This is a genomic window from Laceyella putida (genome assembly GCF_042665195.1).
Lineage (GTDB): Bacteria > Bacillota > Bacilli > Thermoactinomycetales > Thermoactinomycetaceae > Laceyella > Laceyella putida.
Window position 1 is genome coordinate 1 of the sequence record NZ_JBHTBW010000021.1, and the last position, 55,077, is coordinate 55,077.

Below are 55,077 nucleotides of genomic sequence, written 5' to 3' on the forward strand. Positions count from 1 at the left end.
TGAGCCGTTTTGGTTCCAAAAACTGTAGAATAATCATTTTTAAGTAATCTTTCTGCATCAGTCTCTTTGGGGGCTCCTTTTTTGAAGGGGATATATCTTATTGGGCGACTGAATTGTGGATAAATCCAGTGCGCCCATCTTTTAACTTCACAATAAACCATTCGCCGTTTGTCCCTGTTTTTTCTAATTTCGTCCCTTTGGCCACACGCATGATGATGGTGGCTTTTTGCGATGGGGCATTGCGGATGTTGGCCAGGTTCACTGTTACGGTCACCATTTGCGGCTGCGCCGGTGTTGAAGGAGTGGCCAATTTGGCTACTGATTTATGGACATAGGCCGTGTATCCAGTCGTCAATTGCACACGGAACCAATCCTTATTCTCACCCGTCAAGGTGATTTTCGTCCCTTGCTGCACTTTTTGCACAATCGGGGCGCTCAGCGAAGGCGTGGAACGGATGTTGACCACACTCTCGGTCGTCACGATGGTTCCGCTTTTAGGAGTAAACGAGGCTACGGGTGAATTCCCTGTTTGGCCGGAAACTTTGGTTACGGTCGAATTGTGAATGTACCCGATTTTTCCGTTTTCCAATTTCACTTGATACCAATCTTTAACGAATCCTGTCAGTTCCAAGATTACGCCCGTTTTCTCCTGTTGGATGATGAAAGCACCAATCGATGGGCCGGTACGCACGTTGGCCAAGTTTACGGTGACTTTTACTTTCCCTTGGGTCGGTTGTACAGCGAAAGAGGGGTCACCAGACCATTTGCCAGTGGAAGCTCCTTTATGTATCCATACAGGCGTTCCTTCCGGAATGGTATTGTACAGTTCGATCAAATCTTCCTTTTTCATGCGCACACATCCACTGGAAGCGTGGGTCCCAATGGATTCGGGCTTATTGGTGCCGTGAATTCCATAGGTGCGCCCGTTATCACCATTAACGCTCAAGCCCAACCACTTTTCGCCGAGCGGATTATTCGGATCGCCTCCGGGAATGTTTTTCCAACCCGGTTTGTTGATTTTGACGACCATCGTAAAGGTGCCTTCCGGAGTGAGTTCTTCTGTCCGGCCGGTAGCGACTGGATACGTTTGTTTCAGTTCGCCGTTTTTGTATAAGTGTAACTTGTTGTTTGTCTTATCGATTTCCACTTGATAGTTGGATGCGGCCCCAGCCGTCGTGTAAAAGAAACCGAAAGCGACCGTGATGGCGATCAGGGTCGGGACGAACCATTTAAGATGTCTAACCGTAGCTCTTCCCACCTGCGGGCCATATGACGAGCAGGTGGGTTTCACCTCTCTTTATGATATTTTTAATTATATTTTTGATTTTGCTTCATTTTTAGCTTATTTTGAAAAGAAATGTATGGTTTCCCCTTCAAACATTCATCAAAAATAAGCAATAACAGGTTTTTCTTTTTTACTATACAAGGAAAACGGATCGGACGGAATATTATATTTTAGCTAAAATATGAATTATTATTTAACAAAATATGGCGCCGAATGAGCGCCATAAAGTGAACCGCCGCGATATGAACATTAAGAGACGCAGGACTGATGAATATAGGCTGTCGATCCGCTCTTTAAGCGGATTTGCACCCATTCGCCGGACACTCCCGTTTTCGTCAGAACGGTTCCCTTGCTTACGCGTTGGAGAACCTTGCCGGAAAAGGAAGGGGTGGAACGGATATTGGCCAGGTTAACGGTCACTTTCACCGTGGAGGCGGAAGCGGTTGTTTTCTTGGCTACGGTATGGTGCAGGTAAGCCGTGGATCCATTCTGCAATTTGATGCGAAACCATTCGCTGCTGATCCCGGTCAGAGTGAATTTGGCGCCTTGTTTCGCTTTGGTTATGACCGAAGCGTTTAAGCTTGGTGCAGACCGAACATTAGCAACTGAAGCGGTAACGACCACCTGTCCGCTAGCGGGTATAACACTAGAGGGAGGTGTGGTGGACCCCCCGGCTGAGTATTGGATGTATGGACTATGAACAAAAGCGAGACGGCCATTGGAAAGTTTCAACTGATACCAATCGCCGGAAATGCCCGTTACCGGCAAGCGGGTTCCTTTATTTAGCGTTTGGATGACAAACGAACCGGTAGAAGGGCCCGTACGGGCGTTGACATTGCTGGCGGTGATGGTGGCTGTGCCCGATTTGGGTTTGAGGCCGACCCGACTGTCGCCGCGCCATTTATTGTTGCTTGCGCCGCTATGAATCCAGACGGGGGTGCCTTCATAAATCGTGTTGTACAGTTCGATGACATCTTTGTTGTACATCCGCACACAACCACTGGAGGCGTGCGTTCCGATCGATTTGGGATTATTCGTCCCGTGAATGCCATAGGTGCGTCCACGGTCACCGCGAACGCTGAGACCATTCCAACGTTCGCCGAGAGGATTGTCCGGATGGCCCCCCGGGATGTTTTTCCAACCGGGCTTGTTGATCTTGACCACTATCGGCCAGGTTCCTTCCGGCGTGAGATCATTGGTGCGCCCGGTGGCGACGGGATATACTTTGCTTACGCTTCCATTTTTGTAAAGATACAGCTTATTGGTTTTTTTGTTGATTTCTATTTTGTAGTCAACAGAAGCGGCGTAACTGTGCTGTGGAATAATGAATGTTGCCAACAGGGCGATCATGACAAGCAAACTCGTGCTGATAAATGTTTTTCTATTAAACAACATATTCCCTCCCCCTTTGGGATGAAGAAGCGCGACGGGCAAATTTTGACAAATCTCTCTCCTTTGATCATACTCCATGTCTAATTCTCTGTGAAGACTATATAATCAAAATAATTTAAAAATAAATGAAAGATCACTATATACATTATTTGAGTGCTCGCTGCGGTAAAATTGTAACGCTTTGATACAATAAAGACTGGAAGTTAAGAGAGGATTGATGGTAACATCAATGTCATAACAGAGGGAAATCACTTAATTGAACAATGGTTCACCCAATCTGATCTTGGTGGGAGGGTTCATGGGTGTATAAGATGGTCTTATTTGATGTGGATGGTGTGTTTTTGAGCGAAGAGCGATGCTTTGATGCCTCGGCTCTTTCTGTATGGGAAATGCTCTATGCGCCCCATTTTCTTGATTTGCCCCAGGCTGAGCATCGTGTCCAACCGTCGGAGGAAGCCATTCGGTCCATTCGTGATCAGGTGTTTGATCACAACCGCGTGCTGGATTGGATGAAGACACGGGGACTCAATTCCAATTGGGACATGGTATACCTTGCCTTTGCGGGGCAACTGCTCCTGTTGCTGAAACACTTGTATCCAACGCATCAGGCGGAAGTGCGGGCGTTTCTTGGCCAACCTATCACGGCTGAGGCCATTTCCCGGATCAAGTCATGGGCGGGCGAAGAGCGCAAACAGTTTGTGCCTGATTTCGCGAAGTTCCCAACTTTGTTTGCCGGTAAGGATCAGCTGGATAAAATGGCCTTGCTCACTTACTTTAATGAACTGGCTTCCAACTGGTTTGGCGTGGAAGTGAACCAATTTTCACGCAACAGCGCCCTGTGGGAATGCGGTTATTCCGTATATCAAGAATGGTATTTGGGGGATGAGTTGTATAAACGTATCGAAAAGAATGAGGTGCGGATGCCCGGAAAAACGGGATTTCTGCAAAACGAGATTCCCATCGCCGCCCCTGAACAGATGGGCCGGATGCTGAAAAGTCTTAAGGCCAAAGGGGTAACCGTGGGAATCGGTACAGGTCGCACCTTTGTCGAGACGGAAGTGCCGCTGAAGGAGCTGGGGTTGTTTGAACTGTTTGATCAGCCGCATGTGGCAACGGCAACGGACGTGATCGCCGCGGAGGAAACCTATCCCGGACGGGCGCCGTTGGGCAAACCGGAACCGTATACCTATATCAAAGCGTACTTGGGGAAAGACTCCACCGCGGAAGAGTGCTTGAACTTTGCGTTGCCACTGGCTGATGGGGCGGAGATTTTGATTGTGGGTGATTCCGTTGCCGATTACCTGGCCGCCAAAAAAATGGGCTGCGCCTTCGCGGCCACTTTAACCGGCTTGACGGGGCAAGCGGCGCGGGAAAAATTTGTGCAACTGAAAGCCGATTATATCTTGAACGATGTGACGGAGTTGACGAAAATTTTCGACTGAGGCGCAAGTTTTTAGGCGACTTCGTTGACTAACATTATGAGTTTTTTGCATAATAAAAAAGGGTAACCTATGTTGACAGCTCTTAGTTCAACCATTGACATATTTACATAGGAGGTTTCACAATGGCAAAATTCGAATTACCGGCACTGCCATACGCTTTTGATGCATTGGAACCGCATATTGATGCGCAGACGATGGAGATTCATCATGACCGTCACCATGCGACGTATGTTAACAACCTGAACGCGGCACTCGAAGGGCATGAAGTGAGCGCTGCATCCGTGGAAGAATTGATCTCCGACCTCAATGCTTTGCCAGAAAGCATTCGTACGGCTGTTCGCAACAACGGTGGGGGCCATGCAAACCACACCCTCTTCTGGGAAATCTTGAGCCCCAATGGCGGCGGTGAGCCAACCGGTGAAGTGGGTCAGGCGATTGCAGACACCTTCGGCAGCTTTGATGCCTTCAAACAACAATTTACCGATGCGGCAGTGAAACGCTTCGGTAGCGGTTGGGCATGGTTGGTTGTGAAAAATGGCAAATTGGAAGTGACCAGCACCCCCAACCAAGACAGCCCATTAATGGAAGGCGCTACCCCCATCCTGGGCCTGGACGTGTGGGAGCACGCTTACTACCTCAAATACCAAAACAAACGCCCAGCTTATATCGACGCTTTCTGGAACGTGGTAAACTGGGAGGAAGTGAACAAGCGTTATCTCGCAGCACGCGGATAATGACGGGGCCCTTGCCCTCAGAAGCACAACCTGACAAGCAGGTTGTGCTTTTTTTGTTTGCCAGGGCTGACGGCATCATGTTCCAAACCTCATTTTTGTTGTGAAAGCAGTGATTTTAAGTTTGCAGGTGAAGGGGATGCGGTATATACCATAAGAGCATGTGGGCATTTTTGCGTGGGATAAGCAAAAAGTGTAGAATAAAAAAATGGTTTCACCCTCATATTTGGCTGCGTGCTATCGCAAACTAATTTCACAGGAGGTGGGTGCAATGGCACGCAGAAGAAAAAACAGGTTATTGATTCCAAATGCAAGACAGGAAATGGACTTGTTCAAGACGAATGTGATGAGCAAGGTATTGGGCACGAATATAACGAGCCCAGATGACGTAAGTATGGAAGTAGCCAAGCAACTGGATATTCCGCTTAAGGAGCAAGGGAATGGCGAGCTGAAAGCGGAAGACGCCGGCAAAATCGGCGGCGCCATCGGTGGAAATATGGTGAAAGAGCTGATCCGCATGGCGCAAAGTGCGATGGCGGACAAGCAAAAATGACGGTTTGGCTTGTATTAATAGTCAGTTAAGATTAATTAAGAAATCATTAGATTTATAGATGCGGATGAAGCGCGAAGTATAATGGGGATAGATGGGTTAAGGAGGGGAGTGCCATCGAACGCATACTCTTGCTTTCAATGGGATTTGGGACAGGCCACAACGCTGCGGCAAAAGCTTTGGCCAGCGAATTTAATAAACAGCCAGCTGTTACGGCAGAAGTCGTCGATCTTCTGCAATTGATTCCAAACAGTTTTCATCCCCTGTTGCAATCTGGGTATCATGGCATGTTAAATAAATTTCCGACCTTATACTATTATTTATATGATTGGACTCATCATAATAAAGTCATCCGGTATGTTTCCAGTGAAGTGATCGAAAAGATGGGCTGGTCCATTCGCAAAAAGCTGAATCAGCTGATCTGTGCGACGGAACCGACCAAAATCGTAACCACCCATCCGTTTGGTTTGCTCATGTGTCCAGGCAAATGCGAGCAGATTCCAACGGTGGGGGTCGTGACGGACTATGAGTTGCATCCCATTTGGCTCGCGCGGGTGCCGCATGTCCTGTGTGTCCCCAAAAGGTTGCCCAACCAGGATCAATTTGAGCGGATTCAGTGGAAAACGGGACTCACTTTGGTTGAAACGGGAATTCCGGTTCATCCGTCTTTTTATGAGTATGTCTCCAAACAAGAGGCCTGCCGTCGGTTGGGGTTGTCTTCCCATCGTCCGGTGGTTCTCATAATGGGCGGAGGTACCGGTCTAGGTCCATTAGAGCAGATTGTGAATGAGTTGCAAAGCTTAACCCATCTGCAGTTTGTCGTTTTGGCGGGCAAGAATCGGACGCTGCATGAACGGTTGACCCGGCAGTTTACCGCGCCGCATATACGGATTGAAGGGTTTCGAACCGATATCCCCTTATGGATGTCCGCGGCGGATCTATTGGTTACCAAACCGGGCGGATTGACGATTAGCGAAGCGATATCCAAACGGTTGCCCATGCTGTTGTTTGAGGCCTTCCCAGGGCAGGAAGAAGCGAATCAACAGTATCTCCTGCATCACCGGGTGGCCATGATTACGCGTCCATCCACCATCCGCTTGCAAGTGGCCAAACTGTTCGATTCGCCGATCCAAGTGGGGCGGATGAAAGAGCGGTTTGAGTCGTTGATGTCGGTGGATGCCAGCAAACAAATCGTTAGAGAGACATTAAAAGCGAAAACCTCCATTTTACAGACTTTGTGACGAAGTCTGTTTTTCTTTTTGCTCCGGCAACGCATGGGCGGGGTGAAACCGCTTGCTAAATGGAGCGACCTTGGAATATTGTAAATGGAAGGAGGGAAATGCGGATGAAGTTGGTTACCTATATGGTTAAAGCGGATGAACTCAATATTCAGGCACAGGATGGAGTGTTGGCGCGTTTGGGTTGGGTGCGGGACGGCCATGTGATCGACGTCGGGTTGGCCCAGTCGTATTTGGAGATGAAGCAAAACCTCGTCTTTCCTTACCGTCTCGCCACGGATATGCTCACCTATCTGGAGCGGAGTGAATCGGAGCGCCACTTTTTGCAGCAGTTGGATTCCGCTTTGGGGCAGAGAGATTGGTTGAATTTGAAGGTGGAAGGGGAACCGGTTGCCTTAAGTTTAAAAGAGGTGGATCTGTTTTCGCCCCTTCCGTTGCCGACCAGTTTGCGCGATTTTTACGCGTTTGAGGCCCATGTTTTGACCTGCCGCCAAAAGCGGGGGTTGAAGATGGTGCCCGAATGGTATGAGATTCCCGTTTTTTATTTTTCCAACCATCGGGCCGTGGTTGGAACGGAGATGTCCCTAAAAAAACCGGCTTATACCGAACAATTGGATTATGAATTGGAAATCGCCTGCGTCATCGGCAAAAAAGGCAAAAACATCGCCCGGAGCGAGGCGCTTTCCCATATCGCAGGGTTCATGATCATGAATGATTGGAGTGCGCGGGATGTGCAACGGCAAGAAATGGCGGTCGGCCTCGGACCGGCGAAAGGAAAAGACTTTGCCACATCACTGGGCCCCTATTTGGTGACAACGGATGAGTTGGAGGATTGTCGCGAAGGTGAACACTGGGCACTGTCAATGAGCGCGCGTGTCAACGGAAAAGAGCTTTCCCGGGGGAATGTGAAGGATTTGCATTGGACCTTTGCGCAAATGATTGAACGGGCTTCGGCGGAGTGCGAACTGGTCCCCGGGGATGTCATCGGGTCGGGAACGGTTGGCACGGGTTGCCTGTTGGAATTGGGCGAGGAGATCCATCCTTATCTGCAGCCGGGCGATGTGGTGGAACTGGAGATAGAACGGTTGGGCATATTGCGCAATCGGATCATATAGGAAGTTGTCTCATTTCAATGTTGACAATATTCCTATATTGGACCATAATGTATTAAAATATCGGAAAATTGATATTAACAGTTTTTCTTTTCTTATCAAGAGCGGCGGAGGGACTGGCCCGATGAAGCCCGGCAACCTCGGTGTGTATTTACCGGAAGGTGCCAAATCCTGCAGTGCATGTTGAAGGCACTGAGAGATAAGGGGAATGGTTTTGGCCGCGTGTAAAAACCCTCTTCTTATCCAGAAGAGGGTTTTTTATATTTATTACCTATTTGGAGGGATTGGGATGAAACAGGTACGAGTGGCTCTACTTGGCTTGGGAACGGTAGGGACTGGAGTATGGAAGATGATCCAGAGCAATCAGGACGTGATCGCTAGGCGTACAGGAATGTTGGTAACGGTTGAGGCGATTTTGGTGCGCAACATCCATAAAGACCGGCAGCTTGAAGGGGTACAAGCTTTGTTGACGTCTCGTTTTGAAGATGTATTGGCGCGTGAGATTGATGTGGTCATCGAAGTGATGGGTGGAGTGGAGCCAACCCGTACCTATTTGCGACAAGCGATGGAAAAAGGGTGCCATATTGTTTCCGCCAATAAGGAGCTATTGGCTCGCCATGGAGAAGAATTGCGGGAATGGGCGAAGCGGCATGGGGTGCAATTGTCGTATGAAGCCAGTGTGGGCGGAGGCATTCCGATCATCGGCACCGTTTCCCATTTCTTGAAAGCCAATCGCATTTACAAGGTTTCAGGCATTTTAAATGGAACGACCAACTTTATTTTAACTAAGATGAAGGAAGAAGGTCGTACTTATGAGGACGTATTATCGGAAGCGCAACAAAAAGGGTATGCCGAAGCGGACCCGACGGCAGATGTGGAGGGAATCGATGCCGCCCATAAGTTGTCCATCTTGTCCCGACTCTCTTTTGATGTGTGCGTGACTGTGGATGAAATTCAGCGGCAAGGCATCACGGATGTGACCCCTGTCGAATTATCCCTTGCCCATCAGCTGGGATTTGCGATCAAGTTGCTCGCTTCCGCTGAGCAATTTGGCGAGAATGGCCCCGTAGCGTGTTGCGTTTATCCGACCTTGCTCCCGCTCAACCATCCATTGGCGAGCGTGAATGATGTGTACAATGCGGTCCACGTTGAAGGGGACTTTATCCAAGACCTGACTTTGATTGGACAAGGGGCCGGTGAGAAGCCAACAGCCAGTGCCGTGGTGGAAGACTTGTGCAATTTGGGGCGGGTGTCGGGACAATCCTTAACCAAGGCTGTGCGATGTCCATTGTTGGATGGGGCGAGCGAAGGCGGCCTCCGCTTTCATTTCTTGGAGATTTCTTCGCTTCAGGGGTCGGCGACCAAAGCGATCGAACGTTTGAAGAAGGCCGGCGTGGCCGTATACGCATGGGAAACGAAGCGGGAGGAAGAGACCACTTGGTTGGCTTTTATCGCCAGGGGGTTGGAGAAAGATGGAGAAAGCGAGCTGTTTAAAGAGTTGGGCTGGCAGACGACGCGAGTGATCAATCGCCCTGTGCTGGGTGGCGAAGCGCTTTTCGCCGCAGATGTGGTTCCGTTCGCGAAGGCGGCGGCTGGGGTGAAATAAGTGTTAGCAAAAAGGCGGCGCCTTGGGTGGCCGTCTTTTTTAGGGACGACTGTGTGGGATGATTCCATCTGTCAGGATGGTAACACCATATTACCAATGAACATTCCTTTTTCCTGCGCTTAAAAATTATTTCGGGTACAATAGATTTAGTGGACCTATCAGAAGGAAAGGAAAACGTTGGATGAACAAGTCGACCAAACAAGGAAAACAGATTCGCCTGAAACGGGGAGAGGTGATCGAAGTCCCGATCCGCCGGATTGGCATCAATGGGGAAGGCATGGGTCACTATCAAAAGCAAGTGGTCTTTGTGGAAGGCGCGGTGCCGGGTGAAACGGTTGTGGCTCGGGTAACGCAGGTGGAAACCAAGTTTGCCAAAGCCAAACTGTTAAAGGTAAAGAAAAAATCGGCTTATCGGGTGGAACCGCCCTGTCCGGTGTATCGGGAGTGTGGCGGGTGCCAATTGCAACATATTGACCGGCGGATGCAGAAACGCTTAAAACGGGAGTTGGTCGCGGAGAGCTTTGCCCGATACGCCGGCTTGAGGGACCTGCCGATCAGGGAGACGATTACGATGGATGAGCCGTGGTCCTACCGCAACAAGGCGCAACTCCCATTGCGGCAGATTGGCACCCAAGTGGCCATGGGGATGTTTTCCGCCGCTTCTCACCGCTTGGTGGATGTGAGTGAATGCATGGTCCAACATCCCCTCCTTAACCAAACGTTAAGTGAAGCGAGACGGATTGTGGAAGAGTTGGGAATAGACATTTACGACGAGCGGAAACATCGGGGCACGTTAAGGCATCTAGTGGGACGGATTGCTTTTGCCATGGAAGAGGTGCAATTAGTGCTTGTCACGCGGACGAAAACATTTCCTGAGGAAGAAGCCTTTGTGCGGGAAGTGACGAAACGACTGCCTCAAGTGAAAAGTGTGGTGTTAAACTACAATCCGGCGAAAACGTCTCTCGTGTTTGGCACGGAAAGCCGGCTCTTATGGGGCCAGGAAAAGTTGACTGAACGATTGGGCGAGTTGACTTATCTGTTATCGGCCCGTGCGTTCTTTCAATTGAATCCCATCCAGACGATCAAACTATACGAGACCGTCAAGGAAGCGGCCCATCTGACGGGCCGCGAGACGGTGATTGACGCTTATTGCGGTGTGGGGACGATCGGCCTGTGGCTGGCGCAGGGGGCGAAGCGCGTCATCGGAATGGACACGGTTCCCGAAGCGATCGCCGATGCCAAGGAAAATGCGGAGTTAAACGGGATTACCCACGCTGAATACCATGTTGGTGAGGCGGAAACGCTGTTGCCCAAATGGATCAAGGAAGGATTGCGACCGGATGTGATTGTAGTAGACCCGCCGCGCACAGGGTTGGGTCAACCATTGCTTGATACATTGCTGCGGGTCAAAGTGCCGCGGATCGTGTATGTTTCATGCAATCCGGCCACATTGGCCAAAGATTGCGCCCTGCTGTTAAAGAGCGGTTACCGTATCGCCAATGTTGTGCCGTTGGACATGTTTCCGCAGACGGCGCATGTGGAAACGGTTTGTGAGCTTGTGGAAGGATAGGATCAAATCTTAGAGGAGAGATTTTTGCCTGTTAGCAAACTCAAATCTATTTCATTTCCATACAGAAAAGGCGGGTGGGAGAGATTGAACCGAATGATTGATTGGAGAAAAGGGTGGCAATCGGGCATCAAAACCTCACTTACGTTGAGCAAAATCGTGTTCCCGATTGCGTTTGCCGTTCAAGTGGCCAAGCAGACGCCGGTATTGGGGTGGTTGACTGAGCTCATCACCCCCTTGATGTCTTTCTTCGGACTGAGTGGGGAAGCGGCCATTCCGCTGGTGTTGGGCAATGTGCTGAATCTCTATGCGGCGTTGGGCGCGCTATCAGCGATTGATTTGACAGTAAAGCAAGCGTTTATCTTGGCGATCATGCTCAGTTTCTCACACAACATGTTTATTGAATCGGCGCTCTGCCGGCGCGTAGGCGTATCGACTTGGATTGTGGTGTTGGTGCGGATGGGATTGGCTGTGATAAGCGCCTTGCTCATTCATTGGGTGTGGCATGGAGGGGAAGAGGTCATCAGGCACGGCGCCGTGTCATTGGCAGAGCAAGCTGCCCATGCGGGCGGTTGGGGGGATATTTTGCTCACGGCCCTGTACGTGGCGGCCAAAGGGGTGTTGCAACTGGTGGTCATCGTGCTTCCTTTGATGCTCGGATTGCAGGCCTTGAAGGATATCGGTTTTCTGGATCGGGTGGCAAAAGGAATCATGCCTTTTCTCAAGCCTTTATCGATTGCCCCGCACGGATCGATTGCGATGGCCACGGGCCTGTTCGCCGGTTTGTTCATGGGGGCGGGCCTGATTATCCAAGAAGCGGAGGAGCAAAACTTTTCCAAGCGCGACATTACCCTGATCATGATCTTTTTGGCGGCTTGCCATGCGGTGATTGAAGATACGGTCATCTTTGTTCCGCTGGGGATTCCCGTGATTTATCTCCTCTTGATCCGGTTTGTCGCGGCGATATTGCTCGCCATGGTCGTTGCCCGGTTTTGGTCAGGTCCCTCGGGACAGAAGCAGTTCATGCCGATGCAGGAAAGCGTCTAGCCTACCGGTGACAGGTATTTTTCTACGTTTTATAAATGTTTAGCAGGTTTAATCGATATAAAAGTCGAATGAAATTACTTATTATTCTATTAGAGGTTGGTTGGGCGCAATTACATGAAAGGGATGAACATGACATGGAACTCGTTTTTCGCACGATTAAACCTGCTGATGCACCTCTGTTAAAAGAATTCTTGGAGTTGGCGATGGAGTTTTCCGGGGATGAGCGCGAACACAATATGAATAAATATCTGGAGGACTGGGGGAAACGGGTGGATATTGGCTTTATCGTTTTATTGAAGCAAGAAAAAAAGCCAATCGGAGCGGTGTGGTTCCGTCAATTCACAGAGAAGAACCCGGGGCTTGCTTTTGTTGATGAGAAAACCCCGGAGATGATTGCAGCCGTATCACCCGATTACCGCAATCAGGGAATTGGTCGTTACCTGATTACCCGCTTGGTCAATCAAGCCCGCATGGAAGGTTTCCGTGCGTTGTCGGTTGCCGTGCATAAGGACAATCCCGTGTTGGGCTTATATGAACGGCTCAATTTCCAAGCGGAACGCGAAGACGGGTCGATTAAGGTGATGCGGCGCGTGTTATAGTGTTCCGGTTCGGGAAAGGGACGTTGACTGAAAAATATTTTTGGGCATATAATAAAGGCAACATATCGGGAAAGGAACGGTACTGCGAACAATGGACAATGAATCTCGCTAAACGAAACCCATCATCAATTAATGATTCAGGTTTCCAGAGCGGGATTCGTCTGTCCATTTTTCGTTCAACACGGCCCTCCCTCTGCGCACCCACTGACTTGGTGCCAGAAAGAGGTGTTTTGCGCATGCCGTTTGACGGATAGTGGGTATGGAATCCTCTCTGGAAAAAGGGAGGATTTTTTATGTTTTTATTGGAAGCGCAGACAGTGAAAAAGTGGTTGGGTGGACGACTGTTGTTTGCGTTGGATGAGTTAAAGGTGCAGGCTGGCGAAAAAATCGGCATCGTTGGCCTGAACGGCGCCGGAAAGACGACGCTCTTGCGTACATTGGCAGGGGAAGAACCGGTTGATGACGGGCGGATCGTGCGGCGCGGTTCTGTGGCCTGGATTAAGCAGTTGGTAAGCCGGTCCGACGCGCCGATTAGCGGGGGGGGAACAGGTGCGGGAGCAGATCAGGCAGGCGTTTTCCCAGCAAGCGTCGATTTTGTTGGCGGATGAACCAACGTCCCATCTCGATTTGGCGGCGGTCAAGTGGCTGGAAAAAGAATTGTCGGCGACGGATCGCGCCTTATTGCTGATTTCGCATGACCGGGCGTTGTTGGATACGGTGTGCGATAAGATCCTTGAGATCGAACAGGGAGTTTGCACACTGTATCCGGGCAATTATTCTTTCTACCGCGCGGAAAAAGAGGCCCGGCAGAGGTTTGCCCAAGCGGAGTATGAGCGATACGCGGCCGAGAAGAAGCGGTTGGAGTCGGCGATGCGTGAAGTGAAAGAACGGGCGCGGGGGATGATGAAAGCGCCGAAGGGCATGGGCACCGAAGCCCGCATGGAAAAGCCTTACAGGGCCACGAAGCAAGCGAATGTGGCCAAGCGCGCCAAAGCGATCGAATCGCGGCTGGCCCGCTTGGAAGAGAAAGAAAAGCCGCTTGAGCTGCCGCAAGTGCAATTTGATGCGCGCTATTACCGACCCATCGCCAGCAAGTGGGCGGTGCAATTGGAACAGGTGGGGAAACCGGGCGTGTTTGCGCCGGTCTGTTGCGCCATTCCGACGGGGAAGAAGGTGGGCGTGATCGGGCCCAATGGCGCCGGCAAATCGACGCTCTTGCAGCTATTGGTCACGGGAGCACCCGGCGTCTCATGGGCACCCGCCGCCGAGATCGGTTTTTTTGAACAACAATTGGCGGTGTTGGATGAAGAGAAGTCGATTTTGGACAATGTGAAGGCTTCCAGCCACTATGATGAGACCCTGATTCGCACCGTGTTGGCCCGGCTGTTGTTTCGACGCGAAGAGGTGCATAAGCCGGTTGGCGTGTTGAGCGGCGGTGAGCGGGTGAAGGCGGCCTTGGCCAAAGTGTTCTTAAGCGAAGCCAATGTGTTGGTGTTGGATGAGCCGACCAACTTCTTGGATGTGTTTGCGCGCGAGGAATTGGAACGGGTGCTCAAGAGTTATCCGGGCACGCTGTTGTTCGCTTCGCATGATCGGCATTTGCTTAAGCAAGTGGCTGAGCACTTGGTGATCATCGAAAAGGGGCAAGTGACTTATTTCCCCGGAACTTATGGGGCGTATGAGCAAAGGAAGAAACAACCGGCCATATTGGATAAAAACCACCGCGCCGAAGCGTTGTTGCGGATCGAAAACGAGTTGACGGAAGTGTTGGGGCGCCTGAGTGTTCCGCGACCGGGTGAGGATGTGGCGGCATTGGAACGCCGGTTTCAGGCATTGGTGCGGGAGCGCAACGCCTTGCGGAAGGGTTAAGGGATGAGATATCGCGTCAGAGGAAGGGGATACCTTTGCTCTGGCGCTTTTTTGTGGGGAAATACAATAGGTTCGGCAGATGAGAGGCCTGAAGATGATTATGGTTGGGATTCAGTTATAATTGCTGGATTTCTCTTCCGCATGTAGAAGGTTGATGATATTCAATGACCGCTGCTTCATTATAATATGGTTATACATAAACGTGAAATTTTCATTACTGACGAGAAGGTGAAGCAATGAATCCATCACGGACAGTCATTTTCTTATTGCTTGCACTGGGAGTGGTGGCGGTCTCTTTTTCAGGGATTTTCATTAAGTGGTCATCCGCGCCCGCCGGTGTTCTGGCGATGCATCGGTTATGGTTGACGGCGGTGCTGATGCTACCTTGGGTGTGGCGGGAACGGCAGGAACTGGTGCGCTTGACAGGGGGCGATTGGGTCCGTCTATGCGCGTCGGGTCTTTTTTTGAGCTTGCATTTTTTGGGGTGGATGTCGTCGTTCCATTACACGTCCGTGGCCAGTGCGATGATTTTCCTCAACCTGACCCCCCTCTTTGTGGCGTGGGGAGCAAAACTTGTGTTCAAAGAGAAATATCCGGCCCGCGCGTTTGGGGGAATGGGATTGGCTTTGATCGGCACGGCCCTCGTCGTGGGGGGAGATTTCGCTTGGGGACGGACGGCCTTGTGGGGAGATGCTTTATCATTCTTTGGCGCGCTTACCGTTGCCGTCCACATGCTCTTGGGGCAAAACTTGCGGCAACGCGTTTCTTCGACGGTTTACAGCTTTGTCGTGTTTGTCATCGCGTCTTTGGTGCTGGCCGGGTATAATGGGTTCGCTGATGTTCCTTTGTTTGCTTATCCGGCCAAAGAATGGGGCATTTTTATCCTGTTGGCGGTTGTCCCCACCGTGTTTGGCCACCTTTTGTTTAACTGGTTGCTGAAGTTTGTCAAAGCGGTGACGATTCAGATGGCGATTTTGGGTGAGCCGGTGGGGACGGTGTTGTTGGCTGCTCTGCTCCTCGGCGAATCGGTCACCTTGTCCCAAGTGGTTGGCGGGTTGTTGTCCATCGGGGGGATTGTCTGGTTTATCCGGGCGCAAGTGACGGCGGAAGCGGAAGGGGCAAGAGCCGCCGCTTAGGAGCTCGAGCCGCCTTCTCGCCTGCGGAATTTTCCCTAACCCTGTCCCGGAATGAGCCACTCTTGTTTCAACCGGACGAGGGTGGAGCGGGTGCTTGGGGTTTCCGCCGGATCGGGCCGCTCGGTTGCCCACGCAAAGCGGAGCGGGGTGGAACCTGTGCCGGTTAGCGTGAGGACAGGAGAGGAAGCGCGGACGGAAGGTTGATCTGGCTCAGTGACGAGGAGCCAGGTTTGGGCCAGCAGGGTCGGAAGCAGGGCGGGATCGATTTTGGCCGCCAGGTGTGTGACCGCGATGCCGGAATAGGTGCCGGCTTGCCCTGTTTGTTCGTACAGGGGGTCGTGCAAATGTCGCATGAAATAGTCATAATGGGCTTGATCTTGCCAAAAGGCGAGCAAATGGGCATGGGTGGGATCGGGATGGCTCCATCCACCTAGTTGGCCATGAAATCCGGGCGCGGTGCGGAGGGGAGCCCATTTGGCTTGGGCTTCGCTAAAGGCTTCTCTGGTTTGGGGCGGAACGGCGCAAGTGATCCATTTAAGTAACACGGGGAACCCTCCTTCGGTTTGATTGCAAATAAAGCATAACTCAAAACGGCTCACACATCATCCCCGTCCGCCATTTTCTCGATCGCATAGATGGCGGAGACGGCGATGGTGACCGTTTCGCGTCCGTTAGCCAACCGTATCCAGCGTTCGTGCGGGTTGATCTTTTGCACGAAGCCGCACCGCTCACAAGGGCGATGGTGATGGACGTAGCGCACGAGCAGGGGAAAGTCGCCATCCACCGCCTCCAACAAAAGGCGGTTCATCTCGGCGAGCTGGTCTTCGTCCAACAGGGGGAAAGCAAATTCTTCCGCCTGCTGTTGTTTTAACAGAGCCGTGCGGTGTTCGGGCAGAAACATCCGACTTCCCTCCCACAGCAGATTGTGCCGATACAAAGATTGACTCATCGATAATGACCTCCTATTTTTTGCGCCCGTTCAAGAGCCTGCCCGGCTCGCGTCAGGGAAGCGGCACGCAAAATGGCGGTCGGGCCGAAGCGTTGGTTGATTTTATCCATGACATAGCCCAAACGGTGTTTTTTATCATCATTTTCAAACAAGCTGAGCTGCATCGGCTGATCATCGGCCAGATTGCCCAGGCTGATGCCGAGGGAGCGAATCGGTTGACCGTCCCAAAAGCGGGTAAACAACGCCCATGCATAATGAAAGACGGTCATCGTGTGATTGGTTGCTTCCGGCATCGTGTATTGCCGATGGAAGCCGGTGGGGAAGTCGAAGTCGGCTCCGCGGCAACCGACACTAATCGTTAGCCCAACCTGCCGTTGTTGGCGTGTGCGCCGGCATACTTCCTCGCACAGTTCCAATAAGACGACACGAATCTCTTCTTCGGTGCGGTAGTCGCGCGGCAAGGTCATTTGGTGCCCAATTGCCTTTTGTTTTTGAAACGTATGGGGATGGACGGGAGAAAGGTCGATGCCATTGGCGGTCATCCAGAGGACATGCCCGTTCACTCCCCAGCGCTTTTGCAGGCGGACCAGCGGGCAACGGGCGAGATCGCCAATGGTCGTGATTCCCATGCGACGCAGGTGGCGTCCCATTCGCTTGCCGACACCAAACATTTTTTCGACGGGCAATGGCCAGAGATGGGTTTTCAAATTGTCTTGGGTCAGTTCAAACAGGCCATGCTCGCTCTTTTTGGCAAAGTTGTCGCAAGCCATTTTGCTCAATACTTTATTGGGGCCGATGCCGACGCGGGCATGCAGGCCGAGCTGGAGGGCAATCGTTTGTTGGATTTTGCGGGCGATCTCGCGTGGAGGCCCGAACAAGGCTTCGCATCCCCGGATGGAGATGAATTGCTCATCAATGGAATAAGGTTCAACCAAGTCGCTAAATCGGCCCAAAATCTCCGTGATCCGTAACGACGCTTGCAGATAAAGCGCCATCCGTGGCCGGACAACGACCAAACCGGGGCAGCGTTCTTCCGCTTCCCTCAAGGTAATGGCGTTTTTGATCCCATATGATTTGGCGAGCGGACAAGCGGCGAGGATGACGCCACTGCGCCGTTCAGGATCGCCTGAGACAACGAGGGGGCGATCTTGAAATCGTGGTTGCAAGGCTTTTTCAATGCTGGCATAGAAAGATTGCATGTCAATGAGAAACACCGTCGATTCCATCCTTGTCACTCCGTTGTACGAACGTATGTTTTCTTTGTTTTTATTATATGCAAATGTATGTTCGGAAAGTAGAGTGAAATGTTTCCAATCGCGGTGGGAGGAGATGAGAAGGCATGACTGACAAAACGATTTATTATCATGGGCGGATCACGACATTGAATCCGGCCCAGCCCCGCGCCGAAGCACTGGTGGTGGAACGGGGGCGCATCGCAGCAGTGGGCGGCACCGAACAAATCTTGCTGGATCATGGCCGTGCGCACGTGAACAAGGTGGACTTGCAGGGCGGATATGTTTATCCGGGCTTCATCGACAGCCATCTGCATTTGTCCGGAGTGGGGCAGCGGTTAAGGTGGTTGGACCTGGGACCGTGTCAAAGCAAAACGGAGATGCTGCGGGCGATCAAGGCGCAGGTGGCCCAAGCCAAAGAGGGGGAGTGGATTTTGGGCATGGGTTGGGATGAACACCGCTTGCACGGTGGGGTTCCCTCTTTAAGGGAGTTGGATGAAGCCAGTCCTTATCATCCCGTGTTCCTGGCCAGGGTCTGCTTCCATGCTTACCTCGTCAATTCGGCCGCATATGCGGCGGCGGGGGTCACAGAGGGAACGGACGATCCGGAAGACGGCCTGTTTGGGCGGGATGCGGCGGGCCGCCTGAATGGATGGGTGTATGAACAAGCTTCCCAACCATTTTATGGCGCGCACCCCGTCCCCTCTTACCAGGAAAAGAAAGAAACGATTCGCCAAGCGATGCGATTGGCGCTGGCCAGCGGATTGACGGGAGGACACAGCGAAGATTTGCGGTATATCGGAAATATCGCGGAGTTGATTCGCATCTATCGCGAATTGGTGGACGAAGGGGTGAAGTTCCGCACGCACCACTTGTTGTATCACCCGTATCTGAACGGGCTCCGTGAGCTGGCGGCGGAGGAGTTGGCGCCGGATCCTTGGTTCAGCTTGGGCGCCGTGAAAATGTTTGCCGACGGTTCGATTGGGGGGAGAACCGCGCTGTTGTCAGAACCCTATGCCGATGATCCGCACCAGGTGGGGGTGGCGATCCATGAGCTGGCGGAGTTAAAGGAATTGGCGCTCCAAGCCGCCTCTTTCGGACGGCCGATTGCCGTTCATGCCATTGGCGATGAAGCGGCGGCGCGGGTGATTGCGACGATGGAGCAGGTTCCCGTTCAAGGGAATGCCCTGCGCCATCGCCTCATCCATGGCCAGTTTTTGCGGGCGGATCTGATCTCGCGGCTCCAGCGGCTTGATGTGGTTGTGGATATTCAGCCGCGGTTTGTGGCCAGCGATTTTCCGTGGGTGTTGGAACGGGTGGGTGAACGGCGGATCACCTATGCCTATGCTTGGAAAACCTTGCTCCAAGCGGGCATTCCCTGTGCGGCGGGAAGCGATTCCCCGATCGAGCCGCTTCATCCGCTGTTGGGATTGCACGCAGCCGTGACCCGGCGACGACTGGAAGAGCCAAGCGACCATCCAGGGTACCTGCCCGAACAAAAACTGCGCCCCCTTGAAGCCATGCGATTATTCACCCAAGGAAGCGCCTATGCGGAAGGGCAAGAAAACGAACGGGGCCTGATTGCGGTGGGCCGGTGGGCCGACCTTACCGTGTATGACCGCGACATTTTAACGTGCCCGGCGGAAGAATGGTTGGCGGCCGAGACCTTGTGGACCGTGGTGAATGGGGAAGTGGCCTATAGTGGAGGATAGAAAAAGGAAAGAATGGCAATGAATGAAAATCGCAACCGTTTGAAAGTGGGATGGGGTTGAAAGGAGGAGAGTGGCGATGAAGAAAAACATAGATGACATTGCGGCTTTGGCCGGTGTGGCCAAAAGCACCGTTTCCCGCTATTTGAATGGCGGTTATGTGAGCGATGCCACCAAACGCAAAATCAAAAAAGTGATTGAAGAGACAAACTACGAACCCAACGCGTTTGCGCAAAGCTTAAAAGCGAAGAGAACCAATTTCATCGGGGTGATCGCCCCGCGGCTTGACTCCTATGCCACTTCCAAAACCTTGATTGGAATAGATGAAGAATTGAAACGACAACATTGCAATCTGTTTATCGCCCATACCGGGCGGCATGTCGAGCGTGAATGGGAATACCTTTATTCATTTGCGCGGCAAAAAGTGGGTGGCATCATTTTGCTTGCGACGGAGATGACCACAAGACACAAAGAAATCATCAACGAGATCGGATTGCCGGTCTTGATTGTGGGGCAGCAATGGGAAGGGTTGCATTGTTTGGTGCATGACGATGATCAAGCGGGCTGGATGATGGGGAAACATGTTGTTGGCAAAGGGCATAGGCGAATTGCCTATTTGGGCGTGACGGAAAAAGATATCGCCGTTGGAGTGAAGCGGAGAGATGGGTTCCGGCGGGCGGTGCGACAGGGAAATCCCAGCGAAGTCAGATATTATGAGACCAGTTTCGCCATGGAAGAGGCCATGGAAGAGACCAAGCGGATCATGGATGAATACCGTCCGACGGTGATTGTTTGCGCAACGGACAACATCGCGTTTGGGGCGATGAAAGCCATTTTGCGGGAAGGATTGTCCATTCCGGCGGATGTATCGGTGACGGGGTTTGGCGGCTATGATATTTCTGGAGTGGTCCATCCGAGCTTGACCACGGTTCGGTTTGAGTACAAAGAGGTGGGCAAGAAAGCGGCGGCAAGCGTCATCAGAATGATGAACGAAGAAGAAATTCCACTATTGCAAGTGTCCCCTTTTCAACTGATTGAGGGGGAAAGTGTACGGACGTGGACATAGTGCGGTGAGCCATGGCCTTTTCCGTTCCCGATTCCTACGGGAACGGAAAAGGCCACATCATTTGATCCTTGCGGAGACCGGCAGTTGGTATGGACAGAATTCATGAAAGCGTTGACATTTGTTGTTCCGTGCTCCTATAATGAGGTTGTGGAACCGGTTCCTCAAAAAGTGTGGGAATGATCGGATACCATTTATTTTTTACCCTGACTGGAACCGGTTCCCTATCAATCCGAAAGAGGGGAGAATCATGGCAGAAACGAAAAAGGCCAAAGATTACGGGCAGATTGCGAAAGAAATACTTGAATCCATCGGAGGCGGGGAAAATATCGAAGGTGCCGCCCATTGCGCCACCCGCTTGCGTCTCGCTTTGAAAGATGAAGGCAAAGTGAATGTAACGCAACTGGAGCAGATGGAAGAGGTGAAGGGGACATTTTCAACAGGCGGCCAATTCCAGATCATTATCGGAGCCGGCACGGTAAATGAAGTGTACAAAGCATTTGCCTCACTTGCGGGGATCAAGGAAATGTCCTCCACTGAAGTTAAGGAAGCGGGGGCGCGGAAATTGAAACCGCTTCAACGATTCGTGAAAATGCTTTCCGACATTTTCGTTCCCATCATCCCGGCGATTGTGGCTGGCGGCTTATTGATGGGGATTAACAATTTGCTGACATCCAAAGGCTTGTTCGTTGCGGGGAAATCATTGGTAGAACAGGTTCCCGGCATTGCGGATTTTGCCGCGATGATCAATACTTTCGCCAATGCCGCCTTTGTGTTTTTGCCGGTCTTGATCGGTTTTTCGGCCACGAAGAAATTTGGCGGCAACCCGTATCTGGGGGCTGCGCTTGGCATGTTAATGGTACATCCTGATTTGTTGAACGGGTGGGATTATGGCGGCGCTTTGGCCAAAAGGGAAATTCCGGCCTGGAAGATTTTTGGGTTTGAAATCGAAAAGGTCGGCTATCAGGGAACCGTCTTGCCCATCCTGGTCGCTTCTTACATTTTGGCCAAGATAGAAAACTTCCTGAGAAGGGTCATCCCTTCGGCGTTGGATAATTTGTTGACCCCTTTATTGTCCATGTTTGTGACGGGTATGCTCACGTTTGCCGCGGTTGGACCGATTACGCGTTCAGCCGGCAATTTGTTGACGGATGGGATTGTCTGGTTGTATGACACGGTGGGTCCGATCGGTGGGGCGATATTCGGACTTTTGTATGCGCCTGTGGTGATCACCGGCATGCATCACAGTTTTATCGCCGTGGAAACACAGTTGTTGGCGGACATTTCGAAAACAGGGGGATCTTTCATCTTCGTGATTGCCGCCATGTCCAATATGGCTCAGGGAGCGGCCACATTGGCGGTCCTTTTCGTCGCAGGAAACGCGAAGGTGAAAAGCATCGCTTCGGCTTCCGGCATTTCCGCTCTGTTGGGAATTACGGAACCGGCGATGTTTGGCATTAATCTGAAGTTGAGATACCCATTTATTTCCGCCATTGTCGGATCGGCTGTGGGCAGTGCCTATGTCACTTATTGCAAAGTGAAAGCGGTTGCGCTTGGAGCCGCGGGCATCCCTGGGATCATCTCCGTCCGGGCCGACGGCATTTTCCATTACATCATTGGGATGGCAATCACTGTGGCCGTGACGTTTGCGCTCACGCTGATATTGTCCAAAAGATTTGAGTGGTCGCAACCGAATGAAACGGATGCGGATACAGAGGGAGTATAATGTTTGTTCTGGGAGAATGGTTCATTCTCCTGGTTTTTCGGCTGTGAAAGGAAATTTTGGCCTGAATGACTGTCGTCCCGACCTTGAAACGACTAGGACACCGGTATCAATTGAAATGAACTTGTTGGATCTGGGGGAGAGGGAGAATGCCGAAAAGAGCGGAGACGAGCATGACCGCGGATAAATATCGAACCATCTTGGAAGCGGAAGAGGGGGAATTGGAAGCACTGCGGCAAGTGGCAAAAGATGATCCCTGGAAGCCGAGCTACCACATCCATCCATCAGTTGGGTTGCTGAATGATCCAAATGGATTATCCTATTTTAACGGCTATTATCATGTTTTTTATCAATGGTATCCGTTTGGTCCGGTTCATGGCATGAAACATTGGGCCCATGTTCGATCAAAAGACCTTATCCATTGGGAGCGGATGCCTGTCGCATTGGTGCCCACGGAAGTGTATGAAACGCACGGGGCGTTTTCCGGAACGGCGATAGAAAAGGATGGGCAACTATATCTTTACTACACGGGAAATGTCAAGTTTGACGAACGGAATCGCACCGCCAACCAATGTTTGGCAATAATGGATCATCGATTCCAGATTCGAAAACATGCCCACAATCCCCTGATCAGCGGAACCCCGGTAGGGTATACCGGCCATGTGCGCGATCCCAAAGTGTTTGTCAAAGAGGATGTTTACTACATGTTGCTGGGGGCGCAGCGAAGCGACTTGACCGGAGCGCTATTGGTTTATGAATCGCCGGACGCCATCCGTTGGGATTTCAAAGGGGAACTGCGTGTGGAGGGCTGGTCCGCGGGATATATGTGGGAATGTCCAGATTGCTTCCGCATCGGCGGAAGTGATGTTCTGCTCTTTTCGCCCCAAGGGGTGGAACGGGAGGGGCATAACTATCACAATCTTTATAATGCCATTTACTGTGTGGGCGAGTTGGACCTTACCCGTCTCTCTTTTAAAGTGGATTTTTGCCGGGAGATCGATAAAGGATTTGATTTTTATGCTCCGCAAACGTTTGCCGATCCGCACGGAAGGCGAATTTTATTGGCCTGGGCGGGGGCTAGCGAAATGGAGTATCCGACAGACCGCAACATGTGGGCGCATTGCCTTACCATTCCGCGCGAACTGAAGCTGGAGGGGAACATCCTCAAGCAACGTCCCATTCCCGAACTAAATCAGTTGCGCCTCAATGAGACCCGTGCGGAAGGCGGACTGGCAAATGAAGAAAAAGAGATTGAAAACAGTGAAGATGCGTTTGAATTGAACGTCCGGTTTTCTGAGATCGCGGCGGACCGCTTTGGCATCCGCCTGTGCCAATCGGAGCGGGAAGGGTTTACGCTGTTGTTTGACAAAAAACAAGCCTCCGTTTCCGTGGATCGGGGCCGGTTTGAACATGGTTTCGGTGAACGGGTTGGAACGGTGAGGAGTGAAACCCTCATGATTGAAAATAAGCTGTCTGTTCGTGTTTTTGTGGATAAGAGTGTCATTGAGATCTTTATCCAAGACGGTGAAGTGACTTTTACTTCCAGGGTCTTTCCGTTGGCGCAGTCAACCGGCATATCTCTTTTTGCCGAAGGGGATTTGCGGTTTGCTTTGCAAAAATATTCACTGGCCAAAGGAATGGAGTGCTAGGGAGCATCCGGGAAGTTATCGCAAAAAGATGATGGGGGAAATCCGGATGAGTGTAACCTGTGTGGGTGAACTGTTGATCGATTTTGTGTGCACGGATACCGGCGTCGACCTCAGCCAAGGTGCCAATTTCATTAAAAAAGCGGGTGGCGCCCCGGCAAATGTCGCGGCGGCGGTGGCCAAGTTGGGCGGACAGGCGCAACTGATCGGAAAAGTGGGAAACGATCCCTTTGGCGCGTTTTTGCGAAAGCAATTGGAGAAAGTGCGAGTGGACATCAGCCAAGTAATCGTTTCCCCTGAATATCCGACGACCATGGCCTTTGTTTCCTTGGAAGCGGACGGTTCCCGCGATTTCCATTTTTTCGCGGGGGCCGACACTCAGCTCCGCTGGGAGGAAATCGAATGGGACCGGGTGTTGGCCAGCCGATTGCTTCATTTCGGTTCGGCGACGGCCCTTTTGGATTATCCGCTGTATGCCGCTTACCGGAGACTGTTTGCCAAGGCGGTGGAGAACCATCGCTTTGTTTCGTTCGATCCCAATTACCGCCACGACTTGTGGAAAGGCAATGAAGGAATGTTTATGGAACGTTGCCGCCATTTTATCCGCCATGCCGATCTGGTCAAAGTAAGCGACGAAGAACTTTCTCTTTTGACCGGCAAAGGGCTGGACGAGGGGATCAGTGTCTTGCATGATTGGGGGGCTAAATTCGTCGCCGTCACCTTGGGCAAGGAGGGCGCGATGCTTTCCGCGGGGAATAGGCAAGCGACTGTGGCCAGCATCCCGATCCAAAGCATTGATTCGACGGGAGCCGGCGATGCGTTTATCGGGGCATTATTGTGCAAGATCAGCGCCAGCTCCCGGCAAGAGTGTCCCGATTTCGCCATCTTAGTCGGGTTTGCCCGCTTCGCCAACGTCGCGGCGGCGCTCACTTGCACCAAATTGGGGGCGATTGAAGCCATTCCGACGTTGGAGGAAGTGCAGTTTTATTTGGAAGAAGAGTGAAAAGAACAAGCGCCCCCCTTCTGTGGATGGTGGGGCGCTTGTTGATTGCATAGCGAATAAATATAAAACAATGCATTAAAGAGGTTTTGTCGTTCTTTTTTGGCATAATCGCACATAATTTTTACACCAGGGGGGATGGTATGGCCATCATACGAGCGAGGGAGAATGATGTGAAATTGCTGGCACGGCTGATGCGGGCGGAAGCGGAGGGAGACGGTCAGCTGGGCATGCTGAACGTGGGCAACGTGGGCGTAAACCGCGTTTTGGGGGATTGCCTTGATTTTCGAGGTTTGCGTTCGGTTCAGGACATGGTGTTTCAATCGCCCGGCGGCTTTGAGGCTGTGCAAAAGCCCTATTTCTATCAAGCGGCGCGCCAGATAGATGTGCGGTTGGCCAGACGAGTGATACAGGGACAGCGATATCATCCGGGCAAACACGCTTTGTGGTTTTTCGAGCCACCGGGAGCCTGCCCCAGCCGATGGTTTAACCAGGTTAACGTTGGGCGTTATAAAAGCCATTGTTTCTATGTGCCGACACCAAGAGATTGCCCCAAAGTGTACAACTATTAGGAGGCGATGAAAATGTACTGGTCCTATCCTTATACCATGCCGGGAATGGAAGCGAGTATTTCGCAGAGAAGACCGGAAAGACGCTTTTCAGAAGATTTGATGCAGGCCAATGTGGGGAGGCGGATCACGGTTTATTTGACGTATGATGGAAGTCAACAATGGCGCGATTTGACATTTTCCGGGGTGTTGCGCCAAGTGGGAAGGGATTATTTCATGATCAGGGAGCAAAATTCGGGACGGGATATGATGTTTCTGAATATCAATCTGGATTATGTGGTATTTGAGGATGAGCCAGCGCGGTTGGCTGACAAATAGGGGCATTACATAGAGATGGGAACAGATCAGAGACCGGGCGAAGGCCTGGTTTTTTTGTGTGAGTGATGGAAACCCCGCCAAGCGGAGTTTCCATCACTCTTCGAACAGATAGGCCAAGGCATCCAACGCTTGTTCGGGTGTCTCCACGACGAGTTGAGCGCGTTGGGCAAGTTCTTTCAGCGGGTGGTGCAGGCTGGTTGGACGGATCAGGATCAAAGGCTTATTTAAAGCCAAAGCCATGGAAGCGTCCATCGCCGTGTTCCATTGGCGGTATTTTTCACCGAACAGAGCGATAACAATGTCCGCTTTTTGCATCCAGACCCGTGTGCGCAGATTATTCACTTCTGAAGCGGCATGGTCTCGGTAGACGGCAGTGGGTTGTTTTCCTTTGATGCGCTCGCCGATGTCATCGGAGAGATCATGATTTTCTTGCGGACCTTTAAAGAGGAGGGGAAGTTTGCGCTCCTCCGCGCCCCTGCGAAGCTGCTCGCGCCAATCGTCATGGATCTGGCCGGCCAAATATACGATTAACTGCATGTGAAACGCCTCCTTCTAACATCATCTCGCCTAACTGCGGTCCGATGATCCCTTCCTATTCGGAGAAAAGGGGGTTCATTAAAAATTTTAGTGAAATCAGTGGGGAATAACAATGATTTTAATGAATTTTCATAGAGGATTCGCATAAGAATTTAAACGATTAAAACTTATAACACCTACTATATAACTTGGTTTAGTCTATTTAAATTGAATAAAAACTATTGACTGTTTTAATTATTTATTGTTATCCTTAAAGCAGTATAGCGCAATTCCTAGTTCAGATATCGGGATTAACAATTTAGCGAGGTAATTGATAAAAGTGTTGTTGCATGGCAAAACAGGCCAAATTGAGCAAAAGGAGTGACCGGCATGACGGTGGAGTGGAAGTGGGCTGAGCAAGCAGACCAACTTAACTCGGTAGAGCAATTGAAATTAAAACAAGACGGACTCGACATCATTGAAGAGATTAGAGAGGTATACGCGAAACAGGGATTTGCCTCTATTCCAGAAGAAAAGTTCTCCTTGTTCAAATGGGCGGGTGTTTATCAGCAACGTCCAAAAGCGGATGGATATTTCATGATGCGGGTGCGCATTCCAACCGGCATATTGACCAGTCGCCAAGCCAGAGTCGTTGCCGAGATCGCCCAACAGTTTGGCCGTGGCTTGATCGATGTGACGACACGGCAAGCGATTCAATTCCATTGGCTTCAAGTGGAAGACCTGCCGGAGATTTTCGACCGGTTGGGCGAAGTGGGACTTCATTCCTATGAAGCGTGCGGAGATTGCCCGCGGACGATTATCGGCAACCCACTGGCGGGCATCGATCCTAATGAGTTGATCGATACGCGTCCCATTGTGAATGAGATGGAAAAGACATTCCTGCTCAATAAAGAGTTTTCCAACCTGCCGCGCAAATATAAAATTTCGGTTTCGGCAAGTATTTACAACCCTGCCCATGCCCAAATCAATGACCTTGCCTTCACTCCCGCGGTGAAAGAAATCGACGGGGAAGAAGTGGTTGGCTTCCATGTTTGGGTGGGGGGAGGGTTGTCCAACCGTCCACATTTGGCACAACAACTCGATATGTTCGTGCGGCCGGAACAAGTCGTGGATGTGGCTGTGGGTGTGACCAAAGTGTTCCGCGATCACGGATATCGCCAAAAACGTCATCGCTCTCGCCTGAAATTCCTGGTCGCCGATTGGGGAGTGGAGAAATTCTTGGAAGTGTTGACGGAGGTGATCGGGCCATATCCGTCTCGCGGGGAAGATCGTGTCGTTGGATGGAATGCGGGGTACTTTACGGGGGTTCATCCGCAAAAACAAGAAGGTTACTCCTATGTCGCCCTGAACATTCCCGTCGGCCGGACTTCAGCGGATGAGTTTTTCCAACTGGCCGATTTGGCGGATCGTTATGGTTCAGGCACATTGCGCACAGTCAATACGCAAAATATCATCATTTCCGATGTGCCCAATGAGAAAGTGGAAGCCCTGCTCAATGAGCCGCTTTTAAAACGGTTGACGCCAGCGCCCAAAACATTTGAAGGTTATGCCGTATCCTGCACAGGCAATGAGTTCTGCAACCTGGCGCTCACGGAAACAAAAGGCTTGTTGCACGAAGTGGTGCAGTATCTCGACCAACATGTGGAGCTGGATACGCCTGTTCGGATTCACATCAACGGTTGCCCCAACTCCTGCGGCCAACAGCAAATTGCCGATATCGGTTTGATGGGCGGCAAGAGCAAAACGGCCAAGGGGATGGTCGAATCCTATCAGATTTCGATCGGTGGCCATCTGTTCGGGGCAGGGCAGTTTAACACCCCGCTTAAAGGACGTGTGGCCAAAGAGTATGTCGCCCCGGTATTGAAAGAGCTCATTCTCTTCTATAAGGAACAAAAACAAGCGGGCGAACGGTTCACGCAATTTATTGAGCGTGTGGGTCTTGAGGCGTTCCAAGCGGAACTGGATCGGATTTGCGAACAGGTGGTGCCATCGGCATGAGCGAGGAAATGTTTTTGTACCGTTTGACAGCCGAAACAAAAACCGGAATTTCCTATGCGGTTGTGGTGTTATCGACCAACGATGAACAGGCCTTCAGCCACGCGGAGAAAGAGTTGGAACGCTATACGATCGCCACCCCGGATGTGACGGAATGGATTCTGGAAGAAAAAAAGAGGGTTCGCCTAGGCTCAGGATATGTCTTGCCCCATAACGGGTAGAAAATGGATGGAAGTGTGACCAAACTGTGCGGGCGAACATATATGGAATGGGTGAGGGAGGAATGGAAATGGAAAAACAGCTGTTACAGGATGTTTTGCTGGATGTGTCGCAACTGAAGAACTTGCAGGAACAACTGAAAACCAAACATCCATCGGAAATCATTCGCTTTGGCGTTGAAGAGATTGGAATCAAAGCCATCACGCTCGCCTGCAGTTTTGGCTATGAAGATGTGGCGTTGGTGGATATGGCGCTTAAAGTTAATCCTGAACTGGACATCTTCTATTTGGATACGGATTTGCACTTTGCGGAGACATATGAAGTGCGCGATCGGTTAAGTGAACGTTATCAAAAAGAGTTTATTCGGGTTGCGCCTAACCTGAGCTTGCAGGAACAACAGGAGCAATATGGGGACGAACTGTGGAAACGTGAACCCGACTTATGCTGCAAACTGAGAAAGGTGGAGCCGCTGAAGCAGTTCTTGAGCGGTTATCAAGGGTGGATTACCGGAATCCGCCGCGAGCAATCACCCACCCGGGCCAATGCGGAAGTGATCGAATGGGATCGCGCTTTTAATATGGTCAAACTAAACCCCCTCGCCTATTGGACAGAAAAAGAGGTCTGGAATTATATTTTTGCCCATGACATTCCATATAACCCGTTGCACGATCAACAATATCCAAGTATCGGTTGCCAGCCTTGCACCCGTCAAGTGAAGCCGGGCGAAGACCCGCGTGCGGGAAGATGGGCTGGGACAGCGAAAACTGAGTGCGGGCTGCACGTCCCGCAAAGCACATAATGTTGACCGTTGCCTTCACTGGGTTTGTCGTCGGTTTGCTCGTTGGATTAACGGGAATGGGTGGGGGACTCTTGATGACGCCGCTCCTCATCTTACTGTACGGGTTTTCACCGACGATGGCAGTGGGGACGGATTTGATTTATGCGGCGGTGACAAAAGCGGTGGGAAGCTTCCAGCACTTCCGCCAAAAGACAGTCGATTGGGGCATTGTGCGCCGTTTGGCTGCGGGAAGCATTCCCGGGGGCATATTGGGCGTATTGGTCATACAAGGGCTGAAACGGTTTACGTCACTTAAAATCGATGAAATGCTGGGCCATTTCTTGGGTCTTACCTTTATCGCCGTAGCGGTGTTCATGTTGTTTAAAATGATCGGCAAAACGAGCCTACAAAGCGTGGTGATGGGCAAAATTCCGCTTGGGCCCGTGGGGTTCTTGGGTGGCTTGTTGGTCGGCCTCACGTCAGTGGGAAGCGGGACGCTGTTTATGGCGATCTTGCTTTCCAGCACCTCGCTCGCCGCGGCGAAACTGGTGGGAACCGATGTGGTTCATGCGTTTTTTCTCACCTTGACCGCAGGTGCGCTACATGCTTCGTTGGGGCATGTGGACTTGGCGTTTGTGACTTGGTTGCTCATGGGTTCGATCCCCGGCATCTTGGTCGGGGGGAGATTGACCCTTAAAGTGCCTGACAGGGTTCTGCGCGTCGGAATCATCATCGTATTGTTCGTTACAGGAATCAAGATGGTATGAAGGGAGCGAAAATGATGGGAGGCTTGATCGCCCCTCACGGAGGACGATTGGTACAACGCGTAATACTAGGAGAAGAAAAAGAGAATTGGCTTGAGAGGGCGGTGGCGTTTCCCGCAATCCCCGCCAGTGCGGTCACACTTTCCGACTTGCATTGTTTGGCAACAGGGGTATTTTCTCCGCTAACGGGATTTTTGAATGAGCAGGATTACTTATCGGTTCGGGATGAGATGAGACTATCCGATGGAACTGTATGGAGCATCCCCATTACGTTGCCGATTCCTGAAGAAAAGGTAGAGGAAGTCAAACGGGCGGAGTATGTATCGCTTGTGGATGGAACGGGCGCCATTGTGGCGGTCGTGCGTGTGGAAAGTGTCTATCAAGTGGATCATGAATTGGAAGCGCTGAAGGTATACCGGACAACCGACCATCAACATCCGGGGGTTGCCCGTCTCGCCACCCACTCTTCCACCTACCTGGGTGGGGAAATTACTCTGTTGAAGCGGTTGGATCAAGGCATTTTCACGAAGTACGCGTATGATCCGATCGATACGCGCAAGGTGTTCGAAGAGTTGGGCTGGCAGAAGGTCGTCGGATTTCAGACACGCAATCCTGTGCATCGGGCGCATGAATACATTCAAAAAGCCGCTTTGGAAACGGTGGATGGGCTTTTCTTGCATCCGCTCGTGGGGCAGACAAAATCGGACGATATTGCGGCTGATGTGCGGTTGAAGAGTTATGAAGTGATTCTGGAGCATTACTATCCACGAGAGCGGGTCGTTTTGGGGGTCTTTCCGGCAGCGATGCGTTACGCGGGACCACGCGAGGCCATTTTCCATGCGATGGCCCGGAAAAACTACGGTTGCACGCATTTTATCGTGGGCCGCGACCATGCAGGGGTGGGCGATTACTACGGCACGTATGACGCGCAAAAGATCTTTACGCAGTTTACCCCTGCCGAACTGGGAATTACGCCATTGTTCTTTGAACACAGTTTTTATTGCAAGAAATGCGCCGGAATGGCTTCATATAAAACTTGCCCGCACAGTAAAGAAGATCATGTGATTCTGTCAGGGACTAAAGTGAGACAGATGTTGCGTGACGGCATTATGCCACCACCGGAGTTTTCCCGTCCGGAAGTGGTTCAGGTGTTGATAGAGGGAATGAGAAAGAACTAGAACCCATTCCGAAACCATCGATTGAAATGGGCCGCGTCTATAAGCGGCCGGTTGGGATCCAAATCCGGTGAATGGGAACTCCCTTTCCAGGGAGTTGTTTCGCTGGCAAAACGATGGTTGAGATGAATGGCCAAGGACAAAAACGAAACCACCTAGCTATGGTCTAGGTGGTTTCGTTCGTTTGCGTTCATGGCAGAAAACGCCGGACGTCTGCCAAGACATCCTCGATGGGGATGGCAAACCCCAAACTCTGCGATGGGAAAATGATCAGGGTATTGATGCCGATGACTTCGCCCAGGATGTTTATCAACGGTCCCCCACTATTGCCTGGATTGATGGCCGCATCGGTCTGGATGACATTCTCATAGTGCAAACCGCCAATGTGAAGAGGACGGTTTTTGCCGCTGATGACGCCGACGGTCACACTTTGTTCCAGTCCCATGGGATTGCCCATGGCAAGAACCCATTCCCCCACCTGAGTCGCTTCGGACGAACCCAAGGAAAGCGCCTTTAATGGCTTTGGTGCTTTGATCTTTATCACAGCAATATCCTTTTCCGAATGGGACCAGACCACGGTGGCGAGAAGGGGGCGTTTGATTCCGTCCACTTTCACGCGGATTTCCGCCGTGCGATCGATCACATGTTGGTTGGTCAAGATATAACCGGCCGGATGGATGACGAAGCCGGAGCCGAATTGGCGCGACGGGTTGGCCGATTTCCCAAGTTCGGGAAACAGCACGCTTAAGACCGAGTTGTGCAGGGACAGACCTCTTGGCTCTTCTGTTGTTTCGATCGCCACCACCCCACTCTTAATGCGGCGCACCACGGAAACAAAGAGATTGGCGGGATGATGAGCGGCGAGTCGGAACTTGTGCGAGTAAGCACGCGAGTTATCATGGTTCACGAGGGTCACTCCTAAACGCTTGTTGACCTGGATGGGATATCATATGTCATTTGTCTGTGAGCTGACAAGGCGAATGCCCGGAAGGATCGAAACCATTTCAAATCAAGTTGCGAGGGAGACATAAAGTTCCAACACCGTTTTCCCATTGGTTTAACCCCACTGTGAACAAAAGCTCTGTCCGCTATTCTCCGATATAAAAGGTTCCTGATGTAAACTGGATATGATTGATGAGTTGACAATATGAATGGAACACTATACTCTAAAAATGATCTTATTGTTTTTTTATAAAGGAGAACCCATATGGACAAGAGCAGATTATCAGTGCGCGACATGACTTGGATTGCGCTGTTCACGGCGCTGTTGGCGGTGAGTGGGCAATTTCAGATACCGATCGGTCCGGCTCCCATCACCATGCAGCCACTGGTGGTGATGCTGGCCGGCTCGCTCTTGGGAGCGAAGCGGGGTGTCATCAGCATTGCGGTTTTCATCGGCCTCGCCGCGGCAGGTGCACCGATCTTGGCAGGCGGCGCAGGCGGATTGGCCAAAGTGGTCGGACCGACCGGAGGCTACATCTTCAGTTGGCTGTTGGCTGTATGCGTGATTGGTTGGCTGGTGCGGAAAATGTCGCATCAAGGGCAGATTTCCCTATGGAAAATCATCTTGGCCCACATCATCGGGGGGATCTTGGTGGTCTATCTGATCGGGTTCCCTTGGTTGGTCACCTATCTCCACCTTCCCCTCAACATGGGCACAGTGAGTGGAAGCCTTTTGATATTCTTGCCGGGCGATGTGGCCAAAGCGATCGTTGGCGCCATCGTGGCACAAGCGGTTTATCGGGCGATTCCCGCCCTTCGCCCCATGAAATGATCATGGAAGCGAGAGCCCCCTATTCCAGTTTCACTGGAGCAGGGGGCTCTTTATCATGGGAGCAGCGTTAAGTCGGTATATTGATCCAGGTATTGGATAAAACGATCATTTAGAGGGATAATGAGATCGGTTGCCTCTTGAGTAAACGCGCCTTGGCGATTGATCAGATGAAGCCGGGCAACCGACAATTTATAAAAATTGCGGTGTGGGTTAGGTTCAAACCAGCTTTCAGCTATGTTGGGCGGGCGATGGGGGCCCGGAAAGGGATAAGGGACAAGGCCCAGAACGTCTTCTAAAAAGATGTGGTAGGATAAATGAGGGCGTTGAAAGACTAATTCTTTGGTTGTCAAAGTGGCTCCCCAGTTGTGGCGGCGCTGCGATAAAATCAGATAGCCGGCCAACCGTTTGATGGGGATGAAGTGTGATTGGTACATAAGATACACCTTTCATGATTGACTTGGCACTATTGTACCATAGGGGGGGAACCTGATGCAGAGTATCATGGATGTGCGCAATCTGTTGAAGCGTTTTGGCACGGTCATTTATACGGGCGACCATGTGGGGGATTGCGAACTGATGTTGGATGAATTGCGGGAGTTGAAGGAGCTTAGGATGATTGACGAGGAAACGTTTCGGATCGCCATGATGATTGTGAAAAGCGAACGAAACCGCATCAGGCTTGACTAGTGTAAAAATTTCCTCTAGTATGCAAAATACAGCGCGCATAAAGCGCGTGGGTTGTTGACAGGAGGCGATGACGTTGAATGGGCAAGTGGTGCGAGAGGCGCGCAAACTGGCGGAAGAGTTGGCGGTTGCGGCGGGAAAGTTGGCCAAAGAAGCTTTTCTGCTCGACAAAGAGATTGAATACAAAGGTGAATATGGGGATGTGGTGACCGCCATTGATCGCCAAGCGGAAGAATTGATCGTAGCGGGAATCCAAAAACAGTTTCCGAACCACCGCATTCTGGGGGAAGAGTATGGCTGGCAAGGAGGAGAAGACCCCGACTGGTCATGGATGGTCGATCCGCTGGACGGCACCAATAACTATGCGGTTGGCTTGCCGCTGTACGCGGTGTGCATCACTTGTTTTTATCGTCGTGAGCCTGTGTTGGGGGTCATCTATGATTCCCATTTGGAGCAACTTTATGTGGCCGTGAAAGGACAAGGGGCGACGGTCAACGGAAAACCGCTCTTGCTCGCGCCAAAACCGTATAAACGCCCAACCGTTGCATGGATACAGGGACATCAGGTGCAAACAGATGAACGATCCTTCTCGCTGCGCGGGTCGCTCGAACGCCGGTGCAAGCGGGTATTGCGTTTGTGGGCGCCGGGGATTGCCTGGGCCTTGCTGGCGCAAGGTCATATTGATGCGATGGTGGTGTATCGCTCAGGCGGCGTTGATTTATATGGAGGCATGTTATTGGCGCGTGAAGCGGGTGCGGTCACGGTTGACTATGAGGGTAAGGCCTTTAACCGCATCGATCCCGAAGCCACCCTGATTGCCTGTCATCCCGATCGGTTGGAAGAAGTCATCAAGCTAGTGCAAACATAGAGGAGGGCATCGTGGTGCGTTTTAATACTCGTACTCCGCTGGACCAGGACATCATCATGAAAGCGACACAACATGTAGCCAATTTGACCAAACCGCTCGGCAGTTTGGGGGCATTGGAAGAGATCTATGTCAGGCTGGCCGGAATCACGGGTCAACTTCACCCGGATATTGGCCAAAAGGCCGTTGTCATCATGTGTGGGGACCATGGGGTCGCGGCAGAGGGGGTGAGTGCGTATCCACAAGCGGTGACGGGTTTGATGATACATAATTTTGTGAAAGGAAAAGCGGCGGTGAATGTGTTGGCGCGCCAGCATGGGGCCGAAGTGAGGGTGGTCGATGTCGGGAGCCTGTTGGATGAAGTGCCACCCCCCGTATTGAACCGGCAAGTGCGTAAGGGTACGGCCAATTTCACGGAGGGTCCGGCCATGAGCGTGAATGAGGCGAAGCAAGCGACAGAGGCGGGGATGGCCGTCGTCCGTGAATTGAAGGAACAGGGAGTACGCTTGTTGGCCGTCGGCGAGATGGGAATCGGGAATACCACTCCGGGGACGGCGGTGGCGGCGGCATTGACTGGACTGGATGTGGACAGCCTGACAGGACGGGGAACGGGGGTCTCAAATGAGGGCTTCCATAAAAAGCAACAGGCGATCAGACAAGCGTTGGCCATCCATCGCCCTGATCCGAGCCGGCCGCTGGAGCTGCTGGCCCGGATCGGTGGATTGGAAATCGCCGGGATGGCGGGATGTTATTTAGGTGCCGCAAAAGAGGGCCTGCCTGTGGTCATGGATGGCCTGATTTCCACCGCCGCGGCCCTTCTTGCCGTAAAAATGGAACCCGCCGTCAGGGAAGTGTTGTTTGCGTCACATCTTTCGGTTGAGCCCGCTCATGCCGCCCTGTTGCGAGAACTTGGCCTGGAGCCGCTCATCACCGCGGGGATGCGCTTGGGTGAAGCGAGTGGCGCGGTATTAAGCTTCCCGCTGTTTGATTCCGCGGTAGGGTTGGCGCGGGAAATGGCTACCTTTGCCGACTTGGGCTTGCCCAATCCCGCTTCCATCACTTAGTGAAATAAAGAAAGGCAAACAAAAGGGTGCCGAGAAGCCATAACCACCATAACTCCACAAATTGAATGAGCAGGAGTTGGGACACGGGAGGGAGCTTTTCGGCATTTTCCCTATAGATGACGACCCAATAGCCGCCAGTTACCGGATGAACATCATGGCTCCAGGCATCCTCGTGTTTGCTGGTAACCCACTGATCCATGGTTTCTTCCATGCCGTGATGGAAAAAGCGGATGCGGGTGTGCATATGGTGGTCGGGATCGTAGACCAATTGGACGAAATAGCCCGATTCCAGCTCAGACAAAGTGGAAATCACATAGCCTCGGTTAAAATGTTCATTTAACCAATCTTCTTTTTCACGAATCTCTTCTTTCGTGAAGAAATGGGAACGGAAATGCACTTTTTCAGCCATAAGCATTCTCCTGACGATGAAAGGATTCTTCGTTGATCATATGCGAAAATACGCATCGTTTTAAAGAGGGAAACAGACAGTTTTATTAAAAAATAACAAAAACGAGTTGCCACCCAGCTTTTCACCTCATCAGCTATCATTCTGGTTGGCTGTATTTATTCATGTTAATCGAGTCGCTTGCTTATGTATAGGGAACAAACATAGATTCTTATTGAACAAATTAATCAAAGGTTTTTTGCCCTACATGGTATTATAAAATGGTGAGTTGGTAGGAGGGGATTGCCATCGTGGAGGAGCAAAGAATTTCGTGACAGGAGGGGAGAAAGGGAATGACGATTGAACGCTTTGGGCATGGTGGGGATCTTGTCACAGCCCAAGCATTATTTGCCATCGAAGAACCGAAGTGGCTCGATTTCAGCTCGAATATCTACCCTTATGGCCCCCCGCCCCGCGTGCTGGAAGCCATCAAACGGGAGTTGGAGCAACCGGGGGTTCCTGTGCTCAGCCGTTATCCCGATCCGGATGCGCGCGCGTTGCGCCAAGCGATTGCCTGTTTTCATCAGGTTGATGCAAATGGGGTGGTTGTGGGCAACGGAGCGGCGGAATTGATCGACTTGATCGTGCAAACGTTATTGCCGTCCCGGGTGGGGGTGGTTCAGCCCGCCTTTGTCGAATACGCGTTAAGCGCGAAAAAACGGGGCATTACCGTACAGTCTGTATGTACCCGGTGGGAGGAAGGTTTTTTGCCGACGGAGAGCCAGTTGGAGACGCTGATCAGGGAAGTGGACCTTCTCTTTGTGGGGACGCCGAATAATCCTACCGGACACCTGATTCCTTACGAACGGCTTGAGCAAATGGCGGCCTGGGCTAAGCAGTGGCAAACCTGGTTGGTCGTCGATGAGGCCTTTCTCGATTTTGTGGCGGATGGCGAAGCCCGCTCAGCTCTTCAACTGGTGGCCTCTTATCCACAAGTGCTGGTCTTGCGTTCACTGACCAAATTCTTTGCCTTGCCGGGACTGCGATTGGGCTATGTGGTGGCCGCTCCTGCGGTGAGCGCCAGAGTGCAGGCGATGCGCACACCGTGGAATGTGAATGGATTGGCACTGACCGCGGGTGAAGTGGTCTTGCATCCAGACGTGTATCAGGCGCATGCGCGGAAGGTGCATCGTTGGCTTTATCCCGAACGAACCCGGATGGTGAGGGAACTGGGCCGACTTCCGGGGGTTGCTTTCTTTCCGAGTGAAGCCAACTACGTCTTGGGACGAATCATCCGCGGCCAAGAGCAGGCACATCAGCTACAGCATGCCTGCGCCACCCAAGGAATCTTAATCCGCAATTGTGCCAATTATCCGGGGTTGGGGGATGCTTATTTCCGAATCGCTATCAAGAAACCAGAAGAAAATGATCGATTGCTCGCCATTTTGCGGTCATGGTTTGGTTGAGGAGGAAGTCATGGGAATACGATTGATTACGGGAGGCGTACGATCCGGCAAAAGTCGTTTTGCTGAATCGTTATGCATGGAAAGCGGAAAACCGGTGGTTTATGTGGCCACGAGTCAAGTGTCGGACGATGAGATGAAAGCGCGTGTTCTCGCCCACCAACAGCGGCGTCCCAGCGGGTGGCTAGTGAAAGAGGAAGCGTTTAACCTGGCCGCGGTGCTGGCGGATGTGCCATGCGGGAGCCAACTCTTATTAGACAGTCTCACTGCTTGGGTGACGAATGTGTTGGCCAAGCCCCCCCACGACGAAGGGGGCGATCCGGTGATCTGGCGTGCCCAAATGCTGGCACAGGTGGAATCGCATACACATGAATGGTTGAGGCAATGGTCGGGACGTGATGCGGTGATTGTGACGGATGAAGTGGGATTGGGAGGCATAGCTATGCACCCGGTCAGCCGGTGTTTTCAGGATGCGCTGGGCTGGGTGAATCAAGAAGTGGCCAAGCAGGCGGATGAAGTGTGGATGGTTGTCGCCGGTGTGCCGTGGAGAGTGAAAGGATGAGTGGATTCGCGCATGCTGTGGCCTTTTTGACGCGTCTGCCTGTGCCCCGGCGTTGGTTGAAAGGAGACCATCGCACCAGCCCGATGTGGTATCCCATGGTCGGTGCATTATTGGGGCTGGTCTTGATTGGCTTTGATTGGTTAGTGGCACGTTGGTTTCCGCAGATGGTGCGAGCCGTGTTGGATGTGGGTTGTTGGGTCTATCTGACAGGCGGATTGCATCTCGACGGCTTAATGGATACCGCCGATGGGTTTGGGGCTTATCGCGATCGTGAACGCACTCTTCAGATCATGAAAGATTCGCGCGTGGGGGCGATGGGGGTATTGGCCGCCGTCCTTGTATTGCTGTTAAAGGTGAGTACGTTGTATTATCTGTTGCAGTTCCATGTTTGGGATGGGGCTTTTGCTTGGGGCAGCGCCGTGATGATCGCGCGTTTTGCTGCGGTCGTGGCGATTTTTGCGTTTCCCTACGTCCAGGCGCAAGGGATGGGAAGCGGCCTGAAAGAGTCGCTTTCGACGTGGCGGATCAACCTGTCCAGTTTCTGTTCCATCCTGCCTTTGATCTGGTGGTGGGAATGGGAAGGTGTGGTTCTGTTTGTCGTTGTGTTTGCGCTTACCTGGCTGTTTGGAAAGCTGGCTGTTTATCGCATCGGCGGCTTTACGGGCGATATTTACGGTGCCTTGATTGAAGGGGTCGAAGTGGCTGTGCTTCTCTTTTTCACTATGGGGGTGAGATTGGGATGAGGTGGATTTGGATCCGACATGGCGAAACGGAAGCCAATCGCGCCAAACGGTATAGCGGGCACCTGGATGAGCCGCTGACAGAGATGGGGAAGCGACAAGCGGTTCGGCTATCCCACCAATTAGCGAAGAAGGGATTGGATGCGATCTATGCGAGCGATTTGCAACGTTGTGTCGACACGGCGCAGGTGATCGCCGCGGCCCATCCCACCCTCACCGTTCATGCCACTCCGGCGTTGCGCGAATGCTCATTTGGCGCCTGGGAAGGAAAAACCTATGAAGAATTGATGCGCACCGATGCGGAACAGGTCGGCAAATGGCTGGACAATCCTTTTTTTCATGCGCCTCCCGGCGGAGAAACCTTGCACGATCTTGACAGGCGTTTGTTGGCGTGGGTTCGGGAGGCGGAACAGCGGCATCAGGGCGGGACGGTTTGCGTCGTTTCCCATGGGGGACCACTGCGTTGGTTTTGGGCGCGGATGATCCGACGGGATTGGGCCTGTTTTTGGGAACCTGATCTTGGGCCTGGACAGGGTTGGTTGGTGGAACGCGCAGGAACGGATTGGAAAGTCGCCAAGAAGTTGGGGGATGGGCAGGAGGAATGAGATGAGCGGTTTGTTCCAACAGAACGAGAGTCGACTGACGGTGCAGTGGACAGAGGAAATGATACAAATCGCATCCCCATCGCCGCTCACATGCTTAAGCAGTGCCGTGGTGGGAGGGGGAATGCGGCAGGTCACCCGTATCATTAACCGTCATGTTGATAAAGAGTACCATGCGCCGGATCCAAGCAAAGAAATCGCTGATTGGTTGGCTGCGCGCGGGATGTCGCCGGACAAGACGGTGGTGTTGCTTACGGCGGCTTATCTGATGCAAGGCAGCAAACAGGTGCTGGATGCGCCGACCTTCGGTTTGACGGCATGGGTAACGGCCGGAATCGGAAATGCGGCAAGGGCGGGGAAAAAGGGTCCCACTTACGCAGAACCCACGTTTTACACCCCAGGCACGATCAATATTCTGCTCCTCATCGAGGGGGATGTCACTCCCTCCGCGATGGTAAACGGGGTCATCACCGCGACAGAAGCGAAAGCGGCAGCATTGGCCGATCTGGGGGTGACGGATCAAGCGGGGCTATTGGCAACGGGGACGACGACGGATGCGGTGGCTATATTCGCCACCCAAAAGCGACGAGGGGGCATCACCCATCCGTACGCGGGCACCTTAAGCCCACTTGGCCAGGCCATTGCGCGCGCGGTGCATGCGGGGGTCGTTGAGGCGGTAGAGAATGAACGACGCAGAAAGCGGTGACGGAGATGGACTGGGAATGGATCCTGTTTGTTGCTTGTCTGTTGGATCTTGCATGGGGTGATCCGCGTTGGCTTCCCCATCCGGTGGTTGGGATGGGGAAAGTGATTTCATGGCTGGACCGGCACCTCGGCAGGTGGATTGAAAAACGGGGTTGGACCAATGAAACCCATCGGGAGCCACTCAGATGGTTGGGGCTCTGTTTTCCCGTTGTGGTGGTCGGGGGAGTGTGGGCGGTCAGCTGGGCGTTGGTCTCATTGGCATATGGGTGGCGACCGCTGGCGGGACAGGGACTGGAAGTGGTCATGATCTGGCTCGCGATCGCACCTCGGGGCTTGGCTGAAGCGGGCATGAATATTTACCGCGCGTTGGCGGCGAAAAACCTGGCGCTGGCCCGGCAACAGTTGTCGATGGTGGTGAGCCGGCAGACGGAGGATTTGGATGAAGCGGAGCTGGTGCGCGGGGGAGTGGAGACCGTTGCCGAAAATCTGGTCGATGCCGTCGTGGCGCCGCTTTTTTTCGCGGCGATCGGTGGGGCACCCTTGGCGATGGCTTACCGGGCGGTGAATACGTTGGATGCGATGGTGGGTTACCGTTCCGATCGGTATCTCCACTTGGGAACCGCATCGGCCCGATTGGATGATCTGTGCAACTTCATTCCCGCCCGTTTGGCCATTGGCCTCTTGTTGATCGTTTTTTTGTGCATGCGTCTCGATGTGGCTCAGGCTTGGCGGGCTTATCGCCGCGATGCCCATCTGCATCCCAGCCCCAACAGCGGGATTCCGGAATCCCTGGTCGCGGGGGCGTTACATATCCAATTAGGCGGAGTCAATATCTATCATGGACGCCGCTCAGAGCGGGCTCGGCTGGGTGACCCGCTTGAGCCGCGTCAAGCCAAGCACCTTTTGCTGGCGGTTCGGGTGATGTGGTGGGCTACGGGCTTATGGGTGGCCATCTTGCTGGGAATCAGTGTGATGGGGAAATGAATAAAGGCCGGTCAGCGTTTGACCGCTGCCGACACGGTTAAACGGCCCTGTTCATCCAACGCCGTGCGGCCCACTGCCATCCCAGGCGCCAGAGTGAGAATGCCACTAACATAAACAATGTGGTAACCGACAGAAAGAGCCAATCAAATGGATGTCGCAGAAGCCAAGCGCGCAGGGCGGTTCCCAAACAGGTGCTGATCCATACGGCCCCGCACAGTCGGAGCCAAAAGGGCAATAACGGTTGGGGATGAGGAGAGCGGTACAGCTCCATGGTGGTGGCGACCAAGAGCCAAGCGACAATGAAGGGGCATGCCGTCACAAGTATCGATGTCATATCTAAAGGCAAATGGTGGGTGACACGCCCTTGCCAAGAAAAATAGAGAAACAAGGACAGATCCCCGGACAAAAGAGGAGCCAACATTTTATAAGATTGGCGCATGTTCTTCACTCCAATCGGGAAAATACTGACTATAGGATAATAGAAAACGCTCAATGGGTATAGGGGTACACTCAACCACAGGAGGAGCCGGAATGGATGACATCAAACTTGATGAACGTTTGCAGGAGATACGTATTCACGCGAACGAACGAAATGAACCAGTAGAAGTGGAACATATTCCGCCGATTTTCCGCTTGATTGGCGTAGGCACCGATGCCGTGGTCGTTCAGCATCCAGACTATCCTGAACTTGTTTTTAAATGTTATGCGCTTGATCGTCTCGGCAAAAAGGAACAGGAACAGCAGGTGTATGAACGACTGGGGGATTCGCCTTACTTTGCCAAACTGAAAGGAAGCGGAGCGCGCCACTTGGCATTAAGTTATGAGCCGGGCCCCACATTGTACCAATGCTTGGAGCAAGGGATCATCATCCCGGAACAAGTGATTGAGCAAGTGGAGGAAGCACGACGTTACGCGAGAAGCAAGGGGTTGAATCCGAGGGATATTCATTTGAAAAATGTCATCCTGCAAGGGAACAAGGCCAAGGTGATTGATGTCTCCGAATATTTGAACCCCGGGAATGACCAGAGATGGGATCACCTCGTCGAGGGATATCATTTGTTTTATTCTTTAATCCGGGGAAAAAAGCTGCCTGCTTGGTTGATTGAAGCTGTGAAGAACATTTATCTGCAACAGCAAGGAAGTTCCTTTCATCTACAAGAATTCGGCAAAAAGATCATGAACTTGTTTGGCCTGGGGCAATCCAACCAGGATCGAAACGAAGGAGGATAATCATGTTCCAAAACCCATCAGACCAAGAAAGAAGAGAACTTTTGACGTCAGCGAAAAATATTGCCGTGGTCGGTTGTTCCAACAATCCGGAGCGAACGAGCTATCTGATTGCGGAAGCGTTGCAACAAGCCGGATACCGGATTTTCCCGGTGAATCCCACCTTGACAGAACCTGTATTGGGGGAGCAACCTTACGCTTCCCTTAGCGATATCACCGAACCGATTGATATCGTTGACGTGTTTCGGCGGAGTGAGGCGGTCCTGCCCGTGGTGGAAGATGCGGTGAAAGTGAAACCGAGAGCGATTTGGATGCAGTCTGGCGTAGTGAACGAGGAAGCGGCCCGATTGGCGCAAGAACATGGGATTATGGTGATCATGGACCGTTGCATTAAAGTGGATCATGCGCTTTTGCTCAGCGGTCAAGGTCTGCGTGGGTAAAGGAATCAGGTTGATAACAATCACATCAAGAGGTGAGGTCGGATGCAAACGATAACCTTGTCCCGCTTGGTGTTGGATCGGCTGCCTGAGATACATGAATTATTGACGGAAACAGAACGAGAAGCGCAAATATTAATTTATGGTGAATTGGCTTCATTAAAAGAAGAAGAAATTTATTACATCATCGCGGAAACGATCGAAAAAAAGCGGCAATGCCAATATTACAACTAAACTCCCCAATTTTTATGGGGAGTTTTTATTTTTAAATTTGTTCGTATGTACGAATCGATTCTTTTACCTTTTCAGGTAAAGGTTGGCTTTTTCCTGTCGTGGGGTGGATGTAGACGACGGTTCCGCGTCCGATTGCGGCGATTTTTTCTTCCGCCGGTAAAAATAAAGCGTAGATGAAATCCAGGCTGCTGTTTCCGATGCGGTTGACGCGCACGCCCAGCTGAACCTCTTGGCCAAAGTGAACTTGCTGCAAGTATTGGCATTCCAGGCTGGCCGTGACGATGAAACCGCCTCGTTCCGCCCCCGATTGGAACAGATGCGGCGTGAGATCCAGTTCTGCCAGATAAGCGAGTCTTCCGTGTTCAAAATAGCTAAAGTAGCTGACGTTGTTGATATGCCCCAACATATCGGTGTCAGAGAAACGGACTTGGATTGGAGTGATAAAGCGAAATTGTTTGCTCCATTCCGCCAGATCAGCGGGTGGCCACGCGGTTTTCATAAAAATCCCTCCAGATATTTTAGACAAATAAGAGGTTAATTCTTGTTAATCGGTATAAATCCCTTCAAATGTCCTAGTCTTTTTTGGTTTTTTTATTTTTAAAATATCTAAATTGATTGCAGAAATGAAATGAAGCATATGATATACTAAAAGTGGAAATTTAACATGGGCGTAGCCTGTCAATCCAGGGGGTTAAATCATGCCAGCAGAGCATACAAAAGAGCTGTGCGTCATGGTAAAGGATAAACTAAAAGAAGCGAATGAGCAACTGGATCAGTTTTTGAACTACACCGCCGTGCCACAGTTGACAGGAGAGTTTGCGCAAACCACTTCAGAGCAGGAAGAGTATGTGCGAGAGTTCTTGCGCGATTTGCGCCATTTGAGCGTCGCTTGTGAAAGTGGCTACGAAAAAGTGAGTCTGGTTCTGCGCAGGGCCAAGTTTAACCAGGAGTTTGCTGAAAAAGTATTGAGTGACATTGTCCATTCTTGCGTGCACGCTTTCTACCATCCCAAAAACGAAGTGTATCAGGAGGATGGCCGTTACTGTTATACCCGGCGGGACACCATTAAATTCCGCCAAACACCGCCGGCGTCGTTGCGTCAACTCATACTTTCATTATCGAAGGTGTTCGACAAGCTGCGTGATGAGCTGGATTATTATGAGACAGACTATGCGATTCGCATTCGCCTGCAATCACCATAAAGGCACCGGGCATTGAATTTTGCACTTGGATAAAGGGGGAGAGGAACGTGGCCGGACCCATTATCGAGTTGGACTTTAAAGGGGAAATACAAGGGAAGCGGTATGTTTCTGGCAGCTATCGCCGCAATCGGGCAAAACTGGAACGCATGATAAAAGAGGAGCCTCAAGCGGAGTATTATTTGATGTTAGCCGTGCTGGAGGTAAGAAAACATTACTGGAACCGAGCGCATCAAGCAGTGGAAAAAGCACTCACACTCGCACCGGATTACAAAGAAGCCCATCTGTTATACGCGCAAATTTTGGAAGCCAAACAAGAGCTGGTCGAAGCGGCTCGTGCCTATCAGGCGACTTTGCACCGTTTCCCTCAATTTAGCAAGGCATATCGTGAGTATGCCCGGTATTTGATGACGCATACCGATTCCATCACATTGGCACAAAGCTTATTGCTCAAAAGCTTGGAGTTGGATCCGAAAGATGCGCTGAGCCACATTTTGATCGCGGAGATCTGTTTGTTGCGTGGCAAAACGGGACAAGCGCTTTTGCACTTTGAGTTGGCACAACACTACTATTTGGATCATCCTCGTTTCCATCAAGGGAAAGCGCGCTTGTTCATGGAGATGGAGCGTTATGAGGAAGCGGCGAAACATCTCAAACTGGCGATGCGTCTGGATCCGAAGAACAAGGTGTTGCGCAACCAATTCGCGCAAGCGTTGAAAGCGACGAACACACCGAAAATCTTCTTGTTTTGGAAGCGTTGGGTGATTTGAAAAGAAGGGCAAAATTGAAAAAGTTTGAAAACAACCCTCGACATTATATCGACAAAATTCGCGGAGCGTGATAAAATGGTTCCTGTAAGTAAGGTTGACCTTCTTGCTTACGCTACCACGCTTCTTTTAACTCCTTAATCTTGACCCTCTTTCATGTGACCAGGAACGGAACCTGGTCTTTTTTCTTTGCGTAATATTGGATCGAATCCCCTTGTGGGAATGAGTTAATATAGAAATGAATAAGTTCTTGGACGGCGGAAACTCATGAAGAAAGAGAATCTCGGAGCGTCGCGGTGGAAGCGAACGGAACCGATCAGTGAGAGGAAGAAAGGGAGTCGTCGGATGTACCATTCAAACTATCTCGGTTTTTTTAGACATTATCATCATGAAGAGTATTGGGAAGCGCATGAAGTGTTGGAGGAACTTTGGCAAACGCAGCGGGACAATGATTTTTACCATGGCCTCATTCAGATCGCGGCGATTATGCACCAGTTAAAGCGAGGTAAGGTGCGGGGAGCCCGGAAATTGGCCACGAGTGCGATTCGTTACCTCTCTCCGTCAAGACCAGGGCGTGACGGGGTTGACGTGGATGCTTTGTTGCAATGGTTGGAGCTGTGTCTAAGCCGCCTGCCTGAAGATCAAGAGAAAATGGAATTGGCGGCATTGGAGCGGCTTGCGATTCCCGTGGGTCCGTTACCCCGTTTGCATGAAGCGTGATTTTAAGTTTGAAACATAAAACCCTCCCGCCCTGACTAAATAATATATATAGAAAAATATTGCTCACAGAAGCAGTCGTGTCGATAAGCCATGAAAAGGAAGGCGTTTTTGCAAGTTTAGTTGCTGGGGGCAGCTTTCCGATCACCCATATCCGGCAAATCGATACGACTGTCGCAGGATGAATGTCAGAGGGAGGGGAGGAACCTATGAAAGGGCGCCGATGGACTGAAGAGGAAGATCAACTTCTGCGTGACCTTGTGTTAACGGCGATTGAAAGCGGTAAATCGCAAATTGAAGCGTTTGTGGAAGTGGGCAAGAAATTGGACCGAACCCCGGGGGCTTGCGGGTTTCGTTGGAATGCCGTACTGAGGCAACAAGACCTTAAAGCTTATGTCGATGCGAAGAAAAAACGCGTCTATAAACAGTTGCAGAAGAAAAAAGGAGATCAGTTGGATTCGCTGGCGCAAGTGATTCCGCTCATCAAAGAACTGGATAAAGATGGACGCCAAGTGAAGGATGAGATCAAGCGGTTAACCAAACAATTGTCCGATACGGAGAAGGCTGTTTTTGAGCTGGAAACGGAGAATAAAAAATTAAAAGAGGAAAAACGCTCATACGATTGGTACCAAAGCGAAGTGAAAGACAAATACGAGGATCTTTTGCGATTGCTGCAGTCGATGAAGGAACAGACCGGAGTGCCAGATCTTGTCATGAAAAATGAGAAAGCACAACAGGTGAACGCGGAGAGCGAGTTGGAGGAATCTTCATAAAATAAAGTAGTAGCTAAAGGGGAGAAAGAGGTGGCGAATATTGCCTAATCCAAGCAAGCCCGCCCGTGAACCTAGCGATATCCGCATATCCCAACTCGAAGAACAAGTGGAACAGATGGGGCATCAAATGAAACGGTTGCTGCAGGAGAATCGCAAATTAAAGCAGGATTTGCGTTTTTTTGAAGTCATGCTGATTGAACAATACCATATGTTGCTCCATATGTTAGGAAAAGATCAAAACAAATGCTTGATCCAATCTGTTGCTCCTTACCCGAAAATTTGAGCGAGCCGGGGATTTCCCCGTTGCTCGTTTTTTGTTTTTTCTCTTTCTTCACAAATGATTTGGTCGCGTTTTACAATGAAGGGGAGAGGCCGGGCGAAGGAGACTGAAAGATGAAGCGATATCAACTCATAGTGATTGGCAACGGGCGATTGGGGTTAGCGGTCGCCAGCCAAGCGGTGAAGTGGGGCGCAGACGTCGCGCTGCTGTACCACCCATGTGGAGAAGAGGAGCAACCGCCTATGGCAAGCGAAGGGGTGGATGTATATAAGGGAACTGTCCGTTTTCTCACCGAGCATGAAGTGGAGGTGGCCGGACAGGCGCGAATGGTGGGCAAAACGATCATCATGGCGCTGAACCGCACACGCCGGGTTCCTGAGATTGAAGGTTTGGTCGAAGTGGGAGCAATGACCGATGAAATGGGTTGGCGGCGCAAGCCCCCAGCCAAGAAGTGGATGGTGTTGGGTGGAACGCCGCAAGGAGTGGAATGGGCCCAAGCTCTTGCCCGCCAAGGGGCCCAGGTGACGATCGTGGAAGCGGGGGATCGATTGCTTCCCGGCTATGATCCCGACTGCCTGCCCTTTTTGGAAATGGCGCTCTCGCAAGAGGGGATACGCGTACGGTGCCAAACGCATGTGGTGAAAGCGATTCAGCGGGCCAACAAGAAAATTGTCCAATTGCGCTTTGACGGATGGGTGGAGGCGGTGGAGACGGATGAAATTTTGTTGGCGGAAGCGGACCCGCCGCAGGTCTCCCAATTTGGGTTGGAGAGACTGGGACTTGCCTTCATTGAAGGGTGTTTGGTTACGGATGAATGGATGAGGACGAATTCCCCCCATATCTATGCTGTGGGAGCGGGGGTGCACCAAAGGCCCGACTGTGGAAATTGGCCGGAGGAAGTGAGGAAAGTGACGTTAAATGCTTTGCTTGGTATAAAACTTGGGATCGATTATTCCTCCGTGCCCAGGGTGATTAAGACGGAACCGGAATTGGTGGCCATCGGGATGAGCGAGAAACAAGCGAAAACAGGGGGAAACGGCTTTCGCGTCTGGCGTGGATACCTGACGCCGGAGGGAGCCTGGGCGGAAGAGGCGTCGTCCGCCGCGGGCCTCGTGAAACTGATCACAGATGACCATGGCACGATTTTGGGGATTCATGCGGTGGGAATGGGGGTGTCTGGTCGGATTCAAGGGCTGCGGGAAGCCAAACGGCATAAAGAGAAAATATTCCACCTGCGCCGCTTTCAGGAGTCGCTTCGCCACAATCCAGCCTCTTCCCGCGGCGTTTGCGGCCATTCCCTGCGCTTTCGGTTGGAAGATTGGGTTGAACAAGGGATACGCGCCTGTGTGCGTTTGCGAAAATAACAACGAAAAGTGCCCTCCACCCGGAGAGCACTTTTATCCCTTTCCACCAACGTAATAGATGGTGGAGGAACGCTTCACACTAGTACTAGAAGCATCCGCCAACAAAGACGAAGATGGTCGCGATGACCAGCAAGAAGATCAGGAGCTGTCTCCAGCCAAAACCGCCAAAACCAAAACTGCTGCTCATGATAATACCTCCTTCACTGGGTAAAATCAAGTGCTGTTGAAGCAGAGCAAAAAGGGTTAGCAGCCTCTACCAAACCCAGTTCCCACAAAGACGAAGATGGTCGCAATCACCAACAAGAAGATGAGAAGCTGTCTCCAGCCAAAACCGCCAAAACCGAAACCGCCCATGATAACACCTCCTTCACTGGGTAAAATCAAGTGCTGTTGAAGCTGATCGAAAAGACTTAGCAGCCTCTACCAAATCCCGTTCCCACAAAGACGAAGATGGTCGCAATCACCAACAAGAAAATGAGAAGTTGTCTCCAGCCAAAACCGCCAAAACCGAAACCGCTCATTGTGATTCCTCCTTTAATCTGATTTAGCTGGCTGAAGTAAAATGGTTTGAATTTTCATCAGCCGTTGCTTTACTCTATGCCTCAACGGAAGCGAAGGGAAAGGCGAATATCCAAGATTCGGCAAAATGGGAGTGCGTCTAGAGGCATAGACTTTCGACAAAGACGAAAATGGTAGGGATGATGAGGAGAAAGAGCAGCAAGCACTGCCATGGGTGAAGGCGGGTCGGGTAGGGGGCTGCATCATGATTCACTTGGTACGGTGCGAAGGGGTTGTTCATGTCGGCCATCCCTTTCTTGCTAAGATAGAAGCCAGTTATCATTTTTATATACCGCGCAGATGGTAAAAGTGATAGGTGATCCGTCCATTTTCTCCCGCTTTGGGCTTGGTTTCTGGGCGCTTGCCCAGGACGGGATAGGCACGCTCTACATATGGTGTAACGAGTCCTAAACAGGAGGGAATGAACGCGATGTCACCAAACGATGGTTTTTCCATGAAAGAATTGGCGCAGATGATCAATGCGGTCATGGGGCGCAAGGTATTGACTGAAGAGCAATTAAGCAACATCATGGACGGGGCCAAAGTGGCCTTTGATCGAGGAGGAATGAATGCCGTACTGGAGTACCTGATGAAAGTGACGCAGGCCGATGTCGATAAGGAAGTTCTCCAGAAATTCGCTAAGAATGTACAGTCCGATCCCTCGCTGGGCTTGGACATTCTGCAAGGGAAACAACGCCCGCCACGAAAAAAATAATCGTCATAGACGAATGGGAGAGCCCTGCGGGGCTTTTTTTGTTGGACATAAGATGGAGCCCGAATCCCCATACTAATTGGTAAGATTGTCATAAGGAGGAAAATGGATGGAGCAACTTACTCAAGAAGAATTGCTGAAGTTGAAGGAATTGCTTGGTCTGGAAGCGTTGGCCATCAAAAAAATGCAAGTGGCCATGGTAGAGGGAGAGAAGGAGGAGTGGGAGCCGTTGTTGGAAGAGGCCTTGCATATGCACCGACAACATCTGCAACGGCTCTTGGATCAATTGCGCAACCATAGCGGGCAAGAACGAATTCAACATTAGGGAGGATGATCAGATGAAACTGTTGATGCGGGACATGATCCAAGATCTATTAACTACCGAGAGAACATTAAGCCAACTGTATCTTCATGCGCAGCATACTTGCGCCAACGAGGGGTTGCGGCAGACGGTGGATGAGTGTCTGGCCGAAGTGAATCAGGTGCAAACCAGGTTGTTTAATGAAATGGAACAACGGGGCTGGCTGAAGCTGCCCATGGCGGGACGACAAGAAATTGAGAGTGCGATTATCCACTGGGAACAACAGATTGAACGCCATCCCGAACTGGCGGAAGAGGAGTAGGTAACATGTTGACTCGTATCGTGCATCGCATCATCAACAGCGTGGCTGATGCGGTGTTGAATCGAATGATGCAAGACCCCTATACGGAAAATTTGTTTTCCTTTGTGACCATCATGCAGAAACTGACCTTGCGTTCGATCGTGGAATCGGCGATGCGAGCGGAATCGGGCAAACCGCTCCTCAGGCCTTTGGGGAGTCCCGTCGTTTTGTCGCGATGGGAGCAATTGATGTTTAATCCCGTTCATCTATTTCGCATGCCAACCCAAGACGGCGTTCAGGTGCATACGGGTGTGACGATTGGACCCAAAGCGAAAAAGCCCCTCTCACTGGAAATCCCCATCCTGATTTCGGGCATGTCGTATGGGGGCGCGTTAGGGCTGAAAACGAAACGGGCGTTGGCGCGGGGAGCCACACTGGCCGGCACGGCGACCAATTCGGGAGAAGCTCCGTTGGTGCCTGAGGAACGGCGCGAAGCCCGCCACTTTATCGGGCAGTACAATCGGGGCGGCTGGATGAACAATCATGAGTCCCTGTCCCAATTGGATGCGATCGAAATTCAGTTGGGACAAGGAGCGCAGGCCTCCGCACCGATGGGAACCTCCTCGTGGCAGATGGATGATGAGTTTCGGCGCCGCTTTCACATCCCCGAAGGAGAAGATGCGCCCATCCATTCCCGTCTCAAAGGAATCAACCGCCCGGAAGAGTTTCCGCCGTTGGTGCGAAAGCTGAGACAAACTTACGGGGTGCCGGTCGGTTTAAAAACCTGTGCCACGCATTACTTGGAGGAAGAAATCGACTGGGCTCTGAAAGGTGGCATCGATTACATTGTCGTCGATGGGGCGGAAGCGGGAACGCATGGGGGACCGACGATTTTGCAGGATGATGTGGGGTTGCCCACCTTATTCGCTTTGTCGCGTGCGGTGCGCCATTTGGAAAAGCTTGGAGTGAAACAAGAAGTGTCGGTGATTGCGGCAGGCGGGCTGACCACCCCGGGACACTTCCTCAAAGCGATGGCCTTGGGAGCGGATGCGGTGTACATAGGCTCGATTGCCTTGGTCGCCATGTTGCAGACGCAGTTTAACATTGCTTCCCCTTTTGAGCCGCCGGTGCAGAACGTGCTTTATCACGGGAAGTTCAAAGAAGACATCAATGTGGAAGAAGGAGCGGAGCATCTGGCGAAATTCCTGAAATCCTGTGTGGATGAGATGAGGCTCACGGCCATTGCGTTGGGGAAAACGGATCTGAAGCAGATCGATCGGAGCGATTTGGTGTGCATGGATCGGGAACTGGCTCAGGTGTTAGGCGTCGACTATGCCGGTTGGCCGCGTGCCGAGCAGCGTGTCGCAAGGCAGGAGGAGAGGCAAACCAGACAGTTCAAACCCGATCATTTGTGGAAACTGGATGACTTCATGTCTTACCGCTCAGGTCATGACGGTGAGGAACCAACCCGCCCGCTTCATTGATCAAACCCAGTCTCTTTTCACGGAGACTGGGTTTTTCTTGTGCTAAAATGGTAGCGGGTAGGGAGGGGATGGAATGAAAATCTTGGTTGCGGAAGATGATCAGAGTGTATGTGACATGTTGCAGTTTTTTTTGCATAGAGAGGGATATTCGCCCACGTTCGTTCATGACGGGAGAACCGCCTTGCAAGAAGCGGAAACGGGAACCTATCAATTGGTGATATTGGATTGGATGCTGCCCGGATTGGATGGGTTGAGCGTGTGCCGTCAGGTTCGGCAAACCTCCGATGTGCCGATTCTCTTGTTGACCGCCCGCACGGCGGAGACAGACCAGATCAGGGGATTGGATTGGGGAGCGGATGATTATGTCACGAAGCCGTTTAGTCCGCTGGCGTTAATGGCGCGCATCAAAGCCCTTTTGCGCCGAAGCGGCCGGCAAGAGTCCGATTCGCACAAACGGGTACGGGTCGACAAGGAGACAAGGGAAATTTGGTTTGACGGCGAGAAGATCCCACGCTTAACACCAAAGGAATTTGCCTTGCTCTGTTTGTTTATCGATTATCCGCGCCGTGTCTTTACGCGCGAAGAGTTGCTTGAGCGGATCTGGGGATTTGATTTTTATGGTGATGAACGAACGGTTGACGCGCTGATTAAACGGTTGCGTCGCAAATTGAAAGAACCCTATGGCGATTGGATTCAAACCGAATGGGGGATCGGGTACAAGTTTATGCCGGACAAGGAGAACCCCCATGTTTAGAAAAGTGTTGACAGGGCATCTGTTTGTTCTCGGTTTGGCCATTTTGCTCAGTTCGGTCTTGCTTTCTGTGATGTTGGAAAATCTGTTGATTAAGCAAAAAGCAAGAGAGATGCGGGAATGGGCGCAACCGCTCGCCAAACAGCTCAAACAGGAAAAGCAAATACCCCTCGCTTTTTTGCGGCGACTGGAGCCGCTATTGGAGCGCAGTCGGGTTGATCTGCTGGTGTTTGATAAGGAAGGGAAGCCCTTGTACCCATCCGGTTCCACGGTGGCGAAGCCGCTGCGGTTGCCATCAGCGATGCAGGCGCGTGTTGCGGGTGGGGGCCGGTTGGAGGGAACGGGAAAGTGGGGAGGCAAACAGGTTACATGGGCCTTGGTTCCGATTGGTGGCAAACAGAGAGAGGGTTGGGTCTTTCTATATTCGCCTGTCGAAGGATTGCGCAAGGTGATGGCGCATGTGCGGGTCAGCTTGATGGTTGCCGGAAGCCTGGCTCTTGTGGCTTCCTTTGCTGTAAGCATCGGCATGACAAGACATTTGGTGCGACGGTTGCAAGGATTGCAGGAGGGAACCAAGCGGATTCAAGCGGGGGAGTATTCTTTCAGGCTTTCCGTGGCAAAGGTTGATGATGAGATCGATGCGTTGGCCGTTGATTTTAACGAAATGGCGATGCGACTGGAACAAACCCAACAGGAGCTCCGTCTTCATGAAGAAAGACGGCAGCAGTTTTTGTTTGACTTGTCGCACGAGTTGCGCACGCCATTAACCTCCCTGCGGGGCTGGCTTGAAGCTTTGGGGCAAGGGTGGGTGGAGAATGCCCAATTGCCTAGCACATACGCCAGGATGGAAAAGGAAACGAAGCGGTTGATCCGTCTCATTCATGAACTGATGGACATAGAAAAAATCCAGGCGGGCAAAGTGGAGTTGGTGAAAGAGCGGGCCGATTTGACGGAATTGATTGACTTGGTTGTGGAGCAACTCATGCCGCTTGCAGATGCCAAAGGATTAACGCTCCAGGCGGAATGCGCCGGGGCGATACCGATTTATGCCGACCTGGACCGGATATTGCAAGTGCTGCTCAACTTGACGAAAAACGCCATCCAGTTTACAGACCGCGGTGAAGTGGTTGTACGGGCCTATGCGACTTCGTCTGAGACCGTCATACAGGTCGCTGATACGGGCATCGGCATGACGGAAGAGGAGTCGCGGCGAATCTGGGACCGATTTTTCAAAGCGGATCCCGCCCGGATGAAACAGGAGAGCGAGACGGGATTGGGTTTGGCCATCGTCAAACAACTGGTGGAAGCGCACGAAGGGGACATTCAAGTGGAAAGCCAACCGGGCAAGGGGACTTGTTTTACCCTTTCCCTGCCGTTGCCTTCTTTTGGACAGAAGGATGTCTAAGTTTTGTCATACCTATTCGTTATGATAAAAATCGAAAGACAAGGAAAAGGAGTGTACAGGCCGATGGCATGGAAAGGCAAGAAGTGGTTGGCTGGCGTCGCGGTGGTTGGGTTGATCGGTGGCGGCACATGGTTGGGGGCGAAGCAAAGCGGTTACGCCGATATGGAAGATTGGTTTCAGGGTAAGAACGCAACCAAGCAGGTCAAGAATCAAACGCGCCAGGAGCGGCTGACCGAGCTGACCAATATGAACGAACAAGAGCTGAGGCAACTCGCGGCTGAGCATAAGCTGACATTCAAACAAGCGGCCATCGCCGCGACCATCGCCGCGAAAACGGGAAAGCCGGTCAGCGAAGTGATCACGGAATGGAAAGAGAAAGGGTCTTGGCGTGAAGTGATCAAGGGGTATGGGATCAATGGCGAAGACTTGAAAAAAAAGTTGGCCCCATTGAAAAAGAAGCATAAACAGTTTAAAAACAAACCGGCTGTTTTATACGAAGCGTTGGCCACTTACTTGGGAACAGATGTCCCGGTCGTTCAACAAACGCTTTACCAGTCCCGTGTCCGGGTGGAGGGGGCTGTCCACGCGGCGGTACTGGCCAAAGCGAGCGGACACAAGTGGGAAGATGTCATTGCGCTGAAACAGCAGAAGAAGTCGTGGTCCGAAGTGAGAAAAGCGTTGCGGATCGATGAGAAAAAGTGGAAGGAAGCAAAACGCGAGTGGCGCGACAAGTGGCAGGCGGAGATGAAAGAGTGGCGGAGCCAGTGGCCGGAAAAAAAGCAAGCCTAGTGAACAGGGGATAAGAAAAGCCAACTCCTATAAACGGGAGTTGGCTTTTCGCTTAAAATCCTTGCAATGTCGTCCACACTTCCAATTTGGTCTGTACTTTGCGAATCACTTCATTGGTGAATTCGGTGGTGGTTGCGCTGCCGCCAAGGTCGGCTGTGCGCACGCCTTCACGCACCGTTTCGATGACCGCTTCATAAATCGCGCGCGAAGCGGCTGCGGCTTTGGCATCCCCAAAGTAAGTCAACAGGGAGGCGGAGGCCAAGATCATCGCCATCGGGTTGGCCACGTTTTTGCCGAAGAGCGAGGGGGCGGTGCCGTGCGGCGCTTCAGCCATGATGACTTGCGGATTGAATTCTTCGTCAAAGCTCATCAAGATCGATTCGGAGCCGGCGATGGAACCAAACAATTGCAAGACCATATCACTCAGACAATCGCCGTCACGGTTGAGCGCTGGGATAACCAGCGGATCCCCGGAGTTGTTGATCAGGAGGGCGTAGGTCGCATCAATCAATTGCGGTTCGTACCGCACTTCCGGATATTTTTGGCTCGCTTGGTCCATCTCTTCTTTCAGCAGTCCTTCATACACCGGGCTCACAGTGTACTTTGGTCCGCCGAACACTTTGGCATTGGTTTTTTTGGCATGACGAAACGCAAACTCAGCCACAGCGCGGCAGGTTTTGCGATCAATGGTTTCAGTGC

62 protein-coding genes and 1 riboswitch (1 of these 63 only partly in view) are annotated in these 55,077 nt (G+C 51.7%); of the genes, 50 read left to right on the forward strand and 12 right to left on the reverse strand.

Features of this window, described 5'->3' with window-relative positions:
• Positions 1-97 precede the first annotated feature (97 nt).
• Together ACFQNG_RS08425 and ACFQNG_RS08430 are read right to left on the reverse strand one after the other, a co-directional pair.
• Positions 98-1,258, reverse strand: coding sequence for an SH3 domain-containing protein (locus ACFQNG_RS08425; protein WP_379864478.1), 1,161 nt, complete (start codon positions 1,256-1,258; stop codon positions 98-100).
• A gap of 276 nt (positions 1,259-1,534) precedes the next feature.
• On the reverse strand, positions 1,535-2,680 hold the full coding sequence (locus tag ACFQNG_RS08430; protein WP_379864479.1) for an SH3 domain-containing protein: 1,146 nt from the start codon (positions 2,678-2,680) through the stop codon (positions 1,535-1,537).
• A gap of 308 nt (positions 2,681-2,988) precedes the next feature.
• On the opposite strand from ACFQNG_RS08430, the gene ACFQNG_RS08435 reads away from it, so the two are divergent.
• The 12 genes from ACFQNG_RS08435 (at position 2,989) to ACFQNG_RS08490 (ending at position 15,574) form a co-directional block, all read left to right on the forward strand.
• The gene (locus tag ACFQNG_RS08435) at positions 2,989-4,119 is read left to right on the forward strand and encodes an HAD family hydrolase (RefSeq protein WP_379864723.1); all 1,131 of its coding nucleotides are present in this window, start codon (positions 2,989-2,991) and stop codon (positions 4,117-4,119) included.
• 122 nt (positions 4,120-4,241) lie between these two features.
• Positions 4,242-4,853, forward strand: a complete 612-nt coding sequence (locus tag ACFQNG_RS08440) for a superoxide dismutase (RefSeq protein ID WP_379864480.1) — start codon at positions 4,242-4,244, stop codon at positions 4,851-4,853.
• A 268-nt stretch (positions 4,854-5,121) separates the two neighbouring features.
• A complete protein-coding gene (locus ACFQNG_RS08445; protein ID WP_379864481.1) occupies positions 5,122-5,403 on the forward strand; it encodes a small, acid-soluble spore protein, alpha/beta type in 282 nt (93 codons plus the stop codon).
• A gap of 137 nt (positions 5,404-5,540) precedes the next feature.
• Positions 5,541-6,641, forward strand: a complete 1,101-nt coding sequence (locus ACFQNG_RS08450) for an MGDG synthase family glycosyltransferase (protein WP_379864724.1) — start codon at positions 5,541-5,543, stop codon at positions 6,639-6,641.
• 104 nt (positions 6,642-6,745) lie between these two features.
• The gene (locus ACFQNG_RS08455) at positions 6,746-7,753 is read left to right on the forward strand and encodes a fumarylacetoacetate hydrolase family protein (RefSeq protein ID WP_379864482.1); all 1,008 of its coding nucleotides are present in this window, start codon (positions 6,746-6,748) and stop codon (positions 7,751-7,753) included.
• A gap of 89 nt (positions 7,754-7,842) precedes the next feature.
• A riboswitch (SAM riboswitch) is annotated at positions 7,843-7,956 on the forward strand.
• A gap of 83 nt (positions 7,957-8,039) precedes the next feature.
• Positions 8,040-9,356: a homoserine dehydrogenase gene (locus ACFQNG_RS08460; RefSeq protein WP_379864483.1), complete on the forward strand. Its 1,317-nt coding sequence runs from the start codon at positions 8,040-8,042 to the stop codon at positions 9,354-9,356.
• A 181-nt stretch (positions 9,357-9,537) separates the two neighbouring features.
• Entirely contained in the window at positions 9,538-10,926 is a 1,389-nt protein-coding gene (gene rlmD, locus ACFQNG_RS08465; protein WP_379864484.1) for a 23S rRNA (uracil(1939)-C(5))-methyltransferase RlmD, read from the forward strand.
• 93 nt (positions 10,927-11,019) lie between these two features.
• On the forward strand, positions 11,020-11,970 hold the full coding sequence (locus tag ACFQNG_RS08470) for a nucleoside recognition domain-containing protein (protein ID WP_379864725.1): 951 nt from the start codon (positions 11,020-11,022) through the stop codon (positions 11,968-11,970).
• Positions 11,971-12,104: 134 nt separating this feature from the next.
• A complete protein-coding gene (locus ACFQNG_RS08475) occupies positions 12,105-12,569 on the forward strand; it encodes a GNAT family N-acetyltransferase (protein WP_379864485.1) in 465 nt (154 codons plus the stop codon).
• Positions 12,570-12,862: 293 nt separating this feature from the next.
• Positions 12,863-13,177, forward strand: coding sequence for an ATP-binding cassette domain-containing protein (locus tag ACFQNG_RS08480; RefSeq protein WP_379864486.1), 315 nt, complete (start codon positions 12,863-12,865; stop codon positions 13,175-13,177).
• A complete protein-coding gene (gene abc-f, locus ACFQNG_RS08485) occupies positions 13,119-14,438 on the forward strand; it encodes a ribosomal protection-like ABC-F family protein (protein WP_379864487.1) in 1,320 nt (439 codons plus the stop codon). Before ACFQNG_RS08480 ends, abc-f begins: the two co-directional genes overlap by 59 nt.
• Before the next feature lie 236 nt (positions 14,439-14,674).
• Positions 14,675-15,574 (forward strand): DMT family transporter, encoded by a 900-nt coding sequence (locus ACFQNG_RS08490; RefSeq protein ID WP_379864488.1) that lies wholly within the window; start codon positions 14,675-14,677, stop codon positions 15,572-15,574.
• 35 nt (positions 15,575-15,609) lie between these two features.
• Here the strand turns inward: ACFQNG_RS08490 and ACFQNG_RS08495 are convergent, their stop codons facing one another.
• The 3 genes from ACFQNG_RS08495 to ACFQNG_RS08505 are packed head-to-tail and all read right to left on the reverse strand — an operon-like array spanning position 15,610 to position 17,749.
• Positions 15,610-16,119, reverse strand: a complete 510-nt coding sequence (locus ACFQNG_RS08495) for a YdbC family protein (RefSeq protein WP_379864489.1) — start codon at positions 16,117-16,119, stop codon at positions 15,610-15,612.
• Positions 16,120-16,169: 50 nt separating this feature from the next.
• Positions 16,170-16,523: a YolD-like family protein gene (locus ACFQNG_RS08500; protein ID WP_379864490.1), complete on the reverse strand. Its 354-nt coding sequence runs from the start codon at positions 16,521-16,523 to the stop codon at positions 16,170-16,172.
• Complete coding sequence (locus ACFQNG_RS08505) at positions 16,520-17,749, reverse strand: DNA polymerase IV (RefSeq protein ID WP_379864491.1); 1,230 nt, start codon at positions 17,747-17,749, stop codon at positions 16,520-16,522. Before ACFQNG_RS08505 ends, ACFQNG_RS08500 begins: the two co-directional genes overlap by 4 nt.
• 113 nt (positions 17,750-17,862) lie before the next feature.
• Between ACFQNG_RS08505 and ACFQNG_RS08510 the strand changes: the two genes are divergently transcribed.
• From ACFQNG_RS08510 to ACFQNG_RS08540, 7 genes are all read left to right on the forward strand, one after another.
• Positions 17,863-19,467 carry an amidohydrolase gene (locus ACFQNG_RS08510; RefSeq protein WP_379864492.1) on the forward strand — a complete coding sequence of 535 codons (1,605 nt, stop codon included), beginning with the start codon at positions 17,863-17,865 and terminating at the stop codon, positions 19,465-19,467.
• A gap of 70 nt (positions 19,468-19,537) precedes the next feature.
• Positions 19,538-20,530, forward strand: a complete 993-nt coding sequence (locus ACFQNG_RS08515) for a LacI family DNA-binding transcriptional regulator (RefSeq protein ID WP_379864493.1) — start codon at positions 19,538-19,540, stop codon at positions 20,528-20,530.
• A gap of 247 nt (positions 20,531-20,777) precedes the next feature.
• Positions 20,778-22,253: a sucrose-specific PTS transporter subunit IIBC gene (locus ACFQNG_RS08520; protein WP_379864494.1), complete on the forward strand. Its 1,476-nt coding sequence runs from the start codon at positions 20,778-20,780 to the stop codon at positions 22,251-22,253.
• 146 nt (positions 22,254-22,399) lie between these two features.
• The gene (locus tag ACFQNG_RS08525) at positions 22,400-23,899 is read left to right on the forward strand and encodes a glycoside hydrolase family 32 protein (protein ID WP_379864495.1); all 1,500 of its coding nucleotides are present in this window, start codon (positions 22,400-22,402) and stop codon (positions 23,897-23,899) included.
• Between the two features lie 46 nt (positions 23,900-23,945).
• Positions 23,946-24,899, forward strand: coding sequence for a carbohydrate kinase family protein (locus ACFQNG_RS08530; RefSeq protein WP_379864496.1), 954 nt, complete (start codon positions 23,946-23,948; stop codon positions 24,897-24,899).
• Positions 24,900-25,039: 140 nt separating this feature from the next.
• The gene (locus ACFQNG_RS08535) at positions 25,040-25,468 is read left to right on the forward strand and encodes a cell wall hydrolase (RefSeq protein ID WP_379864497.1); all 429 of its coding nucleotides are present in this window, start codon (positions 25,040-25,042) and stop codon (positions 25,466-25,468) included.
• 12 nt (positions 25,469-25,480) lie between these two features.
• Positions 25,481-25,783 (forward strand): spore coat protein GerQ, encoded by a 303-nt coding sequence (locus ACFQNG_RS08540; RefSeq protein ID WP_379864498.1) that lies wholly within the window; start codon positions 25,481-25,483, stop codon positions 25,781-25,783.
• 93 nt (positions 25,784-25,876) lie between these two features.
• Here the strand turns inward: ACFQNG_RS08540 and ACFQNG_RS08545 are convergent, their stop codons facing one another.
• Positions 25,877-26,320 (reverse strand): YtoQ family protein, encoded by a 444-nt coding sequence (locus ACFQNG_RS08545; RefSeq protein WP_379864499.1) that lies wholly within the window; start codon positions 26,318-26,320, stop codon positions 25,877-25,879.
• A 369-nt stretch (positions 26,321-26,689) separates the two neighbouring features.
• On the opposite strand from ACFQNG_RS08545, the gene ACFQNG_RS08550 reads away from it, so the two are divergent.
• The 5 genes from ACFQNG_RS08550 (at position 26,690) to sat (ending at position 31,254) form a co-directional block, all read left to right on the forward strand.
• A complete protein-coding gene (locus ACFQNG_RS08550) occupies positions 26,690-28,318 on the forward strand; it encodes a nitrite/sulfite reductase (protein ID WP_379864500.1) in 1,629 nt (542 codons plus the stop codon).
• A complete protein-coding gene (locus ACFQNG_RS08555) occupies positions 28,315-28,536 on the forward strand; it encodes a DUF3906 family protein (protein ID WP_379864501.1) in 222 nt (73 codons plus the stop codon). Before ACFQNG_RS08550 ends, ACFQNG_RS08555 begins: the two co-directional genes overlap by 4 nt.
• Positions 28,537-28,604: 68 nt before the next feature.
• Positions 28,605-29,333, forward strand: a complete 729-nt coding sequence (locus ACFQNG_RS08560) for a phosphoadenylyl-sulfate reductase (RefSeq protein WP_379864502.1) — start codon at positions 28,605-28,607, stop codon at positions 29,331-29,333.
• A complete protein-coding gene (locus tag ACFQNG_RS08565; protein ID WP_379864503.1) occupies positions 29,333-30,079 on the forward strand; it encodes a sulfite exporter TauE/SafE family protein in 747 nt (248 codons plus the stop codon). The genes ACFQNG_RS08560 and ACFQNG_RS08565 overlap by 1 nt, the downstream gene beginning before the upstream one ends.
• Positions 30,076-31,254 carry a sulfate adenylyltransferase gene (gene sat / locus ACFQNG_RS08570; RefSeq protein WP_379864504.1) on the forward strand — a complete coding sequence of 393 codons (1,179 nt, stop codon included), beginning with the start codon at positions 30,076-30,078 and terminating at the stop codon, positions 31,252-31,254. The genes ACFQNG_RS08565 and sat overlap by 4 nt, the downstream gene beginning before the upstream one ends.
• Before the next feature lie 187 nt (positions 31,255-31,441).
• Here the strand turns inward: sat and ACFQNG_RS08575 are convergent, their stop codons facing one another.
• Positions 31,442-32,158 (reverse strand): S1C family serine protease, encoded by a 717-nt coding sequence (locus ACFQNG_RS08575; protein WP_379864505.1) that lies wholly within the window; start codon positions 32,156-32,158, stop codon positions 31,442-31,444.
• A 300-nt stretch (positions 32,159-32,458) separates the two neighbouring features.
• Here ACFQNG_RS08575 and ACFQNG_RS08580 point away from each other — a divergent pair, with 300 nt between their 5' ends.
• Complete coding sequence (locus ACFQNG_RS08580) at positions 32,459-33,025, forward strand: biotin transporter BioY (RefSeq protein WP_379864506.1); 567 nt, start codon at positions 32,459-32,461, stop codon at positions 33,023-33,025.
• A 53-nt stretch (positions 33,026-33,078) separates the two neighbouring features.
• Here ACFQNG_RS08580 and ACFQNG_RS08585 read toward each other — a convergent pair whose 3' ends face one another.
• Positions 33,079-33,459, reverse strand: coding sequence for a hypothetical protein (locus ACFQNG_RS08585; RefSeq protein ID WP_379864507.1), 381 nt, complete (start codon positions 33,457-33,459; stop codon positions 33,079-33,081).
• 55 nt (positions 33,460-33,514) lie between these two features.
• Between ACFQNG_RS08585 and ACFQNG_RS08590 the strand changes: the two genes are divergently transcribed.
• From ACFQNG_RS08590 to cobT, 3 genes are all read left to right on the forward strand, one after another.
• Positions 33,515-33,712 (forward strand): YqgQ family protein, encoded by a 198-nt coding sequence (locus ACFQNG_RS08590; RefSeq protein ID WP_379864508.1) that lies wholly within the window; start codon positions 33,515-33,517, stop codon positions 33,710-33,712.
• A 73-nt stretch (positions 33,713-33,785) separates the two neighbouring features.
• Positions 33,786-34,577 (forward strand): inositol monophosphatase family protein, encoded by a 792-nt coding sequence (locus tag ACFQNG_RS08595; protein ID WP_379864509.1) that lies wholly within the window; start codon positions 33,786-33,788, stop codon positions 34,575-34,577.
• A gap of 14 nt (positions 34,578-34,591) precedes the next feature.
• Positions 34,592-35,638 (forward strand): nicotinate-nucleotide--dimethylbenzimidazole phosphoribosyltransferase, encoded by a 1,047-nt coding sequence (gene cobT, locus ACFQNG_RS08600; protein WP_379864510.1) that lies wholly within the window; start codon positions 34,592-34,594, stop codon positions 35,636-35,638.
• On the opposite strand, the gene ACFQNG_RS08605 is transcribed toward cobT, so the two are convergent.
• Entirely contained in the window at positions 35,631-36,047 is a 417-nt protein-coding gene (locus tag ACFQNG_RS08605) for a hypothetical protein (RefSeq protein WP_379864511.1), read from the reverse strand. The genes cobT and ACFQNG_RS08605 overlap by 8 nt on opposite strands.
• Positions 36,048-36,376: 329 nt before the next feature.
• On the opposite strand from ACFQNG_RS08605, the gene cobD reads away from it, so the two are divergent.
• The 6 genes from cobD to cbiB are packed head-to-tail and all read left to right on the forward strand — an operon-like array spanning position 36,377 to position 41,079.
• Positions 36,377-37,489 carry a threonine-phosphate decarboxylase CobD gene (gene cobD, locus ACFQNG_RS08610; RefSeq protein WP_379864512.1) on the forward strand — a complete coding sequence of 371 codons (1,113 nt, stop codon included), beginning with the start codon at positions 36,377-36,379 and terminating at the stop codon, positions 37,487-37,489.
• A gap of 10 nt (positions 37,490-37,499) precedes the next feature.
• On the forward strand, positions 37,500-38,048 hold the full coding sequence (gene cobU / locus ACFQNG_RS08615; RefSeq protein WP_379864513.1) for a bifunctional adenosylcobinamide kinase/adenosylcobinamide-phosphate guanylyltransferase: 549 nt from the start codon (positions 37,500-37,502) through the stop codon (positions 38,046-38,048).
• Positions 38,045-38,791, forward strand: a complete 747-nt coding sequence (gene cobS / locus ACFQNG_RS08620) for an adenosylcobinamide-GDP ribazoletransferase (RefSeq protein ID WP_379864514.1) — start codon at positions 38,045-38,047, stop codon at positions 38,789-38,791. The genes cobU and cobS overlap by 4 nt, the downstream gene beginning before the upstream one ends.
• Positions 38,788-39,393 carry a histidine phosphatase family protein gene (locus ACFQNG_RS08625; RefSeq protein ID WP_379864515.1) on the forward strand — a complete coding sequence of 202 codons (606 nt, stop codon included), beginning with the start codon at positions 38,788-38,790 and terminating at the stop codon, positions 39,391-39,393. Before cobS ends, ACFQNG_RS08625 begins: the two co-directional genes overlap by 4 nt.
• A gap of 1 nt (position 39,394) precedes the next feature.
• The gene (locus tag ACFQNG_RS08630; RefSeq protein ID WP_379864516.1) at positions 39,395-40,096 is read left to right on the forward strand and encodes an adenosylcobinamide amidohydrolase; all 702 of its coding nucleotides are present in this window, start codon (positions 39,395-39,397) and stop codon (positions 40,094-40,096) included.
• A 5-nt stretch (positions 40,097-40,101) separates the two neighbouring features.
• Positions 40,102-41,079 (forward strand): adenosylcobinamide-phosphate synthase CbiB, encoded by a 978-nt coding sequence (cbiB, locus tag ACFQNG_RS08635; RefSeq protein ID WP_379864517.1) that lies wholly within the window; start codon positions 40,102-40,104, stop codon positions 41,077-41,079.
• 37 nt (positions 41,080-41,116) lie between these two features.
• On the opposite strand, the gene ACFQNG_RS08640 is transcribed toward cbiB, so the two are convergent.
• On the reverse strand, positions 41,117-41,518 hold the full coding sequence (locus ACFQNG_RS08640; RefSeq protein WP_379864518.1) for a DUF3054 domain-containing protein: 402 nt from the start codon (positions 41,516-41,518) through the stop codon (positions 41,117-41,119).
• Between the two features lie 92 nt (positions 41,519-41,610).
• On the opposite strand from ACFQNG_RS08640, the gene ACFQNG_RS08645 reads away from it, so the two are divergent.
• From ACFQNG_RS08645 to ACFQNG_RS08655, 3 genes are read left to right on the forward strand one after another with little or no spacing between them, the layout of a single operon-like run.
• On the forward strand, positions 41,611-42,309 hold the full coding sequence (locus ACFQNG_RS08645) for a serine/threonine protein kinase (RefSeq protein ID WP_379864519.1): 699 nt from the start codon (positions 41,611-41,613) through the stop codon (positions 42,307-42,309).
• Positions 42,310-42,311: 2 nt separating this feature from the next.
• Complete coding sequence (locus ACFQNG_RS08650; protein WP_379864520.1) at positions 42,312-42,746, forward strand: CoA-binding protein; 435 nt, start codon at positions 42,312-42,314, stop codon at positions 42,744-42,746.
• A gap of 42 nt (positions 42,747-42,788) precedes the next feature.
• Positions 42,789-42,977, forward strand: coding sequence for a hypothetical protein (locus ACFQNG_RS08655; RefSeq protein WP_379864521.1), 189 nt, complete (start codon positions 42,789-42,791; stop codon positions 42,975-42,977).
• 31 nt (positions 42,978-43,008) lie between these two features.
• Here the strand turns inward: ACFQNG_RS08655 and ACFQNG_RS08660 are convergent, their stop codons facing one another.
• Positions 43,009-43,476, reverse strand: coding sequence for an acyl-CoA thioesterase (locus ACFQNG_RS08660; RefSeq protein WP_379864522.1), 468 nt, complete (start codon positions 43,474-43,476; stop codon positions 43,009-43,011).
• A gap of 199 nt (positions 43,477-43,675) precedes the next feature.
• Here ACFQNG_RS08660 and ACFQNG_RS08665 point away from each other — a divergent pair, with 199 nt between their 5' ends.
• The 13 genes from ACFQNG_RS08665 (at position 43,676) to ACFQNG_RS08725 (ending at position 54,378) form a co-directional block, all read left to right on the forward strand.
• Positions 43,676-44,179 carry a DUF3907 family protein gene (locus tag ACFQNG_RS08665; protein WP_379864523.1) on the forward strand — a complete coding sequence of 168 codons (504 nt, stop codon included), beginning with the start codon at positions 43,676-43,678 and terminating at the stop codon, positions 44,177-44,179.
• 47 nt (positions 44,180-44,226) lie between these two features.
• A complete protein-coding gene (locus ACFQNG_RS08670) occupies positions 44,227-44,946 on the forward strand; it encodes a tetratricopeptide repeat protein (RefSeq protein WP_379864524.1) in 720 nt (239 codons plus the stop codon).
• A 264-nt stretch (positions 44,947-45,210) separates the two neighbouring features.
• Positions 45,211-45,663 (forward strand): DUF309 domain-containing protein, encoded by a 453-nt coding sequence (locus ACFQNG_RS08675; protein ID WP_379864525.1) that lies wholly within the window; start codon positions 45,211-45,213, stop codon positions 45,661-45,663.
• A 206-nt stretch (positions 45,664-45,869) separates the two neighbouring features.
• Positions 45,870-46,433, forward strand: coding sequence for a hypothetical protein (locus tag ACFQNG_RS08680; protein WP_379864526.1), 564 nt, complete (start codon positions 45,870-45,872; stop codon positions 46,431-46,433).
• 40 nt (positions 46,434-46,473) lie between these two features.
• Positions 46,474-46,716, forward strand: coding sequence for a hypothetical protein (locus ACFQNG_RS08685; protein WP_379864527.1), 243 nt, complete (start codon positions 46,474-46,476; stop codon positions 46,714-46,716).
• A 110-nt stretch (positions 46,717-46,826) separates the two neighbouring features.
• Positions 46,827-48,077, forward strand: coding sequence for an FAD-dependent oxidoreductase (locus ACFQNG_RS08690; RefSeq protein ID WP_379864528.1), 1,251 nt, complete (start codon positions 46,827-46,829; stop codon positions 48,075-48,077).
• A gap of 988 nt (positions 48,078-49,065) precedes the next feature.
• Positions 49,066-49,350: a hypothetical protein gene (locus ACFQNG_RS08695; protein WP_379864529.1), complete on the forward strand. Its 285-nt coding sequence runs from the start codon at positions 49,066-49,068 to the stop codon at positions 49,348-49,350.
• Positions 49,351-49,456: 106 nt separating this feature from the next.
• Complete coding sequence (locus tag ACFQNG_RS08700) at positions 49,457-49,672, forward strand: hypothetical protein (protein WP_379864530.1); 216 nt, start codon at positions 49,457-49,459, stop codon at positions 49,670-49,672.
• Between the two features lie 13 nt (positions 49,673-49,685).
• Positions 49,686-49,970, forward strand: coding sequence for a spore coat protein (locus ACFQNG_RS08705; protein WP_379864531.1), 285 nt, complete (start codon positions 49,686-49,688; stop codon positions 49,968-49,970).
• Between the two features lie 5 nt (positions 49,971-49,975).
• The gene (locus tag ACFQNG_RS08710) at positions 49,976-51,433 is read left to right on the forward strand and encodes an FMN-binding glutamate synthase family protein (protein WP_379864532.1); all 1,458 of its coding nucleotides are present in this window, start codon (positions 49,976-49,978) and stop codon (positions 51,431-51,433) included.
• Positions 51,434-51,506: 73 nt separating this feature from the next.
• A complete protein-coding gene (locus ACFQNG_RS08715) occupies positions 51,507-52,187 on the forward strand; it encodes a response regulator transcription factor (protein WP_379864533.1) in 681 nt (226 codons plus the stop codon).
• A complete protein-coding gene (locus tag ACFQNG_RS08720) occupies positions 52,180-53,589 on the forward strand; it encodes a sensor histidine kinase (RefSeq protein WP_379864534.1) in 1,410 nt (469 codons plus the stop codon). The genes ACFQNG_RS08715 and ACFQNG_RS08720 overlap by 8 nt, the downstream gene beginning before the upstream one ends.
• A gap of 63 nt (positions 53,590-53,652) precedes the next feature.
• A complete protein-coding gene (locus tag ACFQNG_RS08725; protein ID WP_379864535.1) occupies positions 53,653-54,378 on the forward strand; it encodes a hypothetical protein in 726 nt (241 codons plus the stop codon).
• 52 nt (positions 54,379-54,430) lie between these two features.
• Here ACFQNG_RS08725 and ACFQNG_RS08730 read toward each other — a convergent pair whose 3' ends face one another.
• Positions 54,431-55,077, reverse strand: partial view of an isocitrate/isopropylmalate family dehydrogenase gene (locus ACFQNG_RS08730; RefSeq protein WP_379864726.1) — the 3' portion only. The gene runs 412 nt beyond the window's last position; the window shows 647 of its 1,059 coding nt (coding positions 413-1,059); its start codon lies off the right edge, out of view — the gene reads right to left on this strand; it ends in the stop codon at positions 54,431-54,433.

Bases quoted from the DNA above. Each gene is read 5' to 3' on its own strand.
- cobU (WP_379864513.1), top strand. From the start codon at position 37,500: ATGGGAATACGATTGATTACGGGAGGCGTACGATCCGGCAAAAGTCGT.
- ACFQNG_RS08650 (WP_379864520.1), top strand. From the start codon at position 42,312: ATGTTCCAAAACCCATCAGACCAAGAAAGAAGAGAACTTTTGACGTCA.
- ACFQNG_RS08720 (WP_379864534.1), top strand. From the start codon at position 52,180: ATGTTTAGAAAAGTGTTGACAGGGCATCTGTTTGTTCTCGGTTTGGCC.
- ACFQNG_RS08665 (WP_379864523.1), top strand. From the start codon at position 43,676: ATGCCAGCAGAGCATACAAAAGAGCTGTGCGTCATGGTAAAGGATAAA.
- ACFQNG_RS08550 (WP_379864500.1), top strand. From the start codon at position 26,690: ATGACGGTGGAGTGGAAGTGGGCTGAGCAAGCAGACCAACTTAACTCG.
- ACFQNG_RS08535 (WP_379864497.1), top strand. From the start codon at position 25,040: ATGGCCATCATACGAGCGAGGGAGAATGATGTGAAATTGCTGGCACGG.
- ACFQNG_RS08660 (WP_379864522.1), bottom strand. From the start codon at position 43,476: ATGAAAACCGCGTGGCCACCCGCTGATCTGGCGGAATGGAGCAAACAA.
- ACFQNG_RS08545 (WP_379864499.1), bottom strand. From the start codon at position 26,320: ATGCAGTTAATCGTATATTTGGCCGGCCAGATCCATGACGATTGGCGC.
- ACFQNG_RS08715 (WP_379864533.1), top strand. From the start codon at position 51,507: ATGAAAATCTTGGTTGCGGAAGATGATCAGAGTGTATGTGACATGTTG.
- cobD (WP_379864512.1), top strand. From the start codon at position 36,377: ATGACGATTGAACGCTTTGGGCATGGTGGGGATCTTGTCACAGCCCAA.
- ACFQNG_RS08450 (WP_379864724.1), top strand. From the start codon at position 5,541: ATGGGATTTGGGACAGGCCACAACGCTGCGGCAAAAGCTTTGGCCAGC.
- cobS (WP_379864514.1), top strand. From the start codon at position 38,045: ATGAGTGGATTCGCGCATGCTGTGGCCTTTTTGACGCGTCTGCCTGTG.
- sat (WP_379864504.1), top strand. From the start codon at position 30,076: ATGAAGGGAGCGAAAATGATGGGAGGCTTGATCGCCCCTCACGGAGGA.
- ACFQNG_RS08480 (WP_379864486.1), top strand. From the start codon at position 12,863: ATGTTTTTATTGGAAGCGCAGACAGTGAAAAAGTGGTTGGGTGGACGA.
- ACFQNG_RS08705 (WP_379864531.1), top strand. From the start codon at position 49,686: ATGAAACTGTTGATGCGGGACATGATCCAAGATCTATTAACTACCGAG.
- ACFQNG_RS08525 (WP_379864495.1), top strand. From the start codon at position 22,400: ATGCCGAAAAGAGCGGAGACGAGCATGACCGCGGATAAATATCGAACC.
- ACFQNG_RS08470 (WP_379864725.1), top strand. From the start codon at position 11,020: ATGATTGATTGGAGAAAAGGGTGGCAATCGGGCATCAAAACCTCACTT.
- ACFQNG_RS08500 (WP_379864490.1), bottom strand. From the start codon at position 16,523: ATGAGTCAATCTTTGTATCGGCACAATCTGCTGTGGGAGGGAAGTCGG.
- cbiB (WP_379864517.1), top strand. From the start codon at position 40,102: ATGGACTGGGAATGGATCCTGTTTGTTGCTTGTCTGTTGGATCTTGCA.
- ACFQNG_RS08675 (WP_379864525.1), top strand. From the start codon at position 45,211: ATGAAGAAAGAGAATCTCGGAGCGTCGCGGTGGAAGCGAACGGAACCG.
- ACFQNG_RS08580 (WP_379864506.1), top strand. From the start codon at position 32,459: ATGGACAAGAGCAGATTATCAGTGCGCGACATGACTTGGATTGCGCTG.
- ACFQNG_RS08640 (WP_379864518.1), bottom strand. From the start codon at position 41,518: ATGCGCCAATCTTATAAAATGTTGGCTCCTCTTTTGTCCGGGGATCTG.
- ACFQNG_RS08690 (WP_379864528.1), top strand. From the start codon at position 46,827: ATGAAGCGATATCAACTCATAGTGATTGGCAACGGGCGATTGGGGTTA.
- ACFQNG_RS08645 (WP_379864519.1), top strand. From the start codon at position 41,611: ATGGATGACATCAAACTTGATGAACGTTTGCAGGAGATACGTATTCAC.
- ACFQNG_RS08505 (WP_379864491.1), bottom strand. From the start codon at position 17,749: ATGGAATCGACGGTGTTTCTCATTGACATGCAATCTTTCTATGCCAGC.
- ACFQNG_RS08440 (WP_379864480.1), top strand. From the start codon at position 4,242: ATGGCAAAATTCGAATTACCGGCACTGCCATACGCTTTTGATGCATTG.
- ACFQNG_RS08435 (WP_379864723.1), top strand. From the start codon at position 2,989: ATGGTCTTATTTGATGTGGATGGTGTGTTTTTGAGCGAAGAGCGATGC.
- rlmD (WP_379864484.1), top strand. From the start codon at position 9,538: ATGAACAAGTCGACCAAACAAGGAAAACAGATTCGCCTGAAACGGGGA.
- ACFQNG_RS08565 (WP_379864503.1), top strand. From the start codon at position 29,333: ATGTTGACCGTTGCCTTCACTGGGTTTGTCGTCGGTTTGCTCGTTGGA.
- ACFQNG_RS08520 (WP_379864494.1), top strand. From the start codon at position 20,778: ATGGCAGAAACGAAAAAGGCCAAAGATTACGGGCAGATTGCGAAAGAA.
- ACFQNG_RS08710 (WP_379864532.1), top strand. From the start codon at position 49,976: ATGTTGACTCGTATCGTGCATCGCATCATCAACAGCGTGGCTGATGCG.
- ACFQNG_RS08630 (WP_379864516.1), top strand. From the start codon at position 39,395: ATGAGCGGTTTGTTCCAACAGAACGAGAGTCGACTGACGGTGCAGTGG.
- ACFQNG_RS08430 (WP_379864479.1), bottom strand. From the start codon at position 2,680: ATGTTGTTTAATAGAAAAACATTTATCAGCACGAGTTTGCTTGTCATG.
- ACFQNG_RS08475 (WP_379864485.1), top strand. From the start codon at position 12,105: ATGGAACTCGTTTTTCGCACGATTAAACCTGCTGATGCACCTCTGTTA.
- ACFQNG_RS08490 (WP_379864488.1), top strand. From the start codon at position 14,675: ATGAATCCATCACGGACAGTCATTTTCTTATTGCTTGCACTGGGAGTG.
- ACFQNG_RS08605 (WP_379864511.1), bottom strand. From the start codon at position 36,047: ATGGCTGAAAAAGTGCATTTCCGTTCCCATTTCTTCACGAAAGAAGAG.
- ACFQNG_RS08590 (WP_379864508.1), top strand. From the start codon at position 33,515: ATGCAGAGTATCATGGATGTGCGCAATCTGTTGAAGCGTTTTGGCACG.
- ACFQNG_RS08510 (WP_379864492.1), top strand. From the start codon at position 17,863: ATGACTGACAAAACGATTTATTATCATGGGCGGATCACGACATTGAAT.
- ACFQNG_RS08700 (WP_379864530.1), top strand. From the start codon at position 49,457: ATGGAGCAACTTACTCAAGAAGAATTGCTGAAGTTGAAGGAATTGCTT.
- ACFQNG_RS08530 (WP_379864496.1), top strand. From the start codon at position 23,946: ATGAGTGTAACCTGTGTGGGTGAACTGTTGATCGATTTTGTGTGCACG.
- ACFQNG_RS08460 (WP_379864483.1), top strand. From the start codon at position 8,040: ATGAAACAGGTACGAGTGGCTCTACTTGGCTTGGGAACGGTAGGGACT.
- ACFQNG_RS08680 (WP_379864526.1), top strand. From the start codon at position 45,870: ATGAAAGGGCGCCGATGGACTGAAGAGGAAGATCAACTTCTGCGTGAC.
- ACFQNG_RS08695 (WP_379864529.1), top strand. From the start codon at position 49,066: ATGTCACCAAACGATGGTTTTTCCATGAAAGAATTGGCGCAGATGATC.
- ACFQNG_RS08555 (WP_379864501.1), top strand. From the start codon at position 28,315: ATGAGCGAGGAAATGTTTTTGTACCGTTTGACAGCCGAAACAAAAACC.
- ACFQNG_RS08445 (WP_379864481.1), top strand. From the start codon at position 5,122: ATGGCACGCAGAAGAAAAAACAGGTTATTGATTCCAAATGCAAGACAG.
- ACFQNG_RS08585 (WP_379864507.1), bottom strand. From the start codon at position 33,459: ATGTACCAATCACACTTCATCCCCATCAAACGGTTGGCCGGCTATCTG.
- ACFQNG_RS08655 (WP_379864521.1), top strand. From the start codon at position 42,789: ATGCAAACGATAACCTTGTCCCGCTTGGTGTTGGATCGGCTGCCTGAG.
- ACFQNG_RS08540 (WP_379864498.1), top strand. From the start codon at position 25,481: ATGTACTGGTCCTATCCTTATACCATGCCGGGAATGGAAGCGAGTATT.
- ACFQNG_RS08625 (WP_379864515.1), top strand. From the start codon at position 38,788: ATGAGGTGGATTTGGATCCGACATGGCGAAACGGAAGCCAATCGCGCC.
- ACFQNG_RS08725 (WP_379864535.1), top strand. From the start codon at position 53,653: ATGGCATGGAAAGGCAAGAAGTGGTTGGCTGGCGTCGCGGTGGTTGGG.
- ACFQNG_RS08455 (WP_379864482.1), top strand. From the start codon at position 6,746: ATGAAGTTGGTTACCTATATGGTTAAAGCGGATGAACTCAATATTCAG.
- ACFQNG_RS08560 (WP_379864502.1), top strand. From the start codon at position 28,605: ATGGAAAAACAGCTGTTACAGGATGTTTTGCTGGATGTGTCGCAACTG.